General features: G+C 67.0%; 43 protein-coding genes and 3 pseudogenes (2 of these 46 only partly in view). 30 read left to right on the top strand and 16 right to left on the bottom strand.

The window, feature by feature from the left end; translation table 11 throughout:
- The 4 genes from MBENS4_RS06725 to MBENS4_RS06715 all read right to left on the bottom strand — a co-directional run.
- A protein-coding gene (locus MBENS4_RS06725; protein WP_242404928.1) for a glycerophosphodiester phosphodiesterase family protein crosses the window boundary here: on the bottom strand, positions 1–759 show its 5' portion. 264 nt of this gene lie to the left of the window's left edge; 759 of the gene's 1,023 nt are visible here — the first part of the coding sequence; the start codon lies at positions 757–759; the stop codon falls past the left edge of the window.
- A complete protein-coding gene (locus MBENS4_RS06720) occupies positions 692–2,929 on the bottom strand; it encodes a TonB-dependent receptor (protein WP_242404815.1) in 2,238 nt (745 codons plus the stop codon). Before MBENS4_RS06720 ends, MBENS4_RS06725 begins: the two co-directional genes overlap by 68 nt.
- Positions 2,911–3,324 (bottom strand): hypothetical protein, encoded by a 414-nt coding sequence (locus tag MBENS4_RS26530; RefSeq protein ID WP_242404814.1) that lies wholly within the window; start codon positions 3,322–3,324, stop codon positions 2,911–2,913. Before MBENS4_RS26530 ends, MBENS4_RS06720 begins: the two co-directional genes overlap by 19 nt.
- Before the next feature lie 104 nt (positions 3,325–3,428).
- Positions 3,429–4,925: an NtaA/DmoA family FMN-dependent monooxygenase gene (locus MBENS4_RS06715; protein ID WP_199904347.1), complete on the bottom strand. Its 1,497-nt coding sequence runs from the start codon at positions 4,923–4,925 to the stop codon at positions 3,429–3,431.
- 307 nt (positions 4,926–5,232) lie between these two features.
- Here MBENS4_RS06715 and MBENS4_RS06710 point away from each other — a divergent pair, with 307 nt between their 5' ends.
- Genes MBENS4_RS06710 through MBENS4_RS23920 form a run of 4 tightly spaced genes read left to right on the top strand, consistent with a single transcriptional unit; the run spans position 5,233 to position 10,133 of the window.
- A complete protein-coding gene (locus MBENS4_RS06710) occupies positions 5,233–6,405 on the top strand; it encodes a M24 family metallopeptidase (protein WP_144400864.1) in 1,173 nt (390 codons plus the stop codon).
- Positions 6,395–7,744, top strand: a complete 1,350-nt coding sequence (locus tag MBENS4_RS06705) for an MFS transporter (protein WP_039389604.1) — start codon at positions 6,395–6,397, stop codon at positions 7,742–7,744. The genes MBENS4_RS06710 and MBENS4_RS06705 overlap by 11 nt, the downstream gene beginning before the upstream one ends.
- 20 nt (positions 7,745–7,764) lie before the next feature.
- Complete coding sequence (locus tag MBENS4_RS06700) at positions 7,765–9,135, top strand: LLM class flavin-dependent oxidoreductase (protein ID WP_039389603.1); 1,371 nt, start codon at positions 7,765–7,767, stop codon at positions 9,133–9,135.
- A gap of 41 nt (positions 9,136–9,176) precedes the next feature.
- Positions 9,177–10,133: an alpha/beta fold hydrolase gene (locus MBENS4_RS23920; RefSeq protein WP_159108023.1), complete on the top strand. Its 957-nt coding sequence runs from the start codon at positions 9,177–9,179 to the stop codon at positions 10,131–10,133.
- A gap of 141 nt (positions 10,134–10,274) precedes the next feature.
- Here MBENS4_RS23920 and MBENS4_RS06690 read toward each other — a convergent pair whose 3' ends face one another.
- The 4 genes and pseudogenes from MBENS4_RS06690 to MBENS4_RS06670 all read right to left on the bottom strand — a co-directional run bounded on the left by MBENS4_RS06690 (position 10,275) and on the right by MBENS4_RS06670 (position 15,986).
- Positions 10,275–11,168 (bottom strand): LysR family transcriptional regulator, encoded by an 894-nt coding sequence (locus MBENS4_RS06690; RefSeq protein ID WP_039389602.1) that lies wholly within the window; start codon positions 11,166–11,168, stop codon positions 10,275–10,277.
- A 29-nt stretch (positions 11,169–11,197) separates the two neighbouring features.
- Positions 11,198–12,034: an alpha/beta fold hydrolase gene (locus MBENS4_RS06685; RefSeq protein ID WP_039389601.1), complete on the bottom strand. Its 837-nt coding sequence runs from the start codon at positions 12,032–12,034 to the stop codon at positions 11,198–11,200.
- 11 nt (positions 12,035–12,045) lie between these two features.
- Positions 12,046–13,252: pseudogene (locus MBENS4_RS06680) on the bottom strand (MFS transporter).
- Between the two features lie 271 nt (positions 13,253–13,523).
- A complete protein-coding gene (locus tag MBENS4_RS06670; RefSeq protein ID WP_052322057.1) occupies positions 13,524–15,986 on the bottom strand; it encodes a TonB-dependent receptor in 2,463 nt (820 codons plus the stop codon).
- Positions 15,987–16,285: 299 nt separating this feature from the next.
- Here MBENS4_RS06670 and MBENS4_RS06665 point away from each other — a divergent pair, with 299 nt between their 5' ends.
- Entirely contained in the window at positions 16,286–17,509 is a 1,224-nt protein-coding gene (locus tag MBENS4_RS06665; protein ID WP_039389597.1) for a M24 family metallopeptidase, read from the top strand.
- On the opposite strand, the gene MBENS4_RS06660 is transcribed toward MBENS4_RS06665, so the two are convergent.
- Together MBENS4_RS06660 and MBENS4_RS06655 are read right to left on the bottom strand one after the other, a co-directional pair.
- A complete protein-coding gene (locus MBENS4_RS06660) occupies positions 17,506–17,838 on the bottom strand; it encodes a Rieske (2Fe-2S) protein (RefSeq protein ID WP_039389595.1) in 333 nt (110 codons plus the stop codon). The two genes, MBENS4_RS06665 and MBENS4_RS06660, sit on opposite strands and share 4 nt — an antisense overlap.
- Entirely contained in the window at positions 17,835–18,884 is a 1,050-nt protein-coding gene (locus MBENS4_RS06655) for an NAD(P)H-dependent amine dehydrogenase family protein (RefSeq protein ID WP_039389593.1), read from the bottom strand. Before MBENS4_RS06655 ends, MBENS4_RS06660 begins: the two co-directional genes overlap by 4 nt.
- 164 nt (positions 18,885–19,048) lie before the next feature.
- Here MBENS4_RS06655 and MBENS4_RS24650 point away from each other — a divergent pair, with 164 nt between their 5' ends.
- From MBENS4_RS24650 to MBENS4_RS06610, 10 genes are all read left to right on the top strand, one after another.
- Positions 19,049–20,812, top strand: coding sequence for a class I adenylate-forming enzyme family protein (locus tag MBENS4_RS24650; RefSeq protein ID WP_084591983.1), 1,764 nt, complete (start codon positions 19,049–19,051; stop codon positions 20,810–20,812).
- Positions 20,746–21,810 (top strand): FAS1-like dehydratase domain-containing protein, encoded by a 1,065-nt coding sequence (locus MBENS4_RS06645; RefSeq protein ID WP_199904418.1) that lies wholly within the window; start codon positions 20,746–20,748, stop codon positions 21,808–21,810. The genes MBENS4_RS24650 and MBENS4_RS06645 overlap by 67 nt, the downstream gene beginning before the upstream one ends.
- A complete protein-coding gene (locus MBENS4_RS06640; RefSeq protein WP_052322056.1) occupies positions 21,807–23,543 on the top strand; it encodes an FAD-binding protein in 1,737 nt (578 codons plus the stop codon). Before MBENS4_RS06645 ends, MBENS4_RS06640 begins: the two co-directional genes overlap by 4 nt.
- 18 nt (positions 23,544–23,561) lie before the next feature.
- On the top strand, positions 23,562–24,056 hold the full coding sequence (locus tag MBENS4_RS06635; RefSeq protein WP_039389590.1) for a nuclear transport factor 2 family protein: 495 nt from the start codon (positions 23,562–23,564) through the stop codon (positions 24,054–24,056).
- 140 nt (positions 24,057–24,196) lie between these two features.
- Positions 24,197–26,038: a flavin-containing monooxygenase gene (locus MBENS4_RS06630; protein ID WP_039389588.1), complete on the top strand. Its 1,842-nt coding sequence runs from the start codon at positions 24,197–24,199 to the stop codon at positions 26,036–26,038.
- Positions 26,039–26,058: 20 nt separating this feature from the next.
- A complete protein-coding gene (locus MBENS4_RS06625) occupies positions 26,059–27,483 on the top strand; it encodes an aromatic ring-hydroxylating oxygenase subunit alpha (RefSeq protein WP_052322055.1) in 1,425 nt (474 codons plus the stop codon).
- Positions 27,484–27,631: 148 nt separating this feature from the next.
- Positions 27,632–29,362, top strand: coding sequence for a thiamine pyrophosphate-binding protein (locus tag MBENS4_RS06620; protein ID WP_039389582.1), 1,731 nt, complete (start codon positions 27,632–27,634; stop codon positions 29,360–29,362).
- A gap of 32 nt (positions 29,363–29,394) precedes the next feature.
- Positions 29,395–30,810 carry an aldehyde dehydrogenase family protein gene (locus MBENS4_RS06615; protein WP_039389580.1) on the top strand — a complete coding sequence of 472 codons (1,416 nt, stop codon included), beginning with the start codon at positions 29,395–29,397 and terminating at the stop codon, positions 30,808–30,810.
- Positions 30,810–31,136 carry a hypothetical protein gene (locus tag MBENS4_RS26525; RefSeq protein ID WP_242404813.1) on the top strand — a complete coding sequence of 109 codons (327 nt, stop codon included), beginning with the start codon at positions 30,810–30,812 and terminating at the stop codon, positions 31,134–31,136. The genes MBENS4_RS06615 and MBENS4_RS26525 overlap by 1 nt, the downstream gene beginning before the upstream one ends.
- Positions 31,133–32,410, top strand: coding sequence for an SMP-30/gluconolactonase/LRE family protein (locus MBENS4_RS06610; RefSeq protein ID WP_242404812.1), 1,278 nt, complete (start codon positions 31,133–31,135; stop codon positions 32,408–32,410). The genes MBENS4_RS26525 and MBENS4_RS06610 overlap by 4 nt, the downstream gene beginning before the upstream one ends.
- 125 nt (positions 32,411–32,535) lie before the next feature.
- On the opposite strand, the gene MBENS4_RS06605 is transcribed toward MBENS4_RS06610, so the two are convergent.
- Positions 32,536–33,318, bottom strand: a complete 783-nt coding sequence (locus MBENS4_RS06605; RefSeq protein ID WP_039389576.1) for an IclR family transcriptional regulator — start codon at positions 33,316–33,318, stop codon at positions 32,536–32,538.
- 100 nt (positions 33,319–33,418) lie between these two features.
- On the opposite strand from MBENS4_RS06605, the gene MBENS4_RS06600 reads away from it, so the two are divergent.
- Complete coding sequence (locus MBENS4_RS06600) at positions 33,419–34,981, top strand: acyl-CoA synthetase (protein ID WP_039389573.1); 1,563 nt, start codon at positions 33,419–33,421, stop codon at positions 34,979–34,981.
- 40 nt (positions 34,982–35,021) lie between these two features.
- Entirely contained in the window at positions 35,022–36,161 is a 1,140-nt protein-coding gene (locus MBENS4_RS06595) for an FAS1-like dehydratase domain-containing protein (RefSeq protein WP_039389572.1), read from the top strand.
- A gap of 280 nt (positions 36,162–36,441) precedes the next feature.
- On the opposite strand, the gene MBENS4_RS06590 is transcribed toward MBENS4_RS06595, so the two are convergent.
- Genes MBENS4_RS06590 through MBENS4_RS06580 form a run of 3 tightly spaced genes read right to left on the bottom strand, consistent with a single transcriptional unit; the run spans position 36,442 to position 39,493 of the window.
- The gene (locus tag MBENS4_RS06590; RefSeq protein WP_039389570.1) at positions 36,442–37,683 is read right to left on the bottom strand and encodes an MBL fold metallo-hydrolase; all 1,242 of its coding nucleotides are present in this window, start codon (positions 37,681–37,683) and stop codon (positions 36,442–36,444) included.
- On the bottom strand, positions 37,683–38,693 hold the full coding sequence (locus MBENS4_RS06585; RefSeq protein ID WP_039389567.1) for a zinc-dependent alcohol dehydrogenase: 1,011 nt from the start codon (positions 38,691–38,693) through the stop codon (positions 37,683–37,685). The genes MBENS4_RS06590 and MBENS4_RS06585 overlap by 1 nt, the downstream gene beginning before the upstream one ends.
- 11 nt (positions 38,694–38,704) lie before the next feature.
- On the bottom strand, positions 38,705–39,493 hold the full coding sequence (locus MBENS4_RS06580) for an SDR family NAD(P)-dependent oxidoreductase (RefSeq protein WP_039389565.1): 789 nt from the start codon (positions 39,491–39,493) through the stop codon (positions 38,705–38,707).
- A gap of 179 nt (positions 39,494–39,672) precedes the next feature.
- Here MBENS4_RS06580 and MBENS4_RS06575 point away from each other — a divergent pair, with 179 nt between their 5' ends.
- The 13 genes and pseudogenes from MBENS4_RS06575 to MBENS4_RS06520 all read left to right on the top strand — a co-directional run bounded on the left by MBENS4_RS06575 (position 39,673) and on the right by MBENS4_RS06520 (position 54,550).
- Entirely contained in the window at positions 39,673–40,821 is a 1,149-nt protein-coding gene (locus tag MBENS4_RS06575; RefSeq protein WP_039389564.1) for a sulfotransferase family protein, read from the top strand.
- Positions 40,818–41,528, top strand: coding sequence for a TetR/AcrR family transcriptional regulator (locus MBENS4_RS06570; protein ID WP_039389563.1), 711 nt, complete (start codon positions 40,818–40,820; stop codon positions 41,526–41,528). Before MBENS4_RS06575 ends, MBENS4_RS06570 begins: the two co-directional genes overlap by 4 nt.
- 116 nt (positions 41,529–41,644) lie before the next feature.
- Complete coding sequence (gene acuI / locus MBENS4_RS06565; protein WP_039389562.1) at positions 41,645–42,628, top strand: acrylyl-CoA reductase (NADPH); 984 nt, start codon at positions 41,645–41,647, stop codon at positions 42,626–42,628.
- Between the two features lie 13 nt (positions 42,629–42,641).
- The gene (locus tag MBENS4_RS06560) at positions 42,642–44,321 is read left to right on the top strand and encodes a class I adenylate-forming enzyme family protein (protein WP_039389561.1); all 1,680 of its coding nucleotides are present in this window, start codon (positions 42,642–42,644) and stop codon (positions 44,319–44,321) included.
- Positions 44,318–44,719 (top strand): nuclear transport factor 2 family protein, encoded by a 402-nt coding sequence (locus tag MBENS4_RS06555; RefSeq protein ID WP_039389560.1) that lies wholly within the window; start codon positions 44,318–44,320, stop codon positions 44,717–44,719. Before MBENS4_RS06560 ends, MBENS4_RS06555 begins: the two co-directional genes overlap by 4 nt.
- A gap of 27 nt (positions 44,720–44,746) precedes the next feature.
- Positions 44,747–47,104: an arylsulfatase gene (locus MBENS4_RS06550; protein WP_039389559.1), complete on the top strand. Its 2,358-nt coding sequence runs from the start codon at positions 44,747–44,749 to the stop codon at positions 47,102–47,104.
- Entirely contained in the window at positions 47,104–47,865 is a 762-nt protein-coding gene (locus MBENS4_RS06545) for an SDR family NAD(P)-dependent oxidoreductase (protein ID WP_039389558.1), read from the top strand. The genes MBENS4_RS06550 and MBENS4_RS06545 overlap by 1 nt, the downstream gene beginning before the upstream one ends.
- Before the next feature lie 295 nt (positions 47,866–48,160).
- Positions 48,161–48,601 (top strand): annotated as a pseudogene (locus MBENS4_RS26520) (TonB-dependent receptor plug domain-containing protein); the annotation flags it as partial.
- Positions 48,602–48,924: 323 nt separating this feature from the next.
- Positions 48,925–50,688, top strand: coding sequence for a TonB-dependent receptor domain-containing protein (locus MBENS4_RS25705; protein ID WP_159108066.1), 1,764 nt, complete (start codon positions 48,925–48,927; stop codon positions 50,686–50,688).
- A gap of 115 nt (positions 50,689–50,803) precedes the next feature.
- Positions 50,804–51,592: a hypothetical protein gene (locus tag MBENS4_RS06535; protein ID WP_039389557.1), complete on the top strand. Its 789-nt coding sequence runs from the start codon at positions 50,804–50,806 to the stop codon at positions 51,590–51,592.
- Positions 51,593–52,333: an SDR family oxidoreductase gene (locus tag MBENS4_RS06530; protein WP_039389556.1), complete on the top strand. Its 741-nt coding sequence runs from the start codon at positions 51,593–51,595 to the stop codon at positions 52,331–52,333. It begins immediately after the preceding gene.
- Between the two features lie 23 nt (positions 52,334–52,356).
- Positions 52,357–53,836, top strand: a pseudogene (locus MBENS4_RS06525) (aldehyde dehydrogenase family protein).
- A gap of 51 nt (positions 53,837–53,887) precedes the next feature.
- On the top strand, positions 53,888–54,550 hold the full coding sequence (locus tag MBENS4_RS06520) for a TetR/AcrR family transcriptional regulator (protein ID WP_052322053.1): 663 nt from the start codon (positions 53,888–53,890) through the stop codon (positions 54,548–54,550).
- Between the two features lie 252 nt (positions 54,551–54,802).
- Here MBENS4_RS06520 and MBENS4_RS06515 read toward each other — a convergent pair whose 3' ends face one another.
- A complete protein-coding gene (locus tag MBENS4_RS06515; RefSeq protein ID WP_039389555.1) occupies positions 54,803–55,609 on the bottom strand; it encodes an enoyl-CoA hydratase/isomerase family protein in 807 nt (268 codons plus the stop codon).
- 28 nt (positions 55,610–55,637) lie between these two features.
- Positions 55,638–57,671: the 3' portion of an acyl-CoA dehydrogenase gene (locus tag MBENS4_RS06510; RefSeq protein ID WP_039389553.1), read on the bottom strand. It continues 171 nt past the right edge of the window; only the last 2,034 of its 2,205 coding nucleotides appear in the window; its start codon lies off the right edge, out of view; it ends in the stop codon at positions 55,638–55,640.

Raw genomic sequence — 57,671 nt, 5'->3', positions numbered from 1 at the left:
CATCGTGCCGAAGGGAATGATCGACTGCAGGATGGGCGAGACCCAGTCCGCATAGCCGCGCAGTTTCGCAAGGCCTTCGGGCGTGTGCATCTGGGCATAGGTCATGCCCTTGCCCGTGGGGGCCAGATCCGCCGGGCGCACGTTCATCGGCAGGGTCAGTTGCAGCAGCTCGATGTTGCTCTGTCCTGCGATGCGGGGGCGCAGCCACTGGAGGTTGGAGACCTCGAAGCTCTGCACGATGACGGGGGCGGTCTGGAGGAAGTGGCTGGCCTCCACCGCCGCGAGGAAGCGTTCTTCCAGGGGCAGGCCGATTCCACGAAAGTAAGTCGGGTGCTTGAGTTCGGGAATGAGCCCGATGGTGCGCCCGCGTGCGGCGGCCTCGGCGCCGACGAAGTCGGCGATCTCGGCGAGTGTCAGGAGCTGGAACTGGCCGTCGTACGTGTGGCTTTGCCCACGCATTTCAACCGGAAGGCGCTCGACCGCGCGCAGGGACTTGATCTCGTCGAGAGTGAAATCTTCGGTGAACCAGCCCGTTACGCTCTGCCCGTCGATGGTGCGCGTCGCCTTGCGATCCGCGAATTCCGGGCGCTTGGAGACGTCGGTGGTGTCGGCGATGTTGTTTTCGTGGCGGGCGATGAGCACGCCGTCCTTCGTCGCGACAAGGTCGGGCTCGACGAAGTCGGCGCCGTCCTCAATCGCCTTGGCATAAGAAGCCAGCGTGTGCTCGGGGCGAAGCGCGGAAGAGCCGCGGTGGCTGATGAGGAGGGGCTTGGCCGGGGCCGTACGCGGGGCCGGGGCGGGTGTCTGCGCCCGGGCCTCCAACGCACCAGGCGCGGCCCCCGCAAGGGCCGCGCCGGCACCGGCGCGCAGGAGGGTCCTGCGCGACAGTGTGGTGTCGTTCATGTTCAGATCCTGCGGTGAAGGTCAGGAACCACTGGCGCGGGGCCAGCGGGTAGGTGGCGTAGGAGGCCGTCGGGCGGCCGACGCTGATGGTCGAGGCGCCCTTCTCGTCGAACAGGTTGGTCACGTTGAGCGAGACCGAGGCCTTTTCGAGCGGGATGTAGCCGGCAAGGTCGAAGGCAATGCGGGCGTTGGCCATGTAGTAGGAGTCGACCACGCCGTCGTTGGTGTAGGTGGCGTAGCGCTTGCCGATGTACTGGCCCTCGATCTGCGCGTCGATCGGGCCGAAGTTGGCCGAGATCATGGTCTTGTTCATCCACTTCGGGCTGCCCGGGACCTGCTTGCCGTCGGTTGCGAAGACGTTCGTGCCATCGGTGTAGTCGCTACCATAGCGCGAGCTGTTGAACGAGAACGCGTTGTAGATCGAGAAGATCGAGCCCAGGCCCAGCGTGATCGAGGCATCGACGCCGTCGGTCTTCACGCCGCCCACGTTGAACAGCGTGCTGGTGCCGCCCGTGATCGAACCGCCGCCAAGGCCGCCGACCGTCGTGCTGATCGAAAGCAGGCGGTTGGAGAAGTCGACGTGGTAATAGTTGATCTGCGCGTCGAGCGAGCTGAGGAACGAGCCGGGGAACACGTGGTGGCTGCGCAGGCCCGCCTCGTAGGTCCAGGACGTTTCGGGACGGCCCACATCCTTGAAGTAGTCGAACGCGGCCTGGCTGCCCTGGCCCCACGACGCGGTGCCGAAGTTGCGCATGTTCTTCTGGATGTTGAAGTAGATTTCCTCGGTGCCGTTGAAATCGTAACGCGCGCCGATGGCGGGCAGGAACCAGCGCTTGGTGCTGATCGAGCCCGACGGCAGGCCGCCAACCATGCCCGAATAGGACCCGGCGACCGGCTGGATCGGGTACCAGCCTTCGGAGAAGACGAGGCTCGACTTGAAGCCGCCCAGGACCGTCAGGCGGTCGGTGGCGTTCCATTCGTCCTGCAGGTGCAACTGCAGCGTGTTGGTGCGGTATTCGAGCGAATACTGCGTGAAGAGCTCGTCCTTCTGCCAGTGGTAGGGATCGGTCGGTGCATCGACGTCGAGCGCGTACCACTTGCGCCAGGTCGTGCCCGAGTTGTGCTCGAACCAGGCCCCGGCCTGCAGGTTGTGGTTGCCCAGGTTCATGCGCAGCGTCGAGAGCGCGCCCGCGCGGTCGATGCGGTATTCGGTGACGCGGGTGACGTAGCCGCTGTCGCCGGTGACTTCGACCTGGCCTGCGCGGTCCAGCTCGGGATAGTAGGCCGCGACGACCGAGATCGACTGGCCGAGCGGGCCTGCGACGACGCCCTGGCCGTCGTTGTGGTGGTAATAGACCTGGTTGGACCAGGTGGTCTTGGAACCGAGGTTCGCGTCGTACTTGAGGTAGCCGATGTAGTCGGTGCGCAGCGCGGCCGAGAAGTAGTTCAGGTAGTTGCTGCCATCCTCGGGCGGGGTGTCGCCGTTTTCATCGACATAGTCGAGCGCGGTCTGGAAGTCGGGGTACATGAACGGGCGCACATAGGGCATGTAGGCCTGCGCGTCGTTGGCCGGGTTGACGAAAGTCGTCGTGCCGTCCTCGTTGGGCTCCTGCTTGTCCGAGAAGGCGGCGTAGAGGGTGAGCTTGCCCGCGTCGTTCTCGTGGACGAACTTGCCGTTCGCCTGCCAGCCGCCCTGGCGGCCGTCGAAGTCCCAGGCCCGGGCGCGGTGGCGCACGACCGAGACATAGCCCGCGTTGGTGCCGTCGGCGTCGAATTCGCCGGTGTCGAGGCGCACGAAGGTGCGCGAGGTGCCGTAGGAGCCGACCGTCTGGCGCACTTCGGCCGAAGCCTTGGCCTTGGGATCGGAGGTCGTCATCTCGATGCCGCCGCCCAGGTTGATGGTCGAGGGCATGCCCAGATCACCCGCGCCGGTCGAGACGATCACGTTGCCCATCGTTTCCGAGACCATCGCGCGCTGCGGGGTGATGCCGGCGATGTTGCCGTAGCTCAGGTCGCCCAGCGGCATGCCGTCGAGGCTGTAGCCCAGCTGGTTGATGGCGAAGCGTGGATGAACAGCGACATGTTCTGTTCGTTGTTACCCCACGGGTCGGCGGTCTGGTACATGACGCCGGGCATCGACTGCACCGCCCCAAGTGCGGAGACGCCGGGGAGGATCTTCTGGATCTCGACCCCCTCCAGTTCGGTGGCCGAACGCGTGGTCTTGGCCGCGGTCACGATGATTGCGTTACCACCCGCCTCGTCGGCGGCGTCCGCAGCCGCGGCGGCGGCGGTCAGGCCTGCTGCGTTGCCGGTACCGGCGTCCTCGGCGGTCTCGGCGAGGGCCGGGGCCGCGCCCGCGATCAGGGCCACGGCCAGGGTGCCCAGCGAGAGCGTGGCGCGCAAACAGGTCATTCTCTGCATTATCAACTTTTCCGTGCTATTTCAGGAGGTAGCGTCGGAGCGGTGAGCTAGGCAGGGGTGATGACCGTTTCGGGTCACTTGTGTGACCGGCGCGCGAATGAATGTCATGGGGCAGACACGCCCGCGTCGTGTTTCTGTCGTGGAGTTCGCGTCGCAATTTCGGGCTTATGTGTGGCATTGGCGACACAGGCCATGCCTGAGCACGAGTCGCAGCGCCCTCTCAGGACCAGGAGCTGCGCTGAGGGCGAAAAAGTTTCCTGTTGGACAGTTGAATAATCTGCACCATGTTTAGCGCTATCTGCACGCAGGAGGGGCGCAGTCTTGCCTTCTAGAAGATCTCCGGGGCCATGCGGCTGTGCGGATCGCGGGTGAAGACGTTCTCCGGTACCGCCAGTCCCAGGTTCGCGCGCAGGCTCGATCCCTCGTAGGCCCGGCGAAAGTGTCCGCGCTCCTGGAGGATGGGCACGACTTCGTCGACGAAATCGCTGAGCCCGGCGGGCAGCACCGGGGGGGGAGATCACGAAACCGTCGGCCGCGCCTTCGCGCTCCCAGGCGATCAGGGTCTCGGCAATGTCGGATGCGGTGCCCACGACACTGTGGCTGGTGCGCCCCCCGGCCACGCGGCGGGCCAGTTCGCGCAAGGAGAGTGGCTCGCGCGCGGCGAGTTCGAGGACCCGGTCGCGGGTGGAGTTCTGTCCGGCACGCGCGGCCTCGGGAAGCGGGGGAAGGGGACCATCGGGGTCGTGCCCGGAGAGATCGATGTTGCCGAGCAGCGCCTCCAGCTTGGAGAGCGCCACCTGCGTCGGGATCAGCGCGTCAAGCTCGCGCTGGAGGTCCTGCGCCTCGGCGCGGCTGGCGCCCAGGATCGGGGTGATCGCGGGCATGACCTTGAGGCTCTCGGCGCTGCGTCCGAACTCGGCAAGCTGGGCGTGCATGGCGCTGCGGAACGCCTTGGCGGTGGCGATGGTGGGGTGCGAGGTGAAGATCACCTCGGCATGCCCGGCGGCAAAGCGCTGCCCGGTCTCCGAGGCGCCGGCCTGGACCAGCACGGGATGGCCCTGGGGGCTGCGCGGCACGGTCAGTGGACCCGCCACGCGGAAGTGTTCGCCCGCGTGGTTCACCGCCGAAATGCGGCCCGGGTCGGTGCACCGACCGCTTTCCTTGTCGGCAAGGTAGGCGCCCTCCTCCCAGCTGTCCCACAGCCGGCGGGCCACCGCGACGAACTCCTCGGCGCGCGCATAGCGCTCGGAGTGGCCCATGTGCGCCTCGCGGCCGTAGTTGTGCGCCTCGTTTTCCATGGTGGAGGTGACGATGTTCCAGCCCGCGCGCCCCTTGGACAGGTGATCGAGCGAGGCGAAACGGCGGGCCAGGTCATAGGGCTGGCTGTAGGTGGTCGAGGCCGTGCCGATGAGCCCGATCGTGTGTGTCGCGGCCGCGATGGTCGAAAGGACCGCGAGCGGATCAAGTTTGGGGCTCTCTGTCCCTGCGAAGATCTCCGCGCTCCTGACCGGGTGATAGCCCACATAGTCGGCGAGGAACACGCCGTCGAACAGGCCGCGCTCGGCGGTCTGTCCCAGCTGACGGAAATAGTCGATGTCCACAGCGCCCGTTCGGCCGCACGGGGATGGCGCCAGCCAGCGATGTGTCCGCCGGTCTGCATCATGAAGGCGAGCAGTTTCATCGTCGAGAATCCCAAATCGCGAAAGTGGCCGGAAGTGAAGGGCGCTGCGCGAAAGGGCCGGTCGAACCGGCGGCAGGGCCTGCGTCGGCATTCCAACAAGCACGGACGCGCAAACGATGCCAATCAGGAATCCATGGAGGCGATAAGCCTATTTGATTTCGATCAATGACGGGGGCTTGGTACCCCTTGGCTCTCGATTTTCGCGTCTTGTGGAGCCCGACCTGCCGATGCTGATAAACCGCCCCCGCGCCGATACGCTGATGGACCGTGACGGCATCGACGTGGTCGTGGCGTCGACGCCCATCAACACCTTCTATCTTTCAAGCTGGGCGACCGATGCCAGCTGGGGCTTTGGCGATCTGGCGCTGGCGATCCTGCCGCGCGACCATGCGCGCGATGCCGCCGTTCTCACGGTCGAGGTCGACATGGGCCAGCCCCAGCAGGGCCAGGGGACCTGGATGGCGGTGCGTGGCTATGCGCGCAAGCCCGGCATCGGCGCGGGCGGCGTGCAGGGGGTTCTGAGCGCCGAAGGCCTGCCCCAGAACCATCAGGAAGCGGTCGCGCAGTACTTGCGCGAGATGGGGCTCGACCGGGCGCGCGTTGCCTTCGAGGACCGGGGCCTTGGCCTCGACGTCCAGGCGCTGCTGGGCGGAACGATCGAGATCTGCCCGGCCCGCGATCTCCTGCGCGACATGCGCATGGTCAAGACCCCGGCGGAGATGGCGCGCATGCGCGCGGCCGCGCGCAAGACCGAACTCGCGCTTGAAGTCGCCGCCGAAGCCGTGGCGGCAGGCGCTTCCTGCGCGGAGGCCGAGCGGGTGTTCTGGTCCGCCGCCGCGCTTGCCGGAGGGCGTCCGGTGTTCCTCCTCATCACCCCCTACCGCCCGGCCTTCGGGCGCCTGCCCAAGAACGCGCCCCTATTGCCGGGCGACATGGTGACCTTCGATGCCACCGCCGAGTTCGACCACTACACCAGTGACATCGGGCGCACGGCGGTGATCGGGGAACCCAATCCCGAGCAGCTCAAGCGCTACAACGCGACCCGGCTGGGCTGGCGCGCGTCGCTTCCCCACTTTCGCCCCGGCGCGCTTTCGAGCGACGTCGAGAAGGCGGTCGTCGAGTGCATCAAGGACCACGGCAATCCCGACTTCAAGGCGGCCGGGCTCCATTCGGTGGGGCTCGAGCACACCGACCACCCGCACCCAGGCGGGGGCATGCATGCCTTCGAGCTGGTCGACAACATGGTGCTGAGCTGCGATCTGCCCTGGATCGGGCCGGGCATCGGCAAGTTTCATTTCGAGGACATCATCTACCTCGACGGCGAGCGGGTCGAGATCCTGAACGACGCCGACGGGCGCCTTCTGGCCTGCATCGACGGGCGGACCGTGCGTGTCGACTGAGGTCCTCCCCACCGCGCAGGAGAGCGCCTATCCGCCGCTACGGCGCAGCCTCTTCCCGATGCTGCTCTTGTTTCTGGCCGCCAACTTCTACAGCATCGACAAGGCCATTGTCGGCGTGCTGGCCGAGCCGATCAAGGCGGACCTGGCTATCGACGATATACAGATGGGCCTCCTCATGGGGCTGGCCTATTCGCTCTTGAGCGGGATCTGCGGCCTCTGGCTGGGCTCACTGATCGACGCCAGGGTGCGCAAGAACGTGCTGGGCTGGGCGATCATCGTGTGGAGTGTCTCCACCGCGCTCGGCGGCCTTGCCCCCAACTTCGAGGTCTTCTTCGTCCTGCGTGCGCTTGTGGGGCTGGGCGAAGCGGCGGTGGCCCCCGCCGCGCTCTCGCTGATCGCCGACATGTTTCCCCCGGCCCGGCGCGGGCGCGCGATCAGCGCCTACCTCATCGGCGCGACCATCGGCACGGCGCTCTCCTCGGTCATTCCCGGCTACATCGTGGCCGCCGACCTGCACCTGTCCGTGCCGGGGTTTGGCGAGCTGGTGCCCTGGCGCACGGCGTTCCTGTTGTGCGGGCTGGTCGGCCCGGTGGTGGGCCTGCTCTTCTTCGCGGTGCGTGAATCGGAGCGCCGGGGCCAGGCCGCCGCCAGCGCCGAACCGTCGCGTGCAGCCGAGAAACTGGCCTACCTGTGGCGCCAGCGCCGTGTTGTCGCGCCGCTTTTCTCGGGCTTCTGCCTCTACTACGTGGCCTTCGTGGGCGTGAGCGCGTGGACCGCGCCGCTTCTCATGCGCACCTTCGCGCTCACCCTGCCCGAGATCGCCAACCTCCTGGGACTGGGCCTGCTCATCGCCGGGCTCGCGGGCTATTTCCTGGGCGGGCTTGTCGCGGATTCGCGTCTCGGCGCGGGGAAGGGCGGGCGCATCCTCGTCATGGCCGCGCTTCCCGTGCTGGCGCTTCCGGCGGGGCTTGCCGGACTGGCGCCGGGGCTTGTTCCGGCCATCGTGTGCCTCGCCGCGATCAGCCTGGCGACGCCCATGCTCAATGTCGCGATGAACGCCACCGTGCAGGAGATCGCGCCCAACGACATGCGCGGGTTTTCCTATGCGCTGCTCAGTGTCGTCGCCGCGCTTCCCGCAGGGGCGGGCGGGCCGTTCCTCATCGCCTTCGTCTCGCAGACGGTCCTGGGCAACGAGGCGCGCATCGCGGCCTCTTTCGTCCTCGTCGTCCTGCCTGCGCTGGCGCTGGCGAGCCTGTGCTTCCTCCTGGCCTGGCGCGCCTACGCCCGGGCCGAACCCGACAGCGAACTGGCGCGCGTCATCCGCGCCAGCCACGCCTGACCGATCCGGAGATCCTGTTCATGTCCCAAACACAGCGCCAGATGATCCTGGCAACCTTCATCCACAACAGCGGCGCGCATCCAGGTGGCTGGCGCTGGCCGGGCGCGCCTGCCGTGGACCAGCACGACTTTGCCCACTACGCGCACCTCGCCCAGACCGCCGAGCGCGGCAAGATGCACTGCTACTTCTCGGGCGACAGTGTCGGTTTTCCCTCGATCTCGGGCAAGGAGGCCTTTGCCGCAACGGACTATGCAGGCAAGCTGGAGCCGACCACGCTGCTGGGCGCGCTGGCGGTGGTGACGCAGAACATCGGCCTCATCGCCACGGCCTCGACCACCTACAACGAGCCCTACAACATCGCGCGGCGTTACGCCTCGCTCGACCATTTGTCCAAAGGGCGCGCGGGCTGGAACGTGGTGACCTCGGCGAGCGATGGCGAGGCGCGCAACTTCGGGCGCGATGCCAACATGGACCATGCCGGGCGCTACGCGCGTGCGGAGGAATTCGTCGATGTCGTGAAGACCTTGTGGGACAGCTGGGAAGACGGTGCGCTGCTGCGCGACCGGGAAAACGCGCGCTACTTCGATCCCGACAAGGTCCATGAACTTGCGCACGAGGGCGAGTTCTTCAAGGTGGCAGGGCCCCTCAACGTCGCGCGTCCGCCGCAAGGACACCCGATCATCGTTCAGGCGGGCGGATCGGAAGCCGGCCGTGCGCTCGCCGCGCGCACCGCCGATCTCATCTTCACCGCCGCCCGTTCGCTGGAGGTGGCGCGCGAATTCTACACCGACATGAAGCGGCGGGCCGCCCTCTTCGGGCGCAACCCCGATCATGTGAAGGTGATCCCGTCTGTTCAGTTCCTCGTGCGCTCCACCGAGCAAGAGGCGCGCCGCGCCGAGGCCGAACTGCTCGACCTCGTGCCCGAGGCGCTGGCGCTGCGCACGCTCTCGCTCCAGCTGGGCGTCGACCTCTCGCATCTCTCGCCTGATGATCGCCTGCCCGAGATCCCGGAGACAAACGGGGGCAAGTGGGTGCAGGAATCGATCGTGCGCATGGCCCGCGAGGAGGATCTGCCGATTGGCGTGCTGGCGCGCCGCGTGGTGGTCTCGCGCGCGAGCTTCTCGTTCGCGGGGACGCCCGAACAGGTGGCGGACCTGTGCGAGGACTGGTTTAGCAAGGGGGGCGCGGACGGCTTTTCGCTCTCGCCCAACTACCTGCCGGGCGGGCTGGAGGACTTCGTCGACGAGGTCATTCCGATCCTCCAGCGCCGGGGCCTGTTCCGCACCGAGTACAAAGGCGGGACCTTGCGCGAGAATCTGGGGCTACCGGTCCCGGAAAACGCCTTTGTCGCCGATCCGGCGCTGGGCCGCGAGCCGCGCATGTGGGCCTGAGGGGCCTTCGAAAGATGCATTTCAAGGGGAGTGAAGCCGCCATGATCAGCCGTCGAAACCTGGGCCGGGGCGCTGGCCTTCTGGCCGCCGCATCCGCGCTTGCCGGAACGCGCGCCGTCTCCGCCGCGACGGGCGCGGCCGCCGCAAGCGCGACACCGGACCTGCCGTTCCCGGGGGAGTGGACGCGCACGGGTACCTTGCGCCGGGCAGGCGGCGTCCTGCACTATGCGGTGGTGGGCGAGGCGGTGCCCGGTGTTCCGCCGGTGGTCCTGCTGCACAAGCTGGGCGGATGGCTGTCGGACTGGCGCCATGTCGCCCCGCTTCTGGCCAGGGGGCGGCAGGTCATCGCCTTCGACCTTCCCGGCCACGGCGGCTCGCGCTGGGACGGCGCGCCGCCCTATATCCAGAGCCTGGGTGAGACCGCCGCGCTTCTTGTCGGGGCGTTCGACGAGATGGGTTTCGATAAGGTCGACCTCATCGGCACGTCGCTGGGCGGGTGCCTGGCCGTCCCGCTCGCTGCGTTCTGGCCCGAGCGGGTGCGCTCGCTTGCGCTGGTTTCCTGCGCGCTGGGTGGCAAACGCTCGCTCGAACAGATCCACACGATTGTCGATGAAGGCCAGAAGGACCTGTTCGATGCCAACGGCGACCCGGTGCCTACTCCGCCCGAACTGCTGACGCAGATCTTCGGGATCGTGAACACCGGGCCCATCAACCAGGAAGGCATCCTCAGCCGCAAGGCCGCCGGGCACTGGATCCAGCCGAGCGAACGCGGCGTTGCGATCACCGATATCGTCGGCACCATGCCGCGTATCCCGGTGCCTACGCTCATGGTCTACGGCGAATTCGACAAGGCCTACATCAAGTTCCGCGCCACCGCCGAGGCCGCGTTGCAGGACGGGCGGACCGAGGTGGTCGAGAAGGCCGGCGCCTTCGTCATGCAGGACAACCCGGAAGGGACGGCTCGGGTGCTGGAGGGCTTTCTGTCCAGGTTCCAGTAGGAAGAATTTTTCAAGGGGCCATCGCCCCTTGACCCCAAAACGGGCACCCTCAGGGCTCTCGCGCCACCGTGGCCGAGACTGGTGAGCTCGCCCGTTTGGGGAGCCCGAGGGCGATGGCCCTCGGATTTCTCTTCTTGTCTCCTAACCCTCGCAGGACCGGCGGATGACGGCCTTGAGCTGGCGCACCATGCGGGTTTCGTACCGGTCCTTCAGAGTCACGAAGCCGAAGGCCGGGGCGGGGATCGCCGATCCGCCCACGCGGCGCAGCGTGCCGTCTTCCAGTTCGCCGTCCACCGCATCGCAGCCGATCATGCCCAGCATCCCGCCATCGAGGATCAGCGAGCGGTGCAGCGCCGCCGAGGAGACGCGCACCGTGCGGCAATCCGGGTGGTAGCCGAAGCGGGCCATGGCGTCGGCAAATTCGCTCGTCTCGAAGGGGTCGAGCGTGTCGTAGGCGCTCAGCTGTGACCACACGAAGCTGCGTGGATCGACGGTGCTCGCGTCGTCAAAGACCGGATGGTCGGCGCGCGCGACGATGGCGTAGTCGCGGCGAAACAGCGGTTCGAAGTCGAAGGCCTTGTCCTCGAAATCGGGGGGCAGCCCGCAGAAAGCGAAATCGAGATCACCCGCGGACAGTCTTTCGAGAAGCTGGGTCGTGTAGCCATCACGCACGCGCAGGTCGACCGGCACGCTCTGTTCGATGAAGGCGCGCAGCGTCTGCGTCAGCCATTCCGAAACGAGGATCGGGTACAGGCCCATGGCGATGCGCGGGTGGCGGTCGGCCTCGGTCAGTTCGGCGACGATGCGGCGTTCTTCGGCCAACATCAGGCGCGCGCGGCGCACCAGCTTCTCGCACATTTCGGTGGGGCGCACGCCCGAGGGGCCGCGCTCGAAGAGGGTGGTGTTGAACTCCTCCTCGAGCTGCTTGATCGAAAGGGTGAGGGCGGGCTGCGTGATCCCGATCTCCTTGGACGCCTTGCGCAGGCTGCCGCTTTCGTAGATCGCGATCATGCGCTTGAGCTGGATCAGGTTCACGCGTTCGGGGCCTTTCGGTCAGGTGTGCATCAGGGATCGAGGAAGCCGGTGATCGTCTCGACCACGCGGTCGGTTTCCAGCTTGAGCACGCCGTGGGCGACGCCGGGCATGTCGACGCGCTGGCCGTTCGCGAAGAGATGCGACGTGCGCCGGGTGACCTCCCACAGGTCGTCCTCGGGGTTCATCACCAGGACTGGCTGGCCGACCTTGGCCATCGCGCCCAGGAAGTCGTAACGGTAGACCGCGACGTAGCCCCAGGGCATGCGCGATCCCAGACGCAGGCATTCGGCCATGCTGACGTGGCGCTCTTCCCAGGTAATGCGCGGGTCCGAGAGCGTGCCGATGATCGCCCAGAGCTTCTCGACATGGGCAAGGTCAGGGCCGGGCTCGGGAAAGGCGCCGCGCAGGTTCGCGAGCTTGGTCTGGCGTATATCCTCGGGGTACGCGGCCAGGCCGAAGACAACCACCCGGCGCACACGTTCGGGCCGGCTTTGTGCCAGTTCGGTGGCGACCAGCGATCCGGTGTGGAAGCCCATGACATCGTAGCTCTGCGTGTCGGCGGGCAGCACACCGTCCTGGGCCAGCCGGGCCATGAAGGTATCGGCGGTGGCGGCGTAGTCCTCGATCGTGGTGGGGGCATCGGGCCCGTCGCTCATGCCGTAGCCGGGCGTGTCGAGCGCAATGACGGTGCGGCCCTTTGCCAGCGGCTGCATGATCGAAAGCCAGTCGGCCGAGTGCGAGGGGGTCTGGTGCAGGCACAGGAGCGGTGGGCCGCTTTCCTCTCCATCTGACCCACTATAGGGGGCGATGCGGTAGTGCAGCTGGCCATAGGGTCCGGGCGCGTAGCCACGCGAGATCGTACTCATGCGAGGGTCTCCTATTCGCGGGCAATGGCACCGGCGGCTACGAAGGCAAGCACGGCGGAAAGGCCAAGGGCACAGGTACCCACGATGGCCATCGACCATCCGACCTGGGCCGGATCGGCAAAGACGTTCTCGGTCAGTCCGGCCACGGCGATGGGACCGAGCGAGGCACCGATCAGCGTCATCACGAAGGCATAGAGCGCGACCGCGAAGCCGCGCAGCGAGGGCGGAGCGATCTCGGAGAGGATGGCGAGCATGGCCGTGCCGTAGAGAGCCATGACGCCCATGATCGCGCCCAGCAGCAGCGTGGCGAGCGTGACGTTTCCGGCAAGGACGGGCAGGGCCGAAGGGATGGCGAGGAGCGTCAGCGTTGCAGCAAGGCGCATGCGCAGCGCGGCCCCGCCCCGTGCGCCCACCTTGTCGACCACGACACCCGCAAGCGCCGCGCCGAGGACCGCCCAGACGATCTGCCCGGTGCCAAGGCTCTGTCCGGCCGTGCCGATGTCGAGGCCATACGCGCGGGTCAGGAACACCGCACCCCACATGGTTGCGACCGATCCGCCGACCGCGAAGAGGGCGAGCGCGCCATAGTAGCACACGAAGACGCGCGCACGGGCCGCCATGGCGCGAAGGCCCTCGGCAAAGGAAAGCGTGCCGGTCTGAGGCTGACCTGTGGGCGTGTCGGCGCGCCGGGGCGGCTCGCGCAGGGCCAGGAGAAGGAGCAGGATGACCGCGCCGCTCGCCCCGACGAGGATGAAGGTGAGACGCCAGGGGGCAAGCCCGCCGATGAGGGGCAGGCCAGCAAAGAGGCCGCGCGGAGCCGCCTCGAGGATGAGCCCGCTGATGAGCGAGCCCAGGCCATAGGCGATCATGCTGCCAAAGACGTAGAGCGCCATCGCGCCCGCGCCGCTCAGGGGGGAAGAGATCGCCGATCATGGTGACCGCGCACGGGCCGAGGACCGCCTCGCCCACGCCGATGAACAGGCGCGAGGCGAACATCGCGCCAAAGCCTTCGGCAAGCCCGCCCGCGATGGTGGCGAGGCTCCACACCACGATCCCCGCGATGAGCAGCTTGCGGCGGTTGACCCTGTCCGCGACGGCACCGAGCGGCAGGCCCACGGTCACGTAGAAGATCGAGAAGGCAAAGCCCTGGAGTAGCGCGATCTGCATCTCGGAGATGCCCAGGTCGGCGCGGACGGGGTCGACGACGAGCGCGAGCATGCCGCGGTCGATGGTCGAGATGACCTGGGCCAGGAACAACGTGGCAACGGTGATCCAGGCCAGAAGCGGGCCGGTGGGCGCGGGGCCTTCCCGGTCGGTCGTGTGCATGGCGATTTCCCCCTGGGGCGCGAGTATAGGCGGGCGGGTCGCAGGGCCTTCGGGCGCGGTCCGGTTATCCGGGGAACGGTCACGCGGCCGGGGGCAAACCGCTTGAGAATGTCGAAAAAAGCCGTGGCGGGCGCTCGCATCGGAGCGCCCGCCACGCGAGGGGTCAGAAGTTGACCGTGCTGCGCAGGCCGAAAGTGCGCAGTTCGCGAAGCGCGACCGCGACACCGGCGTTGGCGGCCAGATACTGGCTCGTGCTGTCCAGCAGCGAGAAGTCGATCGCGTTGGGATAGGCCTTGTTGTTGAACAGGTTGGTGACGAAGCCTTCGAGGCGGAAGCTGTCGTTGCCAAAGCCCAGACGCACGTTGACCTGGGTCATGTCGGGCGTCTTGGTCAGGTTCGAGGCGTTGGTGTAGACCCCCGACTTGTAGGTGAAGTCAGCGCGCGCGAAAGCTTCCACGTCCTTGCCGACGGGCCTGCGGTAGTCCACCGAGGCCGACGCCGAGTAGCGCGAGGCAAGCGGGTTGTGCTTGCCGCTGAAGTCGGTGATGCCGGTGAGGCCGGTCACCGTCGGCGCGCTCAGCTCCTGGATGTCGCTGTCGTTGTACGAGCCGTTGGCGCCCAGCGTCAGGTGCTCGTCCACGGCGAACGAAAGCTCGGCCTCCACGCCGTACATGTCGACCTTGCCGGTGTTGAGCTGGGCCTGCAGGTTGTAGACCTGATCGTCCGCGGGATCGATGAGGTTGAGGACGTTGGCGTTGAGCTGGTTGTCCCAGATGCCGTACCAGGCTGCGAGCGAATAGCGCAGGCGATTGCCGAACAGGCGGCCCTTGGCGCCGATCTCGAAGTTGTCGAGCGTTTCGGGCTCGACCGCCACACGCAGGCCCGCATCGGCGGCAAGCTGCTGCGCCTGCGCGCTGAGGTTGGAGAGGAACACGGTGTTGAAGGCCGCCGGGTTCACGCCGCGCGAATAGGAGGCATAGACCATCATCTCGGGCGTGACGTCGTAGTTGACGATCACGCGCGGGGTGAAGTTGCGGTAGGTCTCCTTGGCGAGCAGCGAGCCGCCCTCGTAGTAGCCCTCAGGCGCAAAGGCGTCGGACGCGATGGTGATGCCGGTCGGCTGGGCGTAGGCGTACATCGTGTCGATCTGGTAGCGCCCGTCGACGTTGATCGAGAGCTCGGGCGTGATCTCGTAGCCCAGGCCGAAGAAGGCACCGAAGGTGCGGTTGCGGGTCTTGCCGCTCACGATCGAGAAGCGCCGCGTGCCAAGCGCCCCCGGGCTGCCGCCGCCCGCGCCGTGGTAGGTTGCGTTGAGGTAGCTGCCGCCCACGGTCGCGGTGAACGGGCCGCCGTCATCGTAGCTCGCGCGCACTTCCTGTGAGAAGTCCTTGAGCACGGCTTCGACGAGGTAGGGGTAGTCGTAGAAGTCCCGCGCGCCCGGATCGTTCGAGGAATTGGGGATCGTGGTGTTGTAGTAGAGGTCGAGGTCCGAGAGCTGGCTGCGGCGCTCGTTGTTGTAGCCCGTCAGCGAGGAGAGCGTGACGCCGCTGCCCACGTCCCAGTCGAGCGCCATGTGCAGGTGGTAGAAGCGCGCGAGGAGGCCATAGCCGTCCGGGCCGTTCTTGGGATCGATCACGCGCCCTTGCGGATTGGCGAGGAAGTCCTGGATGTAGGGCGTGTCGACGGTGTTGGTCGAGGGCGTGCCGGCCGGAAGGCCGGGCAGGGTGCCGCAGAAGTACGGGTTGGAGCCGAAGGCGCAGTTCGAGCTGTCGGGCACGATCACCGCGCCGCTGGGATCGCGCAGCTCGTAGGCCGAGAGGAAGCCGGTGGCGTTGGGGCCGTCGTCGTTCTCGGAAATGAGGCCGAAGACTTTGGCGGTGAAGTTGGGCGCGGGCGTGAACTCGACCGCCAGCGTGCCTGCGCGGGTGCGCTGGTCACCCAGCATCTGGCCGGGAACGCCCTGGTTCTCCCACGAGCCGCCGCGTGCGGTTTCCTGCACGCTCGCGCGGAAGCCGACGAGCCCCTCGATCAGCGGGCCGCCGATGGAGGCCTTGAGTTCGTGGTTTTCGCGCGTGCCGATCATGCCGGTGACGCTGGCTTCGAGGTAGTCGGGCGCGGTCTTGGTGACGACGTTGACGGCGCCGGCAAAGGTCTGGCGGCCGAAGTAGGCGCTCTGCGGGCCTTTGAGGACTTCGATGCGCTCGGGGCTGGCGATGGTCTGCAGGCCCGTCGAGCTGGAGATCGGCACGCCGTCGATGAACATCGAGGTGGTCTGGATGAGCGAGCTGGACGGCGTGAAGCCGCGCACGATGATCTGCTGGAACGAGCGGTCGTTGCGGCCCGACGAGCTGGTCACGATCTTGAGGCTGGGGGTGTAGTCGGAGAGGTCGTTGATCGACTGGATGCCGCGCGCCTCGATCGCCTCGGAGGTGAGCGCGGTGACCGAGATCGGGGTCTTGAGGATGTCCTCGCCGCGCTTGCGGGCAGTCACCAGGATTTCATCGCTCGGCGCACTGACTGCACTGGCGGCGCTCTGGGCCTGGGCGGTGCCCGTGGCAAGGGCAAGGTACACGAAAGGCGCAGAAGACAGAAGGAGTGCCCGGCGGGCCCCCAGAATGCTGGTCATGCTTGATTCCCCATTTTCGCCGTGCCGACTTGCTGGCGCCTGCCTCGCGGGCGGGCGCTCCGGCACGATCCCTGTTTTCGGCGATGACGGCCCGTTTCTGTGTTCTGGTTGTCTTCCCTCGTGGCGGGCTGCCGTCATCTGGTGTCCACCCGTTGCCGCGACTCGTATCACCGCGCCCGGAACGGCTGAAATCAGAAGCCCTTATCGCCACCAAGGATTCCTGATTGGCGCAGATGGCATGTGCCATGCTCCTGTGCCGGCTGAACGCCAGAACAGACACTTCGGGAAAAGCCGCCGCCATGCCATTACAGCCCCTCCTCAACCGCGACGTCGCGCACGGCTGCCTGGAGGCCGCCGAGGTCTCTGCGCTGGTGCTGAGCGATCCCACGAACATCTACCAGGCCACCGGCTTCTGGCCGCAGACCGTGGCGATGGGGCAGGCGGGCGCGGCCTTTGCCATCGTCCCGGCTGATACGCACGCCTGCGTTACCCTCATCACCAGCCAGTTCATCCACTACCTGCACGACGTGGAGGCGCCGGTGGAGGGAGGCGCGCTCGACATTCGCCTGTTTACGGCGCCCGATGGGCTGGAGGGCGATGCTGCCCCGCCGATCTTCCTTTCCGCGCCTCCGGGAGGCCGTCCCGACACGCTCGATGCCCTGAGCCAGGAGACCACGCGCGCGACCTTGCAGCGCCACCGTCCCTATCCCGACGCGGCGAGCGCGCTGCGCGACGTGCTGGCCGGAACGCACGGAACCATTGCTACCGATTCCCCGATGATCGATGCGATCCTGGGCGAGCGCCTTGCGTATCGTCCGGCCGCGCCCTTCCTGCGCCGCATCCGCATGATCAAGTCCCCGCGCGAGATCGAGCTCATGCGCCATGCCGCGCAGAACAACGCCGATGCGGCGCGCGCGGCGATCCAGCAGATGGGGGCGGGCAGCACCTATGAGGACATGCGCCTCGCCTTCTTTGCCGAGACCGGAAAGCGTGGCGGGATCCCGCTGTTCATCTCGACCGACAGCATGACGATGCGCAAGCGCGACGGGGTGCTGCGCGAGGGCCGCAGCTTCCAGATCGATGCGGTCAGCCACTACGCGGGCTACCATGGCGACTATGGCCGCACCGTCTTCGTGGGGGAGCCCGATCCGGTCGTGATGCACATGGTCGAGGCCGCGCAATGCGCCAATGACGCCATCGCGCAGGCCCTGAAGCCGGGGCTGCGCTATTCCGATGTACGCCGGATCGGCCAGGAGGCGGTCGCGCGCGCGGGCTACGAGATCGCGATTCCCTGCGCCGCGCACAGCGTGGGCCTGTTCCACACCGACGAGGCCTATGCCGATGACAGCCTGCACTTTCGCAAGGACGACCACCTGATCGAGGCGAACATGGTGCTCAGCGTCGATTGCCCGGTGCTGCATCTTGATGCGACGGGCAATGTGCACCTGGAAGATCTCTGGCTTGTCACCGAGGATGGCTGCGAGCCACTCAACCGCCGCGACGAGCCCTTCATCCGGATTTAGCCCGAGTTAGAGCGCGACGAAGACCGTGCCTCCTCCACCTGCACCGGGTAGGTGGCAAGCGGGACGCGGGCCGGGGGATTGCGCGGCTCGCCGCTGGCAAGATCGAAGCGCGCGCCGTGCGCGGGGCAGGCGATCCACCCTTCGCGCACGAGGCCGCAGGCCAGCTCCTGCTCGGCGTGGCTGCACCAGGGCGAGATCGCGTGGATATGCCCGCCCGAACGGCACAAGAGGACGGGTCGCGCCGGCTCGCCGATCCGCACGAGCCGCGTGCCGTCTTCGGGTACATCCTCGGCAAGGCCGGCAGGCCACAGGCGTGCGGGCGTGCTCATTCGGGGGCGCGTCCGGAACGCCAGGCGCCCACCGGCGCGGTGACGAGGCCCACGTCCTCAAGGCCCAGGATACCCGGGCGCGCGGCGACGAGGTGGGGCAGCGCGTTGACGGCGGGCAGGGCGGTCAGCACGCTCCAGTCGCTCCCCTGCCAGTCTGGCGCGACGAAGCGTACGCGCATCTCGACATCGGGCTCGCCGCGCACCGTGACGTGGTAGTGGTCGGCATCGAAGGTCCAGGCCTCCTCCAATTCCTCGGTCAGATACCAGGCCACCTCGATGCGCACGACTTGCGCGTCGCCGATCCGCCCGTTCCAGGCGGAACGCAGCGCGCCGTAGGTGCCCTTGGGGATCTGCATGAAGCCCAGGTCCACGTCCCGTGCGGCGGGGGCGTGGGCGATCTCGAACTCCATCGTATCGAGTCTGAGGCCGAGGGCGCCGGCCAATCGCGCGGCCGCATCGCGAAAGGACACCATGGCCCCCTGTGCGGCCTGCATCACCGGGGCATCGGCCTCGGCGCGCGAGATGCCCAGCGCCTCCCAGGTCTCCTTCGAGGCGTAGTTCGAGACATCGGTCGATTCCGAGATGGTGACGCTCTCGACACGGCGGCACGCGGCCGTGAGACCGGCGGCAACCTGGTTGATCCAGCCCGGGTTGACCCCGCTGATGAGCAGCGAGCTTTCCCCCTCGCGGCAGGCGGCCTCCAGCCGCTCCTCCACCGCGCCTGTCAGGCCGCCGCAGTTGAGGAGGAGGTTGGTGCTCACGACATTGATCCCGGCGCGCAGCAGCCGCTCCAGATGATCGAGATCGGCGAGGAAGGGCGTGTAGACGACCGCATCGGGCGCGAGCGCGATGAGCGCCGCGACATCGCTGGTGGCGGCGATCCCGCATGGCGGGCGCTGGCACAGCGCACCGGCGTCCTCGCCGACCTTGCCGGGCGAATGGGCGTAGAGCCCGACGAGTTGAAGGCGCGGATCGTCGAGGATTGCGCGCAGGGCGCAGGTGCCGACCTTGCCCGTGGTCCATTGCACCACCTTGAGGGGGGCCATCGTGATCGTCTCCCGGTTCGCCGCGGGTGCTGTGGGCTCCCCGCGTGTCGTGTGGGCGCGATCCTGACGGCGACGGGGCGGGAGACGAAACGCCGTGGCGATGCTTGGGCCGGGGAGGGGGCTGCGACTTTCCAAGAGCAGGGTACCGGGCTCATCCTTGCACCATGACCATGGCCCGCACCGCCACGAACGCCGAAGACCTCGCCGCGCTGTGCCGCCAGACGCTTGCGCAGGACGGCCCGGCCGTGCGCTTTGAAGGGCACTGGACCCGTTGGGCGCAGATCCGCGCCGTCGCCTCGGGGGTGGAGGCTGCGCTGGACGCGGCAGGTGTGCCGCCCGGGGCTCCGGTCGCCTTTGCGCCGCGCAATTCGCCCGCCTCGCTGGCTGCGTTCCTCCCGCTTCTGGCGCAGCAACGGCGCGTGCGCATGCTCTATCCGTTCCAGTCGCCCGAGGCCTTGGCGGCGCAGATTGCCGGGTGCGAGGTCGCCGCGCTGGTGATGGAGCGGGGCGACTTCGCACCCGCCGTGCTGCGCGCGCTTGCGGCGGCGGGTATCGTGGGAATTGCGCTCGATCCGGGCGGGGCGGCGGCTGTGGGGGCGAGGGCTGAGGTACGGGCCGCTCTGCCGTGCGAGCTCCGCGCACCTGCGCTCGAGATCCTGACCAGTGGCACGACCGGCCCGCCCAAGCCCTTCGCGATCGGCTACGATGTCGTGCTGGGCTACGTCCGCCAGGCCAAGGCGCTGGCGGACGCACGAACCGGACCGGCTGCGCCCCCGCTCCTGTGCTTTCCGCTCAGCAACATCTCGGGGCTCTACTCGCTCGCCATGTCGTTCCTGCGCGGGGAACGTGTGATCCTGCTCGAACGCTTTTCGGTCGCGGCCTGGCGCGATTACGTGGTCGAGTTCCGGCCCCCGGCAGGTGGTGGTCCCCCGGCCGCACTGGCGATGATCCTGGAGGCGCAGGTCCCGCGCGAGGATCTGGCCTCGCTCGCCAGCTTCTCGACCGGCGCCGCGCCTCTCGATCCCGATGTGCGCGCACGCTTCGAGGCGACTTACGGCATCCCGGTGCTGCAGACGTATGGCGCGACCGAGTTCGGCGGCCCGGTGACGGCGCTCTCGCTCGACCTCCTGCGCACCTATGGCGCGGACAAGGCGGCCAGCGTCGGGCGCCCCTTCGGCGGGGCGAAAATCCGCATCCGTCGCGAGGAGGATGGCGCTCTGGCGGATGCGGGCGAAGTGGGCCGGGTCGAGGTGATTTCGCCGCGCATGGGACCGGAGTGGATCGTGACCTCGGACCTGGGTTTGCTTGACGCGGACGGGTTTCTCTCCCTTCACGGGCGCGCCGACGGGGCGATCCAGCGCGGCGGCTTCAAGATCGTACCCGAGCGGGTCGAGCAGGTGCTTCTTGCCCACCCTGACGTCGCCGAGGTCGCCGTCGTCGGCGTGCCCGACGCGCGGTTGCACGAAGTGCCCGGCGCGCTTGTCGTGCCGCGCGATCCGGAGAGTCCTCCCGAGGTCCGGGTGCTGGACGCCCATGTCCGCGCGCATCTTCCGGCAACGCACGTGCCGCGTGCTGGCGTTTCGCCGGCGCACTTCCGCGCACGGTCTCGTTCAAGACCGACCGGGGCGCGGTGCGCGCGCTTCTGGTCGGGGATGCGGTATCGCCGGACCGATAAGGGGCAAGGTGCCCTTGCCCTCGCGCGTCCGATCGCGACCATCCCGGCCAAAGAGATGGGAGCAGGCGCTTGGCTACGCAGACGTTCGACACCAGCGATATCGACCAGTACCTCGGGCAACCGATCGAGAGTTCGCAACTGCGCGAGCCGATCGCGGCGAACGACATCCGTCGCTGGGTGCACGCGATGCACTACCCCAATCGCCTGCATTATGATCCTGACTTCGCGGGCGAGGGACGCTGGGGCGGCCTGATCGCGCCGCAGAGCTTTGCCATCGCCTGCGACGACGGCCACGGCGCGGCGCCGGCCTGCGTTGGACGTATCCCGGAATCGCACCTTCTGTTCGGGGGCGACGAATGGTTCTTCAATGACGTGCAGATCCGCCCGGGAGATCGCATCTCGGTGCTGCGCGTGCCTTATGACTATACCGTCAAGGACACCGGCTTTGCCGGGCCGACGTGCTTCCAGCGCGGGGACAACATCTACACCAACCAGCACGGCGAGGAGATCGCCAGGCAGCGCTCCACCGCAATCCGCTACAGCGCGGCCGCCGGCGGGGCGAGCACGGATACGGGCAATGCGCAGGACCCGCGCTGGAGCCCGGCCGAGCTGGAGGCGCTGGAAGAGCGCAAGTTCACCTGGATCCAGGGCCTCCACGATCTGGGTCACAAACCGAGGTACTGGGACGAGGTGAAAGTGGGCGATGTCCTGCCCGAGCGCGTCTTCGGTCCGCACTCGCTGGCAAGCTTCGCCACCGAATGGCGCGCCTTCTACATGTCGATCTGGGGTGCCTTCAAGTTCCGCAAGCAGGACCTGGAGGCGATGGGCTTCACCCGCGAGATGGCGGGCTACGAGAACGATCCCGACATGGTCCTCGTCAATCCCGAACTGACCGATGGCGCCTATATCGGCCCCTCGCGCGGGCATCTTAATCCCGAGTGGGCGCGCAAGATCGGCATGCCGCGCGGCTATGGCTATGGCGCCTCGATGGGCTCGTGGATCACCGACTATCTTGCGGGCTGGGCGGGCGAGCATGGGCGCGTCGTCCACTCCATCGCCAACTACCGTGGCCCTGCGCTGACCGGCGACATCACGATCCAGACCGCCGAAGTGACCGAGAAGTCGGTCACGGCGGACGGCACACACCTTGTTCACGTGAAGCACCGCATGGAAAACCAGCTGGGCACGGTCATGGCGACCGGCAGTGCCGAGATCGCGCTGCCCGCAAGGCCGGGTGGCGCTGCGCAATGAGCGCGCCCGATTTCGACGAGACCTACGACTGGGTCGTGGTGGGCAGCGGGGCGGGGGCTTTCGTCTCGGGGCTGGTGATGCGCGCGGCGGGCCACTCGGTGCTGGTCCTCGAAAAGACCGCCTATGCCGGGGGGACCACCGCCAAGTCGGGCGGGGTCATGTGGATCCCGGCCAACCCCTTCATGCTGGCCGAGGGTGAGACGGACACGATCGAGCAGGCCGAGACCTATCTCGACGCGCTGCAGAACCTTGATGGCGGGGTGGCGCCCGGAACCTCGCGGGGGAAGCGCCGGGCCTATCTGGAAAATGGCCCCAGGGCCATCGACTTCCTGCTAAGCAAGGGCGTGCGGCTGCGGCGCGGCGCGCAGTTCTGGCCCGACTACTACGACGAGCTTCCCGGCGGCTGCAAGACGAGCCGGACCGTGGTCGCCGAACCCTTCGACACCAAGCAGCTGGGCCCGATGCGCCGGCGTCTGCGCAAGGGCTTTGCCGAGTTCAACGTACTCCTGGCCGATGCGGCCAAGGTCGGCCACGCGCGCACCAACCCCGACGCGAAGAAGATGCTGGCGCGCATTGCGCTTCGCACCGTGCGCGACAAGCTGCTGGGGCGGGCCTTTACTACGGCGGGTGCGGCCTTGCAGGGGCGCCTGTTCAAGGCCGGGCTGGAGGCGGGGGTGGAGATCCGCTTCGACAGCGCGGTGACCGATCTTGTCTGCGCGCAAGGCCGGGTGACGGGCGTCGAGGTTGCCGGTGATCCCGCGCCGCGCCGTATCGGCGCGCGCCTGGGCGTGCTGGTGAATGCCGGTGGCTTCGGCAAGAACCAGGAGATGCGCGATCGCTACATGCCCGGCACGCGCGCGGAGTGGAGCCTCGTGCCCGAGGGCGATACCGGGGATCTGCACCGCGCGATGGAGGCCGCAGGCGCGCAGCTGGCGCAGATGGACCAGATGGTCGGCTTCCAGGCGACGATCCCGCCGGGACTGGAGAACGCCTATGTCCTGCCCGGTGCGCAGAGCCTGACCGGCAAGCCTCACGCCATTCTCGTCGACCAGACCGGCCAGCGCTACATGAACGAGGGGGGCTCCTACGAGCTCTACTGCGAGACCATGCTGCGCCGCAATCGCGAGGTCCCTGCGGTGCCCAGCTGGGCCATCTTCGATGCCCAGTTCACGGCCAGGTACAAGGTTGCCGACACGTTCATCGACCGCAAGATCCCGCCCGGCTGGCTGGAGACGGGCTACCTCCACAAGGCCGACACCATCGCCGAGCTCGCCACCAGCATCGGCGTCTATGCCGGGGCGCTTTCGGCCACGGTCGACCGCTGGAACGGCTTTGTGCGGCAGGGCCGGGACGAGGATTTTGCACGCGGCGAGAGGGCCTACGACGGCTGTCACTTCGTGGGCGATCCTTATTCCGAGGAACCCTCGCGCGGGACGATTGCCAAGGCGCCGTTCTACGCGGTGCCGGTCGTGCCGGGCGATGTCAGCACCTACGGGGGGGCGGTCACCGATGAACACGCCCGCGTGCTGCGCGCCGATGGTTCGGTGATCGAAGGGCTTTATGCAACGGGGACCTCGACCGCGTCGGTCATGGGCAACGTCTATGCAGGCGCAGGCGCGAGCATTGGCCCCTCGCTCACTTTCGGCTTTATCGCCGCGCGCCACGCTGCGGGGCTGAACACCACGGCCGCCGTGCCCGCGGCGCAGGGCGCCGTGGTCGAACCTGCGGCCTGAGCGGGAGGAAGGGACACCATGGCTCTCGACATGATTGCCGCCGATTTCGGCATTCGCCAGCTGCATGCCCGCTTTGCCGATGCGGTCTGGCGCCAGGACGCCGACGTTTTCGCGGCTTGCTGGAGCCGCGCAGGTACCTGGAAGATCGCGGGGCTCGACATGCAGGGTCGTGACGCCATCCAGACCGGCTGCGGGCAACTGCTGGGGCGCTGCACGCGCATCCATCTCGTCACCGGGCAGGCGATCCTGGTGGAGGAGGACGAAGGTGTGCGCGGGCGTCTGGGGATGACCGAGTTTGCCTGGATGCCCGATGGCACGCAGTTCATCACTTTCGGGCAATATCATGATCGCTACGTCGAGGAAGACGGCGCCTGGCGCTTTGCCGAGCGGTTCTGGAGCTTCAAGTACCGAGGCCCGATCGACCTGTCCGCCCCGCTTGTTCCGACACCCGACTACGGTGCCTTTCCGGGCGCGCCGGGACCGGATGAGGAAACCTATGTGCGCAAGGCCTGAGCCAACCAGCCGCCTATCGCCCAAGCGATAAAGGCGCAGACAGGCAAGGCATCGCGCACTTGGGCCTGCAGGAACGGTAGAAGGCAAGAGGACGCGAAGCACTCACGGCATGCCGCCTGGGGCCGCCAAGGGAATTCCGTATGGCACTGACCAAGAGCAACGTACCGCCGATTGCGGAGATCGATGTCGCCGCGATGAACGCGCGCTACGCGAAGGAACGCGAGCGGCGGCTGCGCAAGGGCGGTCAGGCGGACTATGTCCCGCCCAAAGGTGCGCTTCCCGACGTGGCGAAGGATCCCGATGTCGAGATCGTCCCCCGCCCGCCGATCACGGGGCGCACCGATGTCGTGGTGCTGGGCTGCGGGTTCGGGGGCACGCTGGCCGGGGTGCAGCTGGCCCGTCAGGGCGTGTCCGACTTCCTGATGCTCGACACGGCAGGTGACTTCGGCGGCGTGTGGTACTGGAACCGCTACCCCGGCATCCAGTGCGACAACGATGCCTATTGCTACCTCCCCCTGCTGGAGGAGACCGGCTTTGTCCCGTCCAGGAAATTCGCCGATGGCTGGGAGATCCAGGGCTATATCCGCCAGATCGCCGAGCAGTTCGGCTTTGCCGACAAGGCCATATTCCAGACCCAGGTGACCTCGCTGGTCTGGGACGAGGGCGCCGCGCGCTGGCAGGTGGGGACCAACCGGGGGGATCGGATCGAGGCGCGCTTCGTGATCATGGCGAACGGCGTTCTCAACATGCCCAAGCTGCCGGCGCTCGAAGGGATCGACGCCTTCAAGGGCAAGCTCTTTCACACCGCGCGCTGGGATTATGGCTATACCGGCGGCGAGCCGGGGCGGCCCGAACTGGACCGCCTGGCCGACAAGACCGTTGCCATCGTCGGCACCGGGGCCACCGCGATCCAGGCCGTGCCGATCCTTGCGCAGTACGCAAGGAAACTTTACGTCATCCAGCGCACCCCTGCGACGGTGGATGCGCGGCCCAATCCCCCCACCGATCGCACCTGGTTCGAGAGCCAGCCTCCCGGCTGGCAGGCCGCACGCCAGGCCAATTTTCAACGCGGCGCGATGGAAAGCTTCGGCCCCGGCGACGAGGACCTTGTCAGCGATTTCTGGACCGAGATCAGCCGCAATATCGCCGCCGAACTCGCCGAGGAAGGCTGGCCCGAGATCGGCAGCGAAGAATACCTCGCCCGCCGCGCGGAGATGGACCACCGCGTGATGGAACGCTTCCGCCGCCGTGTCGATGCGCTGGTCGAGGACGGCACCATCGGCGAGGCGCTCAAGCCCTACTACTACTTCATGTGCAAGCGGCCGCTTTCAAGCGACACCTACTATCCCGCCTTCAACCGGTCCAACGTGGAGCTGGTCGATGTTTCGGAAACACGCGGCATCCAGAAGCTGACCGAGAACGGCTTCGTTGCCAACGGCACGGAGTACCCCTGCGACTGCGTGATCTTTGCCAGCGGCTTCGAGGTCACCAGCGATCTGGAGCGGCGCTGGGGCATCGACAGGATCGAGGGCATGCAGGGTCGCTCGCTCTACGACCACTGGCGCGAGGGGCCGCTGACCCTTCACGGCACGATGACCCACGGCTTCCCCAACCAGTTCTACATCGGCTACATTCAGGGCGGTCTCAACGCGTCCGTCACCGAGCAGTTCGGACGCCAGGGCGAACATATCGCCTGGATCATCGGCGAGGCCCTGCGGCGCGGCGCCGAGCGGGTCGAGCCCACGAAACAGGCCATGGAAGACTACGTCGCCCACTTCGAGGCGACCACCATCGACCAGTCCGATTTCCTCAATTCCTGCCCTCCCAGCTACTTCAACAACGAAGGCGCCAAGGAGCACAAGTGGGGCCTGTTCCGCCCATGGGGCGCGGGCTGGGACGACTTCCTCCGTTTCCTTGGTGATTGGCGCGCGGCGGGCGAGATGGAGGGGCTGGACCTGCGCATTTCGCAAGAGGCGCAATAGCAAGACGGAAGGGCAAGAACATGAGCCAGGACAGCGCGGCCGAACGCTTTGCGACCGGCAACATCACGGCGGAGGACATGGACGCGGAGCGCCGGGTGACCTACCCGACGGAGGCGTTCTTCTCGCGCAGCTATCTCGAGGACGAGAAGAAGCACCTCTGGCCCAAAGTCTGGCAGATGGTCGAGCGCGAGAGCGATCTGCCCAACCCCGGCGACTGGCTGACCTACAACGTCGCGGACGAATCCGTGATCGTGCTGCGCAAGGGCGACGGATCGCTCAAAGCCTTCCACAACGTCTGTCCCCACCGGGGACGTCAGCTTGTCTCGGTGCCCGATATGCTGCCGGGCAAGGTTCACGATGTGCGCGGATCGGACCGGCGCAGCTTCACCTGCGGCTTCCACGGCTGGAGCTTCGACACCGATGGCGCCAACACCTTCATCCTCGATCCCCAGGACTGGCATAACGAACTGACGCCCGAGATGACCTGCCTTTCCGAGGTCCGCGTCGACACCTGGGGCGGCTACATCTACATCAACATGGACCCCGACTGCGTGCCCCTGAAGGAGTGGATGGGCCGCGCGGGCGAGATCCTCGACCACTTCGAGCTTGCGAAGATGCGCTACAAGTGGCGCCAGTGGGCGATCTACGACTGCAACTGGAAGGTCGCGATCGAGGCCTTCCTCGAACCCTACCACGTGGCCGGGACGCATACGCAGCTGCTGCGCTACGGCGATTACTACGCCTATTCGAAGCAGTTCGGGCTGCACTCGGTCTCGGGCTACGACACGCGCGAGGCCGATTACCGGATGAGCGAGAGTTCGGGTACGACGCGTTCGGGCAAGGCGGGGCTGGACCCGCGTGTCTCGACCTACGAGCTCATCCGCGAGAACTACGAAACGGTGAACTTCTCGGCCTCCACCGAGACGCTGGTCAGGGCGGCAAGCCGCTTGAAGGACGAACTACCCGAGACCGCGACGCCCCAGGAGGTGATCGCGCACTGGATGAAATCGGCCAGGGCCGACGATGCCGCGCGCGGCGTCACCTGGCCCGATATCCCAGGCGAGATCATGGCCGAGGCCGGCCTCGCCTGGGGGCTATTTCCCAATCAGAACATCCTCCACGGGGTGACCTTCGCGCTGTGCTACAGGGTGCGTCCCTATGGCGATGATCCCGACAAGTGCATCTTCGAGAGCTACGCGCTCGAACGCTTCCCCGAGGGCGAGGAGCCTGAGACCGAGTGGGTCTATGCCGAGCCTACCGGGGAGAACTGGGGTGCGGTGCTGGCGCAGGATTTCGCCAACATGGAGTTCGTCCACAAGGGCATGAAGTCCAGCGGCTTTCGCGGGCCTTTGCCCAACCCGCACCAGGAGCAGAAGGTCATCAACCTGCACCGCAATCTTGCCAACTTCATAGGGCGCGGGGCGCCGCGCCTGCTCGAGGACTGAGGCACGGGGGATCGCCGTGGCGGGGCGTAATTCGCACGCGCGGAAGGCTTCATCGTCGCTGCGGTTTTGCCCCGCCGCTGCTTGTCGAGGCAAGGGCTCTCGCCCACTCGGGCAAGAGCAGAGACATTCGGGAAAGAGGGAAACGACAATGGGAACGCCGGTCTACAAGCGCATTCTGGACCTGTTCGAGGCCGAGGGCGTCAACACGCTCTTTGGCATCCCCGACCCCAATTTCGTGCATCTCTTCCTCGAAGCGGAAAAGCGCGGCTGGACGGTCGTGGCCCCGCACCATGAGGCCGCCGCCGGGTTCATGGCTGAGGCCGCGAGCCGCATGACCGGCAAGCCCGGCCTGTGCATCGGCACGCTGGGGCCGGGCATGGCGAACATGATGCCCGCGGTCCAGTGCGCGCGGGTCGAGAACTCGCCCGTCATCTTCCTCGGCGGTCAGCGCGCGCGCGTGACCGAGCGGCGCGTGCGGCGCGGGCGCATCCAGTTCGTCCGGCAGGAGCCGATGATCGAGGATTCGGTGAAGTATTCGGGCTCGATCGAGTACGCCGACCAGACCGATGAAATCGTGCGCGAGGCGATCCGCCAGGCGCTTTCGGGCCGTCCAGGCCCCTCCTACATCGAGTATCCGGCCCACGTCATCCTGGAAGAGCTCGACCTGCCCGAGGTCGCGCCGCCCGCCAGCTACCGCCTCGTCAACCAGGGCGCGGACATCGACAAGGTGCGCGAGGCGGCAAAGCTCATCGGTGAGGCGAAGAACCCGATCCTGCTCCTGGGCCACGCCGTCCACACGACCCGCATGGGCGCGGCGGTGAAGGACCTTGCGATGCTGATGAACTGCCCGGTCGTCCAGACTTCGGGCGGTACCTCCTATATCGAGGGGCTGGAGGACCGGACCTTCCAGTACGTCTTCTCCGATGCCTCGCTCGAAGCGGTCGAGGCGAGCGATCTCGTCCTGGCGCTCGGCACCGAGATCGGCGAACCGCTGCACTACGGTACCACGCGCTGGTGGGCCAAGAACAACGCCACGCGCAAGTGGATCTACGTTGAGCAGGACCCGACCGCGATTGGCGTCAACCGCCCGATCGACGTGCCGCTCGTGGGCGACCTGCGGGGTGTCGTGCCCCAGCTTGTGCGCGAACTTGAGGCTACTCCGCGTGATCCCGCGCCGGGGCTTGCAGCCTTCATGAAGGACGGCAAGGCCGAACTCGACGCGCTGGCCAAGGAAACCGAAAGCAAGTCGGGCGGAGGCGAGGTCGGCATCCACACCTCGCGCATGGTGGTCGAGGCCACCAGGGCCTTCCCCAAGGACGGCATCCTCATCCGCGATGGCGGCGCCACGGTGATCTACCAGTGGACTTATTCGCAGTGCAAACCCCACGACGTGATCTGGAACCAGAACTACGGCCACATCGGCACCGGGCTGCCCTATGCGACCGGCGCGATGCTCGCCGACCGCGCCGCGACCGGCAAGAGCCGCCCGGGCATGCTGCTCACCTCGGACAGCTCGTTCCTGTTCCACGTCGCCGAACTGGAAACCGCGGTGCGCTGCAAGCTTCCGCTCGTCTGTGTGGTCGGCGTCGATTTCCAGTGGGGCCTTGAGGTTGGCGTCTACAAACGCACCTTCGGGCCGGGCACCAGCGAGATCGGTACGCACTGGAGCACCGAGGTCCGGCTCGACAAGATGGCGCAGGGGTTCGGCTGCCATGGCGAATTCGTGGAGGATATCGCCGATCTCCAGCCGGCCATCGAACGCGCCTACGCCAGCGGCAATTGCGCGGTGATCCACGTCCGCATCGACCCCAAGGCGAACTCCGAAGAGATGCCCAAGTACGAGAAGTTCCGGACCTGGTACGCCGAAGGGTCGCAGTAAGGATCGCGAAGAACGAGGCCGGGGAGAGGCAGATGCGCGACTACCGCATGTTCTATATCGATGGTGCCTGGGTCGAACCCGAGGGCACCGAGACGCAGGATCTCGTCAATCCGGCCAATGAGGAGATCTCGGGCCGGATTGCGCTGGGCACGGTGGGCGATGTCGACAAGGCCGTGGCCGCCGCACGGCGCGCCTTTGCCACCTGGTCGCATTCGACGCGCACGGAGCGCCTCGCGCTGCTGCGCCGGATCAGGGTCGAGTTCGAGGCGCGGCAGGGCGATCTTGCCGCCGCGATCACCGAGGAGATGGGCGCGCCCGCTAGCCTTGCGGGGGGCTTCCACACGTTCCTGGGCCTTGGGCATCTCGATGCCGCGATTACGGCTCTGGAATCCTACACATTCGAGGAGAAGTTGGGCGATACGCTGGTGGTGCAGGAGCCCATCGGCGTGTGCGGTCTTATCACGCCGTGGAACTGGCCGATCAACCAGGTCACGGTGAAGGTCTTTCCCGCGCTCGCGACGGGCTGCACCGTGGTTCTGAAGCCTCCGCAGCTTGCCGCCTATTCCGCGCAGATCCTGGCCGAAATTCTCGATGCCGCGGGCGTCCCGGCGGGTGTCTTCAACATGGTGCAGGGCAAGGGCTCGGTCATCGGCACCGCGCTTTCAACCCATCCCGACGTCGACATGATCAGCTTTACAGGGTCCGAAAGCGTGGGCGTCCAGATCCAGAAGGACGCGGCCGATACGGTCAAGCGCGTGTGCCTCGAACTGGGCGGCAAGAGCCCGTACATCGTGCTCGACGATGGTACCACGATGGAGCGCGTGGCGAGCGCGGTCGCCTCGATGATGATGAACTCCGGCCAGACCTGCAGCGCGGGCTCGCGTCTGCTTGTTCCTGCCGCCCGGTTCGAGGAGGCGAAGGGAGTTGCGACCCGTACTGCCGAGGCGGTCGCGGTGGGAGATCCTTCGGGCAATGTTGCGATGGGGCCGGTGGTCTCGCAGGAGCAGTTCGACACCGTGCAGGGCTACATCGCGCAAGGCATCGCGGAAGGGGCCGAGCTCATTGCCGGAGGACCGGGGCGTCCTGAGGGACTGAACGCGGGCTTCTACGTAAAGCCGACCGTGTTCGTCAGCGACAATTCCGCGGTTATTGCGCGTGAGGAAATCTTCGGACCGGTCCTGGTAATGATCCCCTATGAAGGGATCGAGGACGCCATCGCCATTGCCAACGACACCGATTTTGGCCTGGCCGCCTATGTCGATGGCGAGGATATCGCAGCCTGCCGGACCATCGCGCGGCGCATCCGGGCGGGCGCGATCTATCTCAACGGCGGGTTCGATTTCGCGGCGCCCTTTGGCGGCTACAAGCGCAGCGGAAATGGCCGCGAATGGGGCGCGCACGGCTTTGCCGAGTACCTGGAGACCAAGTCGATCCTGGGGCACGGCTGATGGCCCCCGCCAGTCGCTACGCAGGGCCGGACGGCGCGCGGCCTGCGCCACACTGGAGGCTGGAGCGGATCACGCGGCCCAGCCGCCTTTTCGGCGCCAATGGCCTTCGCACCGGGGCGGACGGGCGGATCTACGTGGCCCAGGTTGCCGGCAGTGCGGTGACCGCACTCGATCCCGATACCGGAGAGGCCAGCCCTGTCAGCGCGATTGACGGCCCGATAACCGCGCCCGATGACATTGCCTTCGATAGCGCGGGCAATCTCTATGCCACCGAGATCACGCTGGGGCGCGTCTCGAGCTGGCGCCGGACGGAAGCTACCGCGTGATCCACGGCGATATGCCGGTGGCGAACCCGATCACGGTTCATCAGGACCGTCTTTTCGCGGGCGAATGCCGCATGGGCGGGCGCGTGTTCGAGCTTGACCCTGTGGGTGGAGCGCACCGTCAGATCCTGGCCGACGTGCCCATGCCCAACGCCTTTGCCATCGGGCCGGATGGCCTTCTCTACATGCCGATCATGGCGACCAACGAGATCTGGCGAGTCGATCCCGCCGGAGGCGCGCCCGAAGTCGTGGTGGGGGATCTCGGCGTCCCGGACTCGGTGAAGTTCGACAGCAAGGGCCGGATCATCTCGACCCAGGTGGCGAGCGGGCAGGTGCTGCGCATCGACCCGCAGACAGGCACGCGCGAGGTGCTGGCCCAGCTCTTGCCCGGCCTCGACAACTGTACGTTCGTGGGCGAGCGGCTGTTCGTCTCCTCGATCCCCGGCGAGGTCACCGAAATCCGCGCCGATGGCACCGTTCGCCCGCTGGTGGAGCGCGGGCTGCAATGGCCGATGGGGCTGGCCCTTGGCGAGGACGGCAGCCTGTTCGTGGCCGATGGCGGCTTTACCTATACCCTTGCACCGGGCGGAGAGCCGCAACTTGCCGGTTGCCTGTTTTCGCCCGGCTTCCCGGGCTTCGTGCGCGGCGTGGCGGCCGCCGGAGAAGGCGTGTGGGTGACGACCAACTCGATGGGCGCGGTCCTGCGCTGGAATCTGACCGATGGCACGAGTACCCCGCTCAGCACGGGGCATGAGATCCTTTACGGCCTCGCCATGCGCGATACCGAAACAGTCGTCTTCGCCGATGGCGGGGCGGGGCGTGTCCTGCTTGCCAGGCCGGAGGGGCTGGAGGAGCTGGCCCGCGATCTGGCGCGGCCGATGGGGGTGGCTGTAACCGCGGGAGGCGATGTTCTGGTCAGCGAAAGTGCTGGCGGGCGCGTGGTGCGCTGCGGGGGCGGCAGGAGCGAAACCGTGCTCGATGGATTGGGGGAGCCGCAGGGCATTGCGGTTGTCGACGAGACGCTCTTCGTGGTCGATGTGGAGCGCAAGGAAGTGCTCGCGTGTGACCTTGCTACGGGCCGGCGGGAGACACTTGCGAGCGGCCTTCCGGTCAAGGCGCCTCCGGGCGTGGTCCCCAAGCTCCTGGGCGGGGTGGGCGACATGTCCGGCCCGATGGTGCCCTTCTGCGGACTGGCCGCGCGCGATGCGAACACCGTGTACGTTTCCGGCGACGCGGAGGGAAGTGTGCTGAGGCTGACTTCAGAAGGAAGAAGGTGATTCAAGGGGCTATCGCCCCTTGACCCCGGAATGGGCGACCTCACCTCATCTTGGCCAGTGTGGCGCGGGAAAGGTGAGGTTGCCCGTTTGGGGAGCCCGAGGGCGATGGCCCTCGGATATCTTCGTCACATATTCCCCAGCTGCCGCGTCACTGTCTGCGCGCCCTCGACGAGAGCCTTGCCAAGCAAAAGCCGCGCGTCCTCGTCGAGCGTGCGGGAAAGCGCCAGCGCGACGAGCGCGTGCGAAGGCGCTCCGGCCGTGCGGTAGACGGGCGCGGCCATCACCGTGACCCCGGCGATGTAGTGCCCCACATCGGCCGCGTAGCCTTGCGCGCGGGTCTCCTGCACCTGCGCGCTCCACAGCGCGAAGTCGGGCGGGTTGTCCCAGCGAAGTTTTTCGAAGCGGGGGCGCAGGCGCTCCAGATCGTGGTTGCCAAAGGCGGCGATGCAGCGGCCCGTGGCGCTCAGCAGTGCGGGAAAGCGGCTGCCCACTTCGGTCGAGAGGCGAAAGTTGCCCGCCCCTTCGGCCACCGCGACGGCGGTGATGCGCTCCAGTCCGGAAATCTCGACCCCGATGCAGGTTACCGCGAAGCGGGCGGCAAGCTCGGCGAGGGCCGGCTGGGCAAGGCTGGCGAAGGGATCGCGCTGCAGCCAGTGGCGCGCCAGAGATAGGACGCCGGAGCCCAGCGAATAGCGCTTCGTTGCCGGGTCAAGGCTGACCAGTTCCTCCTCCACCAGCGCGCGCAACACGTAGAGGCAGGTGCTGGGAACGAGGCCGAGTTCGCGCGCGATGGGCTGCAGGCCCAGCGGCACGTCGCTGTGTCCCAGCAAACGAAGAACCGCAGCGGCACGCGCAATCGCGGGCGCCTTGCTGTCCTTCACGGCGGTATCGAGAGAGCGATCTTTCATTCGATATAATGAATGGCATTCAATATTTGAAACATCAAGCCTGTTCTTGCGTACAACGGGGCCGACCACAGGGCGCGACTCGCCCGGAAGAGGAATGGCCATGGCCTTGTTGAGCGACTTCACCAGCTTTGCCGACGCGCAGCACCACGCCACATCCGCGCGGCTGTGGGACCTGTTCGAGGGAACGCGCGAACATTTCAACATCGCGAACGAGGCGATCCTGCGCCACGCCGACGGCTCGGGCCGGGCGGCGGTGCGCGTGGCCCACGCCGATGGCACGAACGAGATCCTGAGCTTCGATGCGCTGGCGAGCGGTGCGGCGCGCTTTGCGCACTGGCTCGATGCGAATGGTGTCAGGAAGGGTGATCGCATCGCCTTCATGCTCGAACCTTCGCTGCCCTTCTACGTCTGCCTGTTCGGCGCGATGCTGCACGGCGCGATCTCGGTGCCGCTGTTCACGCTGTTCGGGCCCGACGCGCTGCGCCTGCGGGTGGAAGATTGCACTCCGACCATTCTTCTCACCAACGCCGAGAAGGCGGACATGGCCCGGACCATCGCGGGGCCGCGCGTGGTCGTGGCGGACGATGCCTTGCTGGGCACCCTGGAAGGCTATCCGGCTACTTACTCGCCGCAGACCTCGGGCGAGGACCTTGCCTGCTTCCAGTACACCAGCGGCACCACGCGCGAGTTGCCCGAAGCCGTGCGCCACACGCACCGCTCGCTGGTCACGCTGATGTTCGCCGCGCTCTACGGCACCGGCATTCGCCCCGGCGATGAGTTCTTCTGCCCCTCCTCGCCCGCTTGGGGGCACGGCCTGTGGCACGGTACGCTCGCCCCGCTCGGGCTGGGCATCACCACAGGGACGATGGGGCGCGGCAAGTTCGATGCCGTGCGCCTGATGGAGGCGCTGCAGGAGTTCGGGATCACCAACATGTCGGCCGCCGCGACCCACTACCGCATGATGAAGAACACCGGCCGGTCGGGCGATTTCACGTTCGCGATCCGTAAGCTGTCCTACACCGGCGAGCCGATCGATCCGGCGACACTGGACTGGATCGACGCGACGTTCGGCGTCGATGCCTGCTCGATGTACGGCACGACCGAGATCGGCGTGGTCCTTGTGAACTACCCGGGCGCCAAGGACTTCACGGTCAAGCCGGGTTCGCTCGGCAAACCTGTGCCGGGGCTCGAACTGCAGGTGCAAAGACCTGACGGAACTCCGGTGGAGCCGGGCGAAGTGGGTGAGCTCAAGCTGCGCCGCAAGTCGGGCTGGCTTTCGACCAAGGACCGCGCGAAGATCGATGCGGATGGGTACTTCTACCACTGCGGCCGCGCCGACGACGTCATCATCTCGGCGGGTTGGACGATGAGCGCGGTGGAGATCGAGAACACCCTGCTCAAGCACGAGGACGTGCGCGAATGCGCGGTCATCGGCGCGCCCGACGAGAAGCGCGGGCAGGTGGTGAAGGCCTTCGTGATCTCGCCCCGTCGGCCTGGCGAGAGCTTCGTGAAGGAGCTTCAGGATTTCACCCGCACGCGGCTCGCGCAGCACGAATTCCCGCGCATCGTCGAGTTCGTCGACGAATTGCCCAAGACCCCGGCGGGAAAGGTCAACCGCAAGGTCCTGCGCGACCGCGAAGCGGCGGCCGTGACCCCCGCCTGACACAAGACAACAGACACCAGCCATTCGAAGGAGAGGACCCATGGCAACCCAGGCCCAGGAAAAGAAGTTTCCCAAGATCACCGAGGAAGGCCTCGAGGATCTGCGCGCGCGCATCGGCGTAGCAATCGAGAACACGGTCGAGCCGTGGAACTACGAGGCGACGCGCGACGCCATTCGTCATTACGCCCACGGCATCGGCGATGATAACCCGCTGTGGTGCGATCCGGCCTACGCGGAGAAATCCAGCTACGGCGGCATTGTCGCGCTGCCCAGCTTCCTCTTCACCACCAGCCGCATCGTCTCGGGCTATTGCGGTGGCCTGCCCGGTGTCCACGCAATGTGGGCGGGCGCGGACTGGACCTGGCACAAGCCGGTCCTGCGCGGCGACACGATCCGCACCGAGGCGCACCTCAAGGACCTGATCGCGCACCAGACCCGCTTTGCCGGGCGCGCCTATCAGCAGATCTACCACGTCGATTTCTACAACCAGCACGGCGACCACGTGGCCGAGTGCGACAGCTATGTCTTCCGCACCGACCGCGACGAGGCGCGCGAGCGGGGCAGCAAGTACGACAGCGTGAAGGGCAAGGTGGAGACCATCGATCCGGCCCAGCTGGAGGAATGGTTCGACCTTTACCGCAACGAGGAAGTACGCGGCTCGGCACCGCGCTATTGGGAGGACGTCGCCGTGGGCGACACGCTCCCCAAGATGATGAAGGGCCCGATGACGGTGACCGGCTTCATCGGCTACGCGCAAGGCTGGGGCGGGCTCTACATCCGCACCAACAAGCTGCACTTCCAGCTGATCGACGCGCATCCGGGCCTGGGCATTCCCAACAAGTTCGGGATCAAGGACGTGCCCGAACGCGTCCACTGGGACGATGACTTCGCGCGCGAAGTCGGCACCCCCGGCGCCTACGACTACGGGCCGGAGCGCTGCAGCTGGCTGACCCACCACATGACGAACTGGATCGGCGACGACGGCTTCCTGACCCGCCACACCTGCCAGATCCGCCGCCACAATCCCGACGGCGACGTCATCTTCATCACCGGCGAAGTCGTCCGCAAGTTCGAGGAAGACGGCAAGAAATTCGTCGAGGTGCAGCAACGCGCCGAAACCCATCGCGGCGAGATGAGCGCGATCGGCACCGCCGTCGCGCAGCTGCCCAGCAAGGGCTGAGGGCACGGTTCATGGGCCCTCGTGATCCCAAGGGGATTGCGGGGGCCTCTGTGTTCGTCAATGTCGCGAATTCCAATTACAAAGCAGTTGGATAGAGATATCCGAGGGCCATCGCCCTCGGGCTCCCAGAATTGTCTACCTTGGGGTGATCCAGCGTTGCTGGCCGAGTAACGCGACGTCAGGGAACCTCACCTTCCATGCCCGACATGGCGCGCGCCAAGTGAGCTGGATGGTATGGGGAGCCCGAGGGCGATGGCCCTCGGATCTCCTCCTTGTTCTTCTACGCGCCGGCCAGCTTCTCCTCGCACGCGGCCATTTCCGACTTCAACCACATCGTCTCGGACAGGTTGGAGCCTCCGGATGCGGAGAGCAAAAGGCCGAGTGCTGCGTGCTTGGCCCCCAGCGCTTCGGTATGATCTGGGTGAACGTGCAGGACAATGTCGCACAGGTGGATCGCCTCCAGCGGCTCGCCCTTCGCCGCATGGTCCTGCGCGCGTGCGGCGAGGGCATCGGCTCCGGCCAATTCGACGAGGTCGGCATGGACGGCGTCCTGCGGCACACCGTAAAGCTCGGTCGTGCTCTCGGTGCGGAACCACCCGGCGTATTCGTGCCAGATGGCCTTCACCGTCCAGCTGGTCTTGCCGTGCATCTGCGCGATGGTGATGTCTTCGGGGACCTCGATTGTGCGCATCAGTTCGTGCAGCGATTTTCCCGCATTCATCCCTTCCAGCGTGGCGTGGAGGACATGCGAGACGGCGGCCTCGACGCGGTCGAGGTCGGTGCGGATGCGATCGGCACCGACAATGGGATCGCCGTGCCCGGTCACGAGGATGTCCGCTCCCAGGACCCGCACCCGCTCCAGCGAGGCAAGGAAGGTGCGCACCGAGCGCGGTCGGTCGCCCCGCAGCGTGTTGAAGTTGGGCATCGAGAGCCAGACCGGCCCGAACAGGTTGCCGGTGAAGACGATGCGCTCCTCGGGCAGCCAGACACTCAGCGCATCGGTGGTTTCGCCCTCGGGTGTGTGGAGCAGTTCGAAACGGCGTTCGCCCAGCGTGAAGCCATATCCGTCGGCGATCTCCTGCGCGGTGACGTCGGGCGGCGGGGCGGGGCGCGACCCGCGGTTGAGCGTTCCTCCCCAGAGCTTGCGCGAGCGCGGCGCGAAGAAGGGCTGGAGGCGTTTCATGTCCTGCCAGTTGCGCGCAAAGCCGGGCCCCGCGAGGACCTGTGTTCCACCCTCCCGAAAGGTATCGATCCCCCCGAAGTGATCGGCATGGCTTTGCGTCAGGACCACGGCGCGCAAGGGCCCGGTACGGTGCGGGGCGAGCAGCGCTGCGTTGCGCGCGGCGTTGTCCATGAAGCCCGTGTTGATCATCACGTCACCGTCGCCCGTGGTGACGAGATAGGCGTTCGAGATGTCGCGCACGCCGAAGATACCGGGGGCGATTCCATCGGCCTCTTTCTGCGCATCGCCCTGCCGGACGAGCGCGGCGAGGGCGGGCGCCTTTTCCTGCGTGTCGGCCATCAGGCGTCCCCGAAGGCGATCATCACCTTCCCCGATTGCGGGCTGGCGGCGATCTTGAGGCCCTCGAGCACGTGCGCGAAGGGCAGCGTGTGGCTGATCATCGGCGCGATGGCGTCCTGGAGGCGCGGCAGGGCGGCCACCACTTCGGGCATCTCGGTGGGGTAGCCGACCGCGGTGGTGATGGTCATCTCGGTGGTCAGCATGGGGCCGGCCGGAAGCGCGATGGGCTTGAGGTAGGCGGCGGTGATGACGTGGCGGGCATGGCTCTTGGCGAGCGCGACGACGTCCGAGAGGATGGTGGGGCCACCCGCCGCGTCGATGAAGGCGTCGGTGCCCGATTTCTCCTTCCCGAACACGCTCTCGGTCCCGTGAATTTCCTTGATGCGCGCCTGCACGTCCTCGCGCGCGGGGTTGATGGTGTGGGCACCCAGCGCCTTGGCGCGTTCGAGCCGATCGTCGGAGAGGTCGAGCGCGATCACGTCGCGGCAGCCCCGGTCGATCGCCCAGAGCACTATGCCAAGACCGATGGGGCCGCAGCCGAAGATTGCGATCCGCTCGCCCGCCTTCGCCTGTGCCCGGTTGACGCCATGAAGGGCGACGGCGAGCGGCTCGCACATGGCCGCGACTTCGTAGGAGACCCCTTCGGGGATCGGCAGGATGTTCACGCCCGCAATCCCGTCGCGCACGAGCAGTTCCTCGGTGAAGGCCCCTTCCGGCCCGCCGCTGCCGATGTAGCTGGGGGTCATCATCGGGTTGACGATGACGCGCTGGCCCGGCTCCACGCCCGCGACATCGCCGCCCACCTCGATCACCTCGCCCGCGCCCTCGTGGCCGAGCGCAGTGAGCGTGCCGGGAGCGGGGATGCCGCCGTGCTTGATATAGGAGAGGTCGCTGCCGCAGATGCCTACCGCCTTCATGCGGATGACGACGTCCGAGGCCCCGGCGCTGGGGCGCTGGTACTCGTCGAGACGGACATCGTCGACGTTATGGATTCGCAGGAGTTTTCCCATGGTCTCTCTCCTCACATCGGCCGTACGAGGTAGGCGCCGTCGATGACGATGGTGTCGCCGCTGTGCCAGCGCGAGGCATCGGAGGCGAGGTAGGCGCCGATGCCCTCGAAGTCGTCAGGGTAGCCTTCGCGCGGGATGGGCGTGCGCTCGGCGAACATCTTGGTCACCATCTTGGCTTGCGGGTTGTCCATCATGCCGGTGACGACGTAGCCCGGCGCAATCGCGTTGGCGCGAATGCCGTACTTGCCGAATTCCACGGCCATGCCGCGGATCATGGCGCCCAGCGCCGCCTTCGAGCCAGCGTAGCTCTGCTTGCCGGCCAGACCCATGAACATCGAGAGGCTGCCGCAGGCCACCAGGCTGCCACCCGGCTCGCCGTTCTCGGCCCGGCGGACCATCGCGCGCGCGCCCTCGCGCAGGGTGAAAAAGGCCCCGTCGAGGTTGAGGTTCATGATCGCGCGGTATTCCTCGGTGCTCATCTCGAGCAGGCTGCGCGAGGCGGCCGACATACCCGAATTGGCAAAGACGCAGTCGACCCGGCCCATGTGCTCCAGGAGTTCGTGGTAGCCTGCGATGATCGCGGCCTCGTCGGTCACGTCGACCTGCTGGCACGAGACGCGCCCGGCGCCCAGATCCAGGAGTTCGCGTTGCGCGGCTTCGTTGCGTTCGCGATTGCGCCCCCACAGTACGAGATCGCCGCCCATCTGCGCCACCCCCCGCGCAAAGCCGAGGCCAATGCCGCTGTTGCCGCCGGTCACCAGCGTTACCTTGCCCTTGCAGTCAAACAGGCCGGAACCCATCCGCGCTCTCCCTCGTGTTGCCGCCGTGCTCCGGCGCGTTGGGCGCAGATCATCACGCGGCGAAAGGGCGGTCCAGCGCGGCGGGGTGACAATCGTGCAAGCGATATGGCCCCTGCCGCGCTTGTCCGCGCCCTGCCTGCAGGGTCAATCCTGCGGCAAACATGAGGGAGAGGGATTCCATGTCAGGGCTCAACGTCGACCAGCTGATCGAGACGGCCTGCTTTCGCACCGGGCGCGAGGATTTCGGCAGCGACAGCTTTCGCGAAGGACTGGAGATCCTGGTCGCCGACATCAACGCCGACGACCGGCCGGCACCGCTGGTCGAGCGTTTCCGGGGCGATCTTGTCCAGAACCTGGCGCTGCGCCTCAAGACGATCGATTACCACAAGGCTCACCCCGAGATCGCCCAGCGCGCCATCGAGAAGCCGGTCTTCGTCTTCGGCATCCCGCGCACGGGCACCACGCTCCTCTCCAATCTGCTCAACGCCGATCCGGCGCGCCGCTCGGCGCTGACCTGGGAGATCGAGGACCCGTTCCCGCCGGTGGCCGAAGGGGCTCTCACCCGCGACATGCGCGCGGTCAAGAAGCTGGAGCAGGAGAAGATGCTGCTCGAGGCCATGCCCGAGATGGGCAAGTACTACCGCAACTCGGCGACCTACCCCAACGAGTGCATCTTCTTCATGGCGCACGACTTCAAGGCCTTGAGCCTGGAATCGCGGGGCAAGCTGCCCAACTACCGGGACTGGTACTTCCAGTGCGACATGACCAGCGCCTACACCTACCACAAGCAGTTCCTGCAGGTGCTCCAGCACCACCAGGGCGGGATCTGGAACCTCAAGATGCCCAGCCACGCGCTCTGGCTCGACACGTTGAAGACGGTCTATCCCGACGCGCGTCTGGTCTGGACGCACCGCGATCCGCTGACCGCGATGGGCAGCTTCTGCTCGATCATCAGCCTGGCGCACAAGGGCTATGCCGGGCGGGTCGACAGCGAATGGATCGCGCAGAACTGCACCTTCCAGGCGGTGGAACATGCAAGGCGTATCATGGACTACCGCGAACGCCACGGCGAGGAGAGCATCGTCGATGTGCATTACGCCGCGCTCCGGGACGATCCGCTGGGCCAGATGAAGACGCTCTATGCGGCGCTGGGCGATGAATGGACCCCCGAGGCGGAAGACGGCATGACCCGCTGGCTGGCCGCCAACCCGCAGGACAAGTTCGGCCGCCACGAATACAAGCTGGCGCAGTTCGGGCTCGACGAAGCCAGCCTCAGGCCAGAATTCGGTCGCTATCTCGCGCGCTATGACGTAGCGCGCGAGGGATGAGCGAGCCTGTCCCCCCGCCGGCCCCCGCGCGCACCAAGCGCGTGCGCAACCCTGCCGAGACGCGGCGCACGATCCTGGAGGCCGCGACCCGGCTGATCGCCCAGCAAGGCGGCGATGCGGTCAGTGTCTCGGCCGTGGCCCATCTTGCCAAGGTCAACCGCGGGACCGCCTACCAGCACTTCCAGTCGCGCGACGAACTGGTGGCCGCGGCCATGGAATGGGTGTCGGACCGGCTGATGCGCGCGGTCTTCGGCGCGCCCGAGGAGGTTGTCGAACGCCAGGTCGAAGACGTCGACATTCCCGACACGATGTACCGCCTCGTTCGCTTTGCGACCGAGAACGCGGATATCTGCCGCAGCTGGCTGCTCCAGATCCTGGCCTCGCCCAACCCGACCGCCGACCCCTTCTGGCGCGAGTTCCAGGGCTCGCTCGAACGCTTCACGCAGACCGAACTGGCGCAGGAGCATGTCGACGCCGAGGCGATGTCGGTGCTGGTTCTTTCGGGCATCTTCCTGTGGCCGGTCTGGGTGCGCGCACACGCCGCCGACGAGGGCGACCGCGCGAAGCTCGCCTTGCGCATGAGCCGGGAAATCCTGCGCCTCTCGATGTTCGGCTCGATGAAGCCTGAGATGTTCCCCGAGGTGGTCGCGCGTCTGCGCACTCCGATCAGCCCCGACGACGAGATCGATATAGCGGGCGGGCGATGAATCGCCTGCGCGCCGGTTTCGCTGCTGAAATTGCCGCGCGCCTTTGCAAGAGTGCTTCCCACACCTAGCGGCCCGGGCGGGCCGGTTCACGCACAGCGGATTGAGGAAGAGCGTCCATGTTCAAGGCCATCCAGATCGAGAAGACCGACGCGGGGCAGAAGGTCTCACTGACCCAGCTGGAGGAAAGCGCGCTGCCCGAGGGCGATGTCACCATCGACGTCGCCTATTCGACTCTCAACTTCAAGGACGGCCTCGCGATCACCGGTTCGAGCCCGGTGGTGCGCATCTGGCCGATCGTGCCGGGCATCGACCTTGCCGGCACCGTGCGCGAAAGCTCGCACCCCGACTATGCGGCCGGCGACAAGGTCGTCCTCAACGGCTGGGGCGTGGGTGAAACGCATTGGGGCGGACTTTCGCAAGTGGCCAAGCTCAAGGGGGATTGGCTGGTGCCGCTGCCCGAGGCCTTCAGCGAGAAGCAGGCCATGGCCATCGGCACGGCGGGCTACACTGCGGCGCTGTGCGTCGAGGCGCTGGTCGAGGCGGGCGTCACCCCCGAGCAGGGCCCGGTGCTCGTCACCGGCGCGACCGGCGGGGTGGGGTCGGTCGCGATTGCGCTGCTCAAGGCCGCGGGCTTCACCGTCCACGCGCTGACCGGCAAGATGGCCGAGGCCGACTACCTCAAGGGCCTGGGCGCCGACGAAGTCCTCGATCGCGCAACGATGAGCGAGAAGGGCAAGCCGCTGCAGAAGGAACTGTGGGCGGGCGTCGTCGATACGGCGGGCAGCTTCACGCTCGCCAACGCCTGCGCGCAGACGAAGTACGGCGGCGCGGTCGCGGCCTGCGGTCTGGCGCAAGGGTTCGATCTGCCCGCAACCGTCATGCCCTTCATCCTGCGCGGTGTGCGCCTGCTGGGCGTGGACAGCGTGATGGCGCCCAAGGCCAAGCGCCTCAAGGCCTGGGCGCGGCTCGCGCGCGATCTTGATCCGGCCAAGCTGGAGGCTATCGGTCAGGAGATCGGCCTTGGCGAGGCCATCGAGGCCGCTGCGCGGTTCATGTCGGGCGAGGTGAAGGGCCGCTACATCGTCGACGTCAACGCCTGAGCGGGGGCGGGCCATGGCAACGCCGCTCTCTGTCATCCACGGTCCCCCTCTTGCCGAGGAGGAGGGGCTGGGTGCCCTGACCCTGACGGGCTGGCTTAGCGAGGTCTGCGAGGCGGGCGGGCCCAACGAGGCGCTGGTCTTCCACGAAGGCGGCGTGCGCGTCGCCTGGACCTACGCCGACCTTTTGGAACAGGCACACAAGGTAGCGCGCGCGCTGCTCGCCTGCGGCACGGGCAAGGGCACGCGGGTCGGCGTCCTGATGACCAACCGGCCCGAGTTTCTTGCAGCCGTATGGGGCACGGCGCTGGCAGGAGGGGTGGCAACCACGCTCAACACCTTCTCGACGCAGGCTGAACTGGAGCACCTCCTCAAGGTCTCGGGCGTCTCGGTGCTGCTGATGGAGCGGCAGGTCCTGAAGAAGGACTTTGCGGCGGTGCTGGCGGGGATCGAACCGGCGGTGGCTGAGGCGCGCGGCGGGGCGATCCATGCACCGGGCCTGCCCTTCCTGCGCCATGTCGCGGCAGTGGGGGCCGCGCCCGACGGAATCGAGGACTGGGATACGTTTCTCGCGCGCGGAGAGGCCATCGCCCCCGCGCTGGTCGAGGCAAGCGCGGCCACGGTCACACCGGCCGATCCGGGCGTCCTGTTCTTCTCCTCGGGCTCGACCGCGATGCCCAAGGGCATTCTCTCCTCGCACCGCGCGGTTGCGCTGCAGCTGTGGCGCTGGCGACGCTTCTACCAGACGAAGGCCGACGCGCGCACCTGGTCGGCCAACGGCTTCTTCTTCTCGGGCAATTTCGGGATGGCCATCGGCGGCACGCTGTCGGCAGGCGGCGCGTTAGTCCTGCAAGCGACCTTCCAGGCCGAAGAGGCGCTCGACCTCATGGCGCGCGAAGGCGCGAGCATGGCCATTGCCTGGCCCCACCAGTGGGCGCAGCTTGCCGCGGCATCCAACTTTGCCGATGTTGACTTGTCGGCGATGAAATACATCTCGCCCCGCCACGCCTTTGGCCAGCATCCCACGATCACCGCCAACTGGGACGAGCCGATGGCGGCTTATGGCAATACCGAGACCTTCACGATCAGCGCGATCTACCCTTCTGGCACGCCCGAGGCCGAAAAGGCGGGTTCAAGCGGCGTGCCGCAACCGGGCATGACCTTCAAGATCGTCGATCCGCTGACCGGCAAGGCCGTGCCCGTGGGCGAACGCGGCGAGATCGCGGTCAAGGGGCCGACGCTGATGATGGGGTACCTGGGCCTTCCGCTCGACGAGACGCTCGATGACGAAGGCTACTTCTGCACCGGCGATGGCGGGCGTGTCGATGCGGCCGGACGCCTGTTCTGGGAAGGGCGGCTCAATGACATCATCAAGACCGGCGGGGCCAATGTCTCTCCGCTGGAGATCGACGCGGTGATCCGCCAGTGTCCCGGCGTCCGGATCAACCAGACGGTGGGCGTGCCCCATGATCTGCTGGGCGAGATCGTTGTCACCGCCGTCGTGGCGCAGGACGGCGCGGCGCTGGACGAGGAGGACGTGCGCGCCTTCGCGAAGCGCACGCTTGCCAGCTACAAGGTGCCGCGCCGCGTGCTGTTCTTTGCCGAAGAGGATCTCAAGACCACCGGATCAGCCAAGATCAAGACGGCGGACCTGCGCGAGATGGCCGCGCGGCGGCTGGAGGGAGAGCTGGCGTGACCGACTTCGAGGAGATCCAGAATCTCAAGGCCCGCTACTGCCAGGCCGCCGATTCCTCCACGCAGGACCGCGAGGCCGCCATTGCGCGACTGATGGCGCTGTTCACTCCGGACGTCACCGCCGACTATGGCTTTGGCGAGATGGACGAGGCGCTCGCCATCTGCACGCTGCTTACAGACAAGATCGGCGGGGGCAGCGAATGGATGGTCCACAACCTGCATTCGCCATGCATCGCGGTCGAGGGCGACACGGCCAGCGCGGACTGGACCGTGAACGTGCGCATGAAACGGCGGGGCAGCGGCCAGGTCGATTTCGTCTTCGGCCGTTACCATGATCAATTCCGGCGCACAGATGGCGTCTGGAGGATAAGCCGGGTGGCGTTCGACCGCACCGAATAAGAGGCGAACGAAGGGGAGAGGGACAGGATGAAAGGTAAACGGATCGCGCATCTTGGTGCGGCGGCGCTTGCGCTTGCGCTTGGCGTGAATGCACAGGTTCGCGCGCAGACGGACCCCGCATCATCGCGCAGCGTGCTGCCGGTCCCGGCGCCCGCGTTTGATGGCTCGATTACGCACAGCGTGGGGGAATCGCACCCGGCAACGCCCTTCCGGGTAACCGCACCTGCAAACGCGCCCAATGTCTTCCTGTTCATGAGCGACGATGTCGGCCTTGCCATGGCAAGCACTTTCGGCGGGCCGGTGCCCACGCCCAACCTTGATCGCATCGCGCAGGCGGGCGTGCGCTTCAATCAGTTCCATACGACCGGCATCTGCTCGCCCAGCCGCGCCGCGCTCCTCACCGGGCGCAACCACCACAACGTGGGGTTCGGCCATCTGGCTGACCTGCCCGCAGGCTATCCGGGCTATACCGCGCAGATCCCGCGCGAGACCGCGCCGCTCGCCGAGATCCTGAAACTGAACGGCTACAACACCGCGATGTTCGGCAAGACCCACAATGTGCGCCATGCCGATGCAAGTGTAGCCGGGCCTTTCGACCAGTGGCCGACCGGGCAGGGCTTTGAATACTTCTGGGGCATCGTCGGGGGCGACAGCGACCAGTACCAGCCCGCGATCTATCAGGGCACCACGCGTCTGCCCGACGTGCCCGAGGACGCGCCGATGATGGAGGCGCGCATGGCGAGCGAGGCCATCGACTGGGTGCACAACCAGCAGGCCGCCGCGCCCGACAAACCCTTCTTCCTCTACTACGCGCCGGGTTCCACCCACGCCCCGCACCAGGCCCCGGCGGACTGGATCGCGCGCTTTGCGGGCCGCTTCGACGGCGGCTGGGACGCCATGCGCGACGAGAGCTTTGCGCGCATGAAGGCGCAAGGGATCATTCCTGAAAGCACGCAATTGACCGCGCGTCCGGCCGAGATCGCGGCGTGGGACAGTCTGTCGCCCGCGCGCCAGCGCTTTGCGGCGCGCAGCATGGAAGTGGCCGCCGCGATGCTGGCCTATCAGGACGCGCAGCTGGGCCGCGTGCTCGACGAACTGGAGCGTACCGGTGAAGGCCGCAATCTCCTCACCATCCTCGTCATTGGCGACAATGGCGCCAGCGCGGAAAGCGGCAACGAGGGGACGCTCAACGAACTGGGCAAGATCAACGGCCTTATCGAAGACGAGGCCTGGCTGACGGCGAACCTAGACCGCATGGGTGGGCCGATGACCTACCAGGCCTACCCTGCGGGCTGGGCCTGGGCGATGAACACGCCGCTGCGCTGGACCAAGCAGTACGCCTCGATGCTGGGGGGCATTCGCAACGGCATGATCCTGCGCTGGAACGAGCGCGCCGCGGCGCCCGGTTCGGTCTGCGCGCGTTTCGGGCATCTTGTCGACATCGCGCCCACGATCCTGGAGGCCGCGCAGCTGCCTGTGCCCGCGCGCGTGAACGGCGTGGCGCAGCGCCCGATGGATGGGAAAAGCCTGCTCTCCACGCTCGATGCCTGCACGCCGGATCATACCCGCACCCAGTATTTCGAGATGGGGGGCAAGATCGGGCTGTGGCACGATGGCTGGTTCCTTGCCCAGGACGATGGCCGCACGCCCTGGATGCTGGCGCCGCCCACAGATGCCCCGCGTGACTGGCAACTCTACAACTTGCGCGAGGACTATTCGCAGAGCCGCGATGTCGCCGCTGCCAACCCGGCGAAGGTGGCCGAGATGGTCGCCTTGTGGGAGCGCGAGGCCGAGGCGAACCACGTCTATCCGCTCGACCACCGCTTCGGCTTCCTGCGCGCGGCGGGGCACCGTCCGCCGGGGCGCAGCCAGTTCGACTACTGGGGCAAGGGCGTCAGCGTTCCGGCCCAAAGCGCGCCGATGTTCGCTGGGCGCTCGTTTACCCTCAGCGCCGAGATCGCCCCGGCATCGGCCGATGCTTCGGGCGTTGTCGTGGCCTATGGCAGCCGCTTTGCGGGCTGGAGCCTCTATCTCGACAAGGGGCGCCCGGTGTTCACCTACGCCGCCTCGACCCACCCGGACGATAGGGTGACGATCCGCGCGAAGGGCCGCGTGGATCCGGGCAAGCCACTGGTCCTACGCCTCGAGACGCCAGGCCCACGGCAGGGGGCGACGCTGGCCCTGCGGTCGGGTGAGGACACGCTGGCCCGCGGTTCGGTGCGCTCGACCTTCCTGATGCCCGCGGGGCTTGGCGAGACGCTGGATCTGGGCCGCGACACCGGCGTTGATGTCACGACCTATCCGGGCGGCGAGGACACGTTCGCGGGCGAGATCCCCCACGTGGCGATCACGCTCGATCCTCCGGCCGTGCGAGGAGACCACTGATGGCCCGGATGGAAGGCAAGACGGTCCTCGTGACGGGGGCCGCCGGCGGGCTGGGCCTCGCCATTGCACGAGCGTTCGCAGGCGAGGGCGCGCATGCCGTGCTGGTTGATCGCGACGCGCAGCGGCTGGCCCAAAGCGTCGAGGAACTGCGCGCGGCAGGTGCATCCTGCTCCTCGCTGGTTGCCGATCTGTCCGACGAAGATTCGATCCGGGCCTTGGCCGAGGAGGTCTGCGCGGCGCACGCGAGCCTCGATGTCCTCGTCAACAACGCGGGGCTTGCCTATGGCGAGATCGCCAGCGGCTTCTTCGGACTGGGGCTGGCCAAATGGCAGCACTATCTGGCCGTGAACACCCTGGCCCCGCTGCTCCTGGCCGAGCACCTGCGCGCCCCGCTGGCGCGCGCGGGCGGGCTCATTATCAACCAGTCCTCGATGGCGAGCAACGTGCCGGGGACCGCCTATGGGGTGACCAAGGCGGCGCTCAACGCGGTGACGTTCGGGCTGGCGAGCCAGCTTGCGGGCGAGGGGGTGCGCTGCGTCGCGATTGCGCCGGGCATGATGGAGACCGAGGCCAGCACCGGTGCCCTTGGCGAAGAGGCGATGGCGCGCCTTACCGCTATGCAACTCGCACCTGCACGGCCCGGCAGCCCGTCCGACATCGCCCAGGCATGCCTCTATCTGGCCTCGCGCGAGGGCAGCTTCCTCAATAACCTCGTGCTGCCCGTCGATGCGGGAAATCGCCTGCGCGGTTATCGCGGCTGATCGCGCGCTCAGACCCTTCGAGCAAGCCCTTGTTTTGCAGAATTGATTCTACGGTACAGAGCAGTTGACTGAGGCGGAAATCGGCGGTTTTCTCAGGCATAACGCCGCTGCGATAAAGTCCACATCGCCATTCCAACGATCCAGTGCCTCTCGTACCAGTAACGACGGCGACGATACTCCGATGCGTCCGTCCGGATGCGCGGGGCAGACCTGCCCACGGGGGAAGATCGGCCCGAGATACAACGATAACAGCAACAGGCGCGGAGCGACGAGTCCCGTCTGGCGATAACGGGAGATGGAGATGGGTTATCTGGCGAAGCTTCTTGCCGCTTCTGCAGTCTGCGCCCTGGTGCAGCCGGCCGCGGTGCAGGCGCAGGAGACGGGATCGGGGGACGCGCAGGACACAGGGATCCGCATGCGCGATGACCTTGTCCTCGATGCCATTGTCGTGACCGCGCGCCGCCGCGCCGAGGACGTGCAGGACGTGCCTCTCGTGGTGAACACCGTCACCGCCGAGGAATTCGCCGAACTCAACATCCGTGACTTCACCGATGTGCAGCAGCTTGTCCCGGGCCTGCAACTGGGCACCAACGCCAACTCGTTTGGTGCCAATGCCCAGATCCGCGGCGTCAACATGGACGTCAACGCCAGCGGCTTCAACAATACGATCGAGTTCTACCAGAACGACGCGCCGATCCTGCCGCAGGTCGTGCTGCAGCAGACCTTCGACATTGCCCAGGTCGAAGTCCTGCGCGGGCCGCAGGGGGCGCTGCGTGGCCGCGCCTCGCCTTCAGGCTCGATGATCGTGACCACCCACAAGCCCGACCTCTACGAAATCGGTGGCTACGTCGCGAGCACGGCCAACGACATCGGCACCATCAACGTCAACGGGGCGCTCGGCATGCCCGTGATCGAAGGTGTGGCGGGTATCCGCGTGGCGGGGATCTTTGCCGAGGACGAGGTCGACCGCGTCACCACCATCAACCCGACTTTCGATGGCCGCGATCCCTTTGCGCGCACCAAGGGCGGGCGCATCACCGCCGTCGTCCAGCCGACCGACTGGCTGCGCTTCGAGGGTGGCTACCAGCGTATCGACCGCAAGCGCCGCAATTACGACCAGGCCGAATCCTTCAGTCTCGTGAGCGACGAGCTGGGCGACAGTCCGGTCCTCGTGACCCCCGGGGATCGAAACGCCGTGGCCGAGGACTCGCGCCACAGCACCGAAAAGTACGAGATTTTCAACTGGCAGGGGCAGGCCAGCTTTGCCGGGCAAAGCCTGATCTACGTTGCTCGCGCCTCGAACAGGACATCGCCAGCGTCGAGCCACTCGACCACGGCGGCTACTTCCAGGGCTTTGACTACTACCAGCAGACCATCGGGGGCGCGGTCGCCACCAGCCACGAGATCCGCCTCCAGAACGAGGAGATGGTCGCAGGGATGTTCGACTACGTCGTCGGCGCCTTCTTCCGCAAGACGGACTCGGGCAACACCGTCTTCCGGGATGGTCCGATCACGCTTCCCGCGGTGTTTGGTGGGGGCATCGCGGCGCTCACGCAGCAGGACGTCTATTCGCTCTCCCGGACCGACGAGAAGTCGTTCTTCGGCAACCTGACCGTGCATATTGGCGACGCGACCCAGATCTCGGGCGGCGCGCGCTACATCAAGTTCAAGTCCCGCAACGACATTACGCTCAACGCGGTGAACCAGCTCGATCCGGCCGATCGCACGCTGCTCGTCTCGATGTCGCTGGGCATCGGGCTCAACGAATCCAATATCGATACCGACAAGCTGATCTACCAGGTCAGCGCGCAGCACAACTTCACGCCCGACATCATGCTCTACGCCAGCGTCGGCAGCTCGTTCCGCCCGGGCCTCTTCGCGGTGGGCGACTTCAGCGTGAATCAGTCCGCGCTCGAGCGCTCGTTCCAGCGGACCGACGATGAAACCTCCACGTCCTATGAACTGGGCCTCAAGACGACGCTGATGGGCGGGCGCATGCGCCTCAACGTCGCAGGCTACTACCAGGAGTTCCAGAACTACCCCTACCGCGTCCCGGGCTCGAGCGGTATCAGCGGCGTCTACTTCGTCGACTATTCGTATGATCAGGCGAGCCAGACGGTCAATCCGCGCGTCAACCGCTTCAACTTCGTCTCGGGCGTTCCGGTCGAAGTCTGGGGCATGGAAGGCGAACTCTCCCTGGAGGCGACGCCCGATCTCAACATCAGCCTCGTGGCGGCCTACGCCGATGGCAAGATCAAGGACGGGGTCATTCCCTGCAACGACTTCCTGAACCCGGACGGCGTGCCCGATTCTCCGGCCAGTGCGCCGAGCCTGGGTGAGCTCATGGGGGTGGTCGGCAGCGACAACATCTCGGCCTGCACGGTCAACCAGGCCGCCTCCAGCCAGCCCAAGTTCTCGGCCACGGCGATGGCGGAATATTCGCGCCCGATCTCGAACAGGGTCGATGGCTTCGTGCGCGGCCTCTACAGCTTCTACGGCAAGAGCGCGGGCGATCCGACCAACGCCTGGGACAGCGTCAAGCAGTACGGCCTGTTCAATGTCTTCACCGGCATCCGCGACCCGCAAGGGGCCTGGGAGGTCACGCTGTTTGCCAAGAACCTGTTCGAGATGGAACGCGTGACCCAGCGCTCGCTGCCGCTCAGCAGCCAGTACCAGACCTTGCCGCTGCAGGGCTTCGGGCCGACCGGACCGATCTTCGGATCGCCGCAGAACGCCTCGTTCACCAGCACCTACACCAACATCCGGATGACCCCGCCGCGCGAGTTCGGGATCAATATCCGCTTCACCTTCGGCGCACGCTGACAGGCAGGTGGGCCATGCCGCAGTCCGGCGTGGCCCACCGCGGCCGCGATGGTTGGGGCCGGGCGTTGCCTGCGCTGGACTGCGAGTTAGGATGGAGAGTGGAAGAGGAGGCTTCATGGCCCGTTACGTGACCTTGCACCTGCACAACATCGCGGCGGGGCGCGAGGCGGACTACGCCGCGTGGTTCGAAGAGGAGCACCGCCCCCGGCTCACCGGGTTGGAGGGCTTCCTGTCGGCCGATCGCTTCGAGATCGCCCCGATCCAGATCATGCCCGACATCGACCAGCCCTGGCGGTTCCTCAGCTTCTACGAGTTCGATTATCAGGTGCCCGACAGGGACATTCCCAAGCTGGGCCGCCTGCTCGAAGGACCGCGCTGCGCCGGGCTCATCGACGATGGCAACGAGAGCGAGCGGCTCTACACCTACAACATGTATTCCGACTGGCACGTCGGTCCCAACTGGCAGCAGGGCAAGCCGCTCTCGGGGCTGTTCATCATCCCGGCCAACCTCGTGCAGGGGCGCGAGGAGGACTACCACCGCTGGTACGACGAGGTGCATATCCCCGAGGTCAGCCGCGTGCCCGGTTTCGTGGGCATGAAGCGCGGGCGGCTCGCGGGCACCCAGTGCAATCCGCGGCGGTACTGTCCGGGCGGTGAACTGGTGGTCTGTGCGCACCAGACCGACAATCTGCTTTTCAGCGTCAAGGACTTCTCAGCGCGCGCCCGCGGCGTTTCGCCCAGCGGCGTGGCGATGGAGCCGCGCTCCACGGCCGGCTCGTTCGCGCGCACGGTGCACTTCTTCACCAAGATCAGCGGCGAGATCTGGGACGGGGGCATTGCCTACGCAGGCGATTTTTCGGCCTACCCGGAAAACTGGGAACGCCAGCCAAGACAGGAGGCCTGAGTGGCAAGGACGATCGTGATCACGGGCGCGGGCGAGGGGCTGGGCAAGGCGCTCTCGCGCCGCTTCTGCGAAGACGGCGACAAGGTGGTGATGCTGGGCCGCACGCTGGCCAAGCTGGAGACCGCGGCGGCCGAATTCGGCCCCAACTGCATGGCGGTGCGCTGCGACATCGGCGATCCGGATTCGGTGCGCGAGGCCTTTGCCGCAATCGCCAGGGTCCATCCGGGCATCGATGTTCTCATCAACAACGCGGCCGTCTACGTGCCTTTCACGCTGGAGGACGCCGAGGATGCCGATATCCTCGCGCAGATCACGACCAACATTGCGGGCCCCGTCTTTGTTGCGCGCGAGGCGGTCAAATCCATGCCTTCGGGCGGGCACATCATCAACGTCACCAGCGAGAGCGTCGACCTTTCGATCCCGATGTTGTGGTTCTACGCCGCGACCAAGGGCGCGGTCGAGCGTATCGGAAAAGGCTGGCGCGAGGGACTGGCGGGCAAGGGCATTCGCGTGACCACGGTGCGCGCGGGCAAGATGTTCGGTGAGGGCAAGACCGGGAGCGGGTGGTCGATGGAGACGACGATGCGCTTTGCCAAGGCCTGTGCGCAGGCGGGCATGCCCATGCAGGAGCAGCCGATCACCGACTTCGCCTCGCTCCTGCCGACCTTCCGCACGATCGTGGATTCGCCCGAGGACCTCAATCTCGATCTCGTGACCCTGGGCGCGCGCCGCCCGGTCTGACCTTGCTGAAGACAGGACATCCCATGACGCTTCTTCCCCCGGCCCGCCTCTATATCGATGGAACGCAGCGCGATGCGCAAGGTGGCGGGACCTTCGAGGTCATCAACCCCTGGACGGGCGAGGTTGCGGGTGAGGCGGCCGATGCCACCTCGCAGGATGTCGATGCGGCGATTGCCGCCGCACGCCGGGCTTTCGATGAAACGGACTGGGGCGATCCTGCCAACCGGGCCACCCGCGTCGCGTTGCTGACGAAGCTGCGCGCCTTGTTCGAGGCGAACAAGGACCGGCTTGCCGCGCTCGCCCGGTTCGAGGCGGGCGCGGCGCTTGGCGCGGTGGGCATGGCGCATGTCGATACTGCCAACCAGGGCTGGGACGACTATCTCGCGGTCTTCGACCAGGTGACCTGGGAAGAGGACCTGGGCAATCGGGACTTTCGCGGCTTTCCCTCGCACCGCAAGGTTGTCTACGAGCCGGTCGGCGTGGTCGCGGCCATCACGCCCTGGAATGTGCCGCACTACGTCAACGTGGGGAAGGTCGTCGCCGCGCTACTGGCGGGCTGCACCGTGATCCTGAAGCCCGCTCCCGATACGCCGGGCATGGGCGCGATCTGGGGCGAACTGGCTGCAGAGGCTGGCTTTCCTGCAGGTGTCCTCAACGTCGTCTTCGGCAAGGACCCGGCGGCGGCGGGCGAGCAGCTCGTCCAGGACCCGCGCGTCGATCTTGTGAGCTTCACAGGCTCCACCGGAGTGGGCAAGCGGATCATGGAAGCGGGCGCGGCGACCTTGAAGCGCGTCTTCCTCGAACTGGGTGGCAAGAGCGCCAAGATCGTGCTCGACGATGCGCCCGACTTCGCGCGCGAATGCGCGCAGTCGATGCTGGTCTTCCACGCCGGTCAGGGCTGCGCGGTGCAATCGCGCCTGCTCGTTCCGCGCAGCCGCTACGAGGAAGCCAAGGCGGGCCTCGCGATGGCCTACCAGGGCTTTGGCGACAACTGGGGCGGCATGGACGAACCGACCCACATCATGGGCCCCGTCGTCAGCGCCCGGCAGATGGAACGGGTGCTGGGGTACATCGAACTGGGCCAGCAGGAAGGCGCGACGCTGCTCGCCGGAGGCAAGGCCCGTCCCGACAAGGGAGGGGGCTATTTCATTGAACCTACGTGCTTTGTCGATGTGGACAATTCCATGCGCATCGCGCAGGAGGAGATCTTCGGCCCGGTCCTGGTGGTGATCCCCTACGAGGATGACGAGGACGCCATCCGCATTGCGAACGAAAGCCAGTACGGCCTTTCGGGCGGGGTGGTTTCCGCTGATCGTCTCCGGGCCGAACGCGTGGCCCGCCGGATACGGACGGGGTCGGTCAGCGTTAACGGGGGGGATGTGCATCGCCGGCGACCTGCCTTTCGGCGGGTTCAAGGGCAGCGGAATGGGGCGTGAGTGGGGCCTTGCGGGCATCGAGGAGTTCCTCGACAGCAAGGTCATCGCGACGCGCCTCGCGTCGTGAAATCGGCGCCTCGTGACAGGGGGCGGGGCGCAGTGATGGATTGAAGGTGACGTGAGCGAAGGCCTGAACGATACCAACCAGCAGGGGCAGAAGCTGGGCAAGAAGGGCAAGATCACGCGCGAGCGTATCCTGAGTGCCTCGCGCGAACTGATCGCCGATCCGGCCTGTGAATTCTCGCTCAGCGGCGTCGCGCGGCACACGGGCCTGCGCATGTCCTCGATCTACACCTACTTTGCCGATTTGCCCGATCTCTTCCTGGCCGTGCTCGATCCCGTCGCGCGCGAGGCCGAGGAGGCCTATCTCTCCTTGCTGCGCACGCGCTGGGCGGACGGGGAGATCGATGCCCGCGCAACCGAACTGGTTCAGGCTTTCTACGCCTACTGGGAGCGCCACAGCCGCCTCCTGCACTTGCGCAATCGCCTTGCCGACCAGCACGAGCGCTCCGTTCTGCTCCAGCGCATTGCCATGGCGCGCAAGGTCGTCCGCCTGCTCGGTTGGCAGATGGGCGGTGATCCGGACGGGGCAACGGGAGAGCCCTATGACCTTGCCAGCGTGCTCTATACCGGGCTCGAGCGCGTGGTGACCATTGCCACCGACACTGAGCTCAAAGCCTGCTATCCGGCCGACATCAAGCCTCGCTTCGAAGGCGCCACGCTGCGCCAGCAGTCGCGCCTCCTGGCGCTGGCGATCAAGGACCAGCGCGCAGCCGCGTGAGGTGCCGGGAAGAGTAGGAAAACCAAGAAGGTGGTTCCGAGGGCCATTGCCCTCGGGCTCCCCAAAACTGTCTGGGGCAGTTCGCGCGGCTATTTTGCGTATGAATGGCGAGGTCGCGTGGCGCTGGAATTGGGGACAAAGCCCCCTTTATCTGACCGGCCTTACGCTATGGACCGAATATTGATTGAACGCGCTGGGCTCGCCCGTTCCGGGAGCCCGAGGGCGATGGCCCTCGGAACTGTCCTTCTTGCTTCAGTCCGCCTTCTTGCTTCCCAGGCTGGCGACGTAGGCCTCGATCCGGGCGAGGTAGTCCGGGTTCAGCATGAGCGCGCTGTTGGCCATGCGCTCGACCTGGCGGGCGGTGTCGCGTCCCACCTCGGCGGCCATCTCGATCGCGATCTTGGCGGCGCCCATCTGCTCGGCGCTGTTCTTGGTCAGGTGGCGGCAGAAGTCGAGGGCAGCGTCCTCGAACCCCTCGTCGGGCAGCACGTCGTGCACGAGGCCCATGACGAGGGCCTTGTCGGCATCGGCCTTGCGATTGGCCATGACCAGCCAGCGCGCCCAGTGGGGGCCGCAAATCCGTGTCAGGCGGCTGACCCCGTTCGAGGCGGGGAGCACGCCGAAGATGCCTTCGGGGAAGGCGAACTCGGCGCTCTGGGCGGCCAGGCGAAAGTCGCAGGAAAGTGCCATCTCCAGCCCGCCGCCGACGCAAGGCGCGTGGATGGCGCAGACGATGGGCTTCTCGATGTGCTCCATCTCGTCGTAGATGCGCTGCATGCCGAACAGGCCGGTGCGGTGGTTCTCTCGGATAGCGCCCGCGCTACGGGCCTGGGCCGAGGGCGCCCCGCTGCGCAGGTCCGCGCCCGAGCAGAAGTAGCGTCCGCGTGCCCGGATCAGCAGGACCCGTAGGTCCGGATCGTCGCGCAGGCGCGCAACGGCCTCGTCGAACAGCGCCATGGTCTGTGCCGACAGGGCGTTGAGCTTGTCGGGCCGGTTCAGGGTCACGACGAGAACGCCGTCGACGACCTCGCTCAGGAGGTGGGGGGCGTCCTCGCTCATGGTGTAAATCTCCGGTTCCGGCGGGCCATCAGGCGCGTGTCCGGGGCATGCCGAGCGCACGCTCGGCGATCATCGAGCGGTGGACCTGGCTGGTGCCGCCATAGATGCGCGTGCCGTGGGCATGGCGGTAGCTCTGGTTGATGAGCTGGGCCGCGCCTTCGCGCTTGGTGAGCGAGAGCGGGGCGGTCAGGTCCAGGAGGTCGCGCGCGTCGTCCAGGAAGCGCTCGGAGGAGAACATCTTGGCCATCGGGCCGTAGGCAAGGTTGGGCTTTTTCTCGACCGACGCCCAGCCTGCGCGGTGCTCGAACAGTTCCGAGACAAGCATGGCGGCCAGCGCGCGGGCGAGGCGGGCACGGACCTGCGGTTTCTCGATCAGGCGTCCGTTGCCGTTGGGAATGGCGCGGCACAGCTCCTCGGCGGCTTCGAGGTTCGCGTACATGGCGTTGGCAAAGCCGCCGCCGTGCTCCAGTTCGAGCGCTAGGCTCATCGTGCGCACGCCCCCGTCGACTTCGCCCAGGCGCCAGCTGTCGGGCACGTAGACGTTGTCGTAGAAGGTGATGTTGGTGCGCTCGTCCTGGAAGGTGTGCACCGGCTGGATCGTGATGCCCGGCGCCTTCAGGGGCACGATGAACATCGTCAGACCCTTGTGCTTGGCGACCTCGGTGTTGGTGCGCGTGAGCATGAGGACGTAGTCGGCGAGGTTGGCACCGCTGGTGAACATCTTGGTGCCCTCGATCCGCCAGCCATCGCCGTCACGCGTGGCGCGGGTCTGGGCGGCAAAGACGTCCGAGCCCGAGCCGGGTTCGGAGTAGCCCAGGCTGGCGATGGCATCGCCCGCGACGATGCGGGTGAGCACTTCGTCCTTCAGTTCCTGCGAGCCGGCGCGCGAAATCATCAGGCCGACCATTTCGGCAACGCCCGCCGCCGGGTTGGAATAGCCGTGCTTTTCCAGCGCGCGGCGCGAGGCCGCGCGGGCGTAGGGGCCCACGCCGCGCCCGCCCAGTTCCGGACTGGAGAGGAAGAGCAGGCCCGCATCCGCCATCTTCTTGTGGAGTTCGGGCACCCAGCCTTCCCAGCTGTAGTGGAACTTCGCGCGCATTTCGGGCGTGACGCTCGCCTCCATAAAGGCGTCGATCTCGGCGATCATGGCGCGTGCCTCCTCGCCGATGTCGAACTCGATGGGGAGGTCGCCGACGTCGGGAAGCGGCGGGGTCACCTCGCCGTAGAGGCGTTCGCCCGCCTCGACCAGAAGCTGCGCGGGATCGCCCAGCACCAGCGGCCAGGCCTTGGCGCGAAGGGCGTAGAGGTAGATGTCGTATTCGGTCGTCAGGCCATATCCCCCGAAGGTCTGGATTGCCTGGCTGACGGCCCTGGCGGCTGCATCCGCGCCCCACCACAGCGCCAGCGAGACCAGCGCGGCCGCGTTCGGCGTGCCATCGGCCAGCGCGCGTATCGCACGCCAGGTGATGAGGCGCGTGCCATCGACCTCACACAGGTTGTCGGCCAGCGGGTGGCTGATCGCCTGGAACTGTCCGATGGGCTGGCCGAACTGCTTGCGCTCGCAGGCGTAGTCGGCGGCCATCTGCACGGCCTTGCGGCCGAGCCCGGCGAGCGCGGCGGCGGTGAGCAGCTTCCACTCCTCAAGCGTAGCAGCGAACAGGGCGAGAGCCTCCTCGCCCTCGGCAAGAACACGTGGGCTGGCGTGCGTGAAATCGACCTCGCACAGGCCATCGCCGGCAAGGTTCGCCTCGCCCTTGCGGGCTGTCTCGGGCACTTCGTAAAGCACCACGGCGTCGTTGGTGCGCGCGATCACCAGTTCGGCGTGTTCGCCGCAAGGGACGAACTGCCGCGCCGCCGTGCTCACATCGCGCAGCGCGAGCGAGGCGACACGTTCGCCTGCCACCACCGCGGCGAGAACCTCGTCGAAGGCGCTGTCTCCCAGCATGGCGATGAGCCGCGCGGCGAGCAGGGTCTCGGCGATGGGGCCAGAGGGCAGGGTACGGCCCACTTCCTCCATCAGTACCGCGGCGTCGAACGTGCCCAGGCCCAGCCCGTCGCGCGC

This window comes from Novosphingobium sp. MBES04, from assembly GCF_000813185.1.
Lineage (GTDB): Bacteria > Pseudomonadota > Alphaproteobacteria > Sphingomonadales > Sphingomonadaceae > Novosphingobium > Novosphingobium decolorationis.
The sequence above is the reverse complement of the archived record's forward strand: the minus strand, read 5'-3'. Positions and strand labels throughout refer to the sequence as shown.

What these genes read in the sequence shown, in the direction of transcription:
- MBENS4_RS06720 (WP_242404815.1), bottom strand. Translation starts at nt 2,929, where the DNA reads ATGCCGCTGGGCGACCTGAGCTACGGCAACATCGCCGGCATCACCCCG.
- MBENS4_RS26530 (WP_242404814.1), bottom strand. Translation starts at nt 3,324, where the DNA reads ATGCAGAGAATGACCTGTTTGCGCGCCACGCTCTCGCTGGGCACCCTG.
- MBENS4_RS06710 (WP_144400864.1), top strand. Translation starts at nt 5,233, where the DNA reads ATGCTGATAAACCGCCCCCGCGCCGATACGCTGATGGACCGTGACGGC.
- MBENS4_RS06700 (WP_039389603.1), top strand. Translation starts at nt 7,765, where the DNA reads ATGTCCCAAACACAGCGCCAGATGATCCTGGCAACCTTCATCCACAAC.
- MBENS4_RS23920 (WP_159108023.1), top strand. Translation starts at nt 9,177, where the DNA reads ATGATCAGCCGTCGAAACCTGGGCCGGGGCGCTGGCCTTCTGGCCGCC.
- MBENS4_RS06685 (WP_039389601.1), bottom strand. Translation starts at nt 12,034, where the DNA reads ATGAGTACGATCTCGCGTGGCTACGCGCCCGGACCCTATGGCCAGCTG.
- MBENS4_RS06670 (WP_052322057.1), bottom strand. Translation starts at nt 15,986, where the DNA reads ATGACCAGCATTCTGGGGGCCCGCCGGGCACTCCTTCTGTCTTCTGCG.
- MBENS4_RS06665 (WP_039389597.1), top strand. Translation starts at nt 16,286, where the DNA reads ATGCCATTACAGCCCCTCCTCAACCGCGACGTCGCGCACGGCTGCCTG.
- MBENS4_RS06660 (WP_039389595.1), bottom strand. Translation starts at nt 17,838, where the DNA reads ATGAGCACGCCCGCACGCCTGTGGCCTGCCGGCCTTGCCGAGGATGTA.
- MBENS4_RS06655 (WP_039389593.1), bottom strand. Translation starts at nt 18,884, where the DNA reads ATGGCCCCCCTCAAGGTGGTGCAATGGACCACGGGCAAGGTCGGCACC.
- MBENS4_RS24650 (WP_084591983.1), top strand. Translation starts at nt 19,049, where the DNA reads ATGACCATGGCCCGCACCGCCACGAACGCCGAAGACCTCGCCGCGCTG.
- MBENS4_RS06645 (WP_199904418.1), top strand. Translation starts at nt 20,746, where the DNA reads ATGCACTACCCCAATCGCCTGCATTATGATCCTGACTTCGCGGGCGAG.
- MBENS4_RS06640 (WP_052322056.1), top strand. Translation starts at nt 21,807, where the DNA reads ATGAGCGCGCCCGATTTCGACGAGACCTACGACTGGGTCGTGGTGGGC.
- MBENS4_RS06635 (WP_039389590.1), top strand. Translation starts at nt 23,562, where the DNA reads ATGGCTCTCGACATGATTGCCGCCGATTTCGGCATTCGCCAGCTGCAT.
- MBENS4_RS06630 (WP_039389588.1), top strand. Translation starts at nt 24,197, where the DNA reads ATGGCACTGACCAAGAGCAACGTACCGCCGATTGCGGAGATCGATGTC.
- MBENS4_RS06625 (WP_052322055.1), top strand. Translation starts at nt 26,059, where the DNA reads ATGAGCCAGGACAGCGCGGCCGAACGCTTTGCGACCGGCAACATCACG.
- MBENS4_RS06620 (WP_039389582.1), top strand. Translation starts at nt 27,632, where the DNA reads ATGGGAACGCCGGTCTACAAGCGCATTCTGGACCTGTTCGAGGCCGAG.
- MBENS4_RS06615 (WP_039389580.1), top strand. Translation starts at nt 29,395, where the DNA reads ATGCGCGACTACCGCATGTTCTATATCGATGGTGCCTGGGTCGAACCC.
- MBENS4_RS26525 (WP_242404813.1), top strand. Translation starts at nt 30,810, where the DNA reads ATGGCCCCCGCCAGTCGCTACGCAGGGCCGGACGGCGCGCGGCCTGCG.
- MBENS4_RS06605 (WP_039389576.1), bottom strand. Translation starts at nt 33,318, where the DNA reads ATGAAAGATCGCTCTCTCGATACCGCCGTGAAGGACAGCAAGGCGCCC.
- MBENS4_RS06600 (WP_039389573.1), top strand. Translation starts at nt 33,419, where the DNA reads ATGGCCTTGTTGAGCGACTTCACCAGCTTTGCCGACGCGCAGCACCAC.
- MBENS4_RS06595 (WP_039389572.1), top strand. Translation starts at nt 35,022, where the DNA reads ATGGCAACCCAGGCCCAGGAAAAGAAGTTTCCCAAGATCACCGAGGAA.
- MBENS4_RS06590 (WP_039389570.1), bottom strand. Translation starts at nt 37,683, where the DNA reads ATGGCCGACACGCAGGAAAAGGCGCCCGCCCTCGCCGCGCTCGTCCGG.
- MBENS4_RS06585 (WP_039389567.1), bottom strand. Translation starts at nt 38,693, where the DNA reads ATGGGAAAACTCCTGCGAATCCATAACGTCGACGATGTCCGTCTCGAC.
- MBENS4_RS06580 (WP_039389565.1), bottom strand. Translation starts at nt 39,493, where the DNA reads ATGGGTTCCGGCCTGTTTGACTGCAAGGGCAAGGTAACGCTGGTGACC.
- MBENS4_RS06575 (WP_039389564.1), top strand. Translation starts at nt 39,673, where the DNA reads ATGTCAGGGCTCAACGTCGACCAGCTGATCGAGACGGCCTGCTTTCGC.
- MBENS4_RS06570 (WP_039389563.1), top strand. Translation starts at nt 40,818, where the DNA reads ATGAGCGAGCCTGTCCCCCCGCCGGCCCCCGCGCGCACCAAGCGCGTG.
- acuI (WP_039389562.1), top strand. Translation starts at nt 41,645, where the DNA reads ATGTTCAAGGCCATCCAGATCGAGAAGACCGACGCGGGGCAGAAGGTC.
- MBENS4_RS06560 (WP_039389561.1), top strand. Translation starts at nt 42,642, where the DNA reads ATGGCAACGCCGCTCTCTGTCATCCACGGTCCCCCTCTTGCCGAGGAG.
- MBENS4_RS06550 (WP_039389559.1), top strand. Translation starts at nt 44,747, where the DNA reads ATGAAAGGTAAACGGATCGCGCATCTTGGTGCGGCGGCGCTTGCGCTT.
- MBENS4_RS06545 (WP_039389558.1), top strand. Translation starts at nt 47,104, where the DNA reads ATGGCCCGGATGGAAGGCAAGACGGTCCTCGTGACGGGGGCCGCCGGC.
- MBENS4_RS06535 (WP_039389557.1), top strand. Translation starts at nt 50,804, where the DNA reads ATGGCCCGTTACGTGACCTTGCACCTGCACAACATCGCGGCGGGGCGC.
- MBENS4_RS06515 (WP_039389555.1), bottom strand. Translation starts at nt 55,609, where the DNA reads ATGAGCGAGGACGCCCCCCACCTCCTGAGCGAGGTCGTCGACGGCGTT.